This is a genomic window from Pseudomonas donghuensis (genome assembly GCF_000259195.1).
In the GTDB taxonomy this organism is placed as follows: Bacteria; Pseudomonadota; Gammaproteobacteria; order Pseudomonadales; family Pseudomonadaceae; genus Aquipseudomonas; species Aquipseudomonas donghuensis.
This window is the reverse complement of the sequence record NZ_JH650761.1, coordinates 141,896-199,566: the sequence shown is the minus strand read 5'-3', so window position 1 is coordinate 199,566 and position 57,671 is coordinate 141,896. Positions and strand designations below refer to the sequence as shown.

The 57,671-nt window shown below is 63.9% G+C and carries 48 protein-coding genes and 1 pseudogene (1 of these 49 cut by a window edge); 32 read left to right on the top strand and 17 right to left on the bottom strand.

Translation table 11 applies throughout. The features are described from left to right. A protein-coding gene (gene betT, locus UW3_RS0110050; RefSeq protein ID WP_010222277.1) for a choline BCCT transporter BetT crosses the window boundary here: on the bottom strand, positions 1-1,020 show its 5' portion. 984 nt of this gene lie to the left of the window's left edge; the window shows 1,020 of its 2,004 coding nt (coding positions 1-1,020); its start codon is at positions 1,018-1,020; its stop codon lies beyond the left edge, outside the window. A 422-nt stretch (positions 1,021-1,442) separates the two neighbouring features. On the opposite strand from betT, the gene betI reads away from it, so the two are divergent. The 6 genes from betI to selO all read left to right on the top strand — a co-directional run bounded on the left by betI (position 1,443) and on the right by selO (position 12,348). Further along, positions 1,443-2,108: a transcriptional regulator BetI gene (gene betI, locus UW3_RS0110045; protein WP_010222276.1), complete on the top strand. Its 666-nt coding sequence runs from the start codon at positions 1,443-1,445 to the stop codon at positions 2,106-2,108. A 31-nt stretch (positions 2,109-2,139) separates the two neighbouring features. Further along, positions 2,140-3,612, top strand: coding sequence for a betaine-aldehyde dehydrogenase (gene betB, locus UW3_RS0110040; RefSeq protein WP_010222275.1), 1,473 nt, complete (start codon positions 2,140-2,142; stop codon positions 3,610-3,612). 151 nt (positions 3,613-3,763) lie between these two features. After that, on the top strand, positions 3,764-5,455 hold the full coding sequence (gene betA, locus UW3_RS0110035; protein WP_010222274.1) for a choline dehydrogenase: 1,692 nt from the start codon (positions 3,764-3,766) through the stop codon (positions 5,453-5,455). 241 nt (positions 5,456-5,696) lie between these two features. Then, on the top strand, positions 5,697-7,439 hold the full coding sequence (locus tag UW3_RS0110030; protein ID WP_010222273.1) for a potassium/proton antiporter: 1,743 nt from the start codon (positions 5,697-5,699) through the stop codon (positions 7,437-7,439). Positions 7,440-7,478: 39 nt separating this feature from the next. Beyond that, positions 7,479-10,829, top strand: coding sequence for a mechanosensitive channel MscK (gene mscK / locus UW3_RS0110025; RefSeq protein ID WP_010222272.1), 3,351 nt, complete (start codon positions 7,479-7,481; stop codon positions 10,827-10,829). A gap of 58 nt (positions 10,830-10,887) precedes the next feature. Further along, positions 10,888-12,348 carry a protein adenylyltransferase SelO gene (gene selO / locus UW3_RS0110020; protein WP_010222271.1) on the top strand — a complete coding sequence of 487 codons (1,461 nt, stop codon included), beginning with the start codon at positions 10,888-10,890 and terminating at the stop codon, positions 12,346-12,348. Positions 12,349-12,358: 10 nt separating this feature from the next. On the opposite strand, the gene UW3_RS0110015 is transcribed toward selO, so the two are convergent. Further along, entirely contained in the window at positions 12,359-12,844 is a 486-nt protein-coding gene (locus UW3_RS0110015; RefSeq protein ID WP_010222270.1) for a DUF4265 domain-containing protein, read from the bottom strand. 109 nt (positions 12,845-12,953) lie between these two features. Between UW3_RS0110015 and trxC the strand changes: the two genes are divergently transcribed. Next, positions 12,954-13,388 carry a thioredoxin TrxC gene (gene trxC / locus UW3_RS0110010; protein ID WP_010222267.1) on the top strand — a complete coding sequence of 145 codons (435 nt, stop codon included), beginning with the start codon at positions 12,954-12,956 and terminating at the stop codon, positions 13,386-13,388. Here trxC and UW3_RS0110005 read toward each other — a convergent pair. Further along, positions 13,385-14,158, bottom strand: a complete 774-nt coding sequence (locus UW3_RS0110005; RefSeq protein ID WP_010222266.1) for a ParA family protein — start codon at positions 14,156-14,158, stop codon at positions 13,385-13,387. The genes trxC and UW3_RS0110005 overlap by 4 nt on opposite strands. 317 nt (positions 14,159-14,475) lie before the next feature. Between UW3_RS0110005 and UW3_RS0110000 the strand changes: the two genes are divergently transcribed. From UW3_RS0110000 to UW3_RS0109895, 22 genes are read left to right on the top strand one after another with little or no spacing between them, the layout of a single operon-like run. Beyond that, positions 14,476-15,192 (top strand): beta-ketoacyl synthase chain length factor, encoded by a 717-nt coding sequence (locus UW3_RS0110000; RefSeq protein WP_010222265.1) that lies wholly within the window; start codon positions 14,476-14,478, stop codon positions 15,190-15,192. After that, on the top strand, positions 15,168-15,980 hold the full coding sequence (locus UW3_RS0109995) for a lysophospholipid acyltransferase family protein (protein WP_010222264.1): 813 nt from the start codon (positions 15,168-15,170) through the stop codon (positions 15,978-15,980). The genes UW3_RS0110000 and UW3_RS0109995 overlap by 25 nt, the downstream gene beginning before the upstream one ends. After that, the gene (locus UW3_RS0109990) at positions 15,955-16,227 is read left to right on the top strand and encodes a phosphopantetheine-binding protein (protein ID WP_010222262.1); all 273 of its coding nucleotides are present in this window, start codon (positions 15,955-15,957) and stop codon (positions 16,225-16,227) included. Before UW3_RS0109995 ends, UW3_RS0109990 begins: the two co-directional genes overlap by 26 nt. A 9-nt stretch (positions 16,228-16,236) precedes the next feature. Continuing rightward, complete coding sequence (locus UW3_RS0109985; RefSeq protein ID WP_010222261.1) at positions 16,237-16,491, top strand: acyl carrier protein; 255 nt, start codon at positions 16,237-16,239, stop codon at positions 16,489-16,491. Further along, positions 16,488-17,033, top strand: a complete 546-nt coding sequence (locus UW3_RS0109980) for a COG4648 family protein (RefSeq protein ID WP_010222260.1) — start codon at positions 16,488-16,490, stop codon at positions 17,031-17,033. The genes UW3_RS0109985 and UW3_RS0109980 overlap by 4 nt, the downstream gene beginning before the upstream one ends. Further along, positions 17,030-18,709, top strand: a complete 1,680-nt coding sequence (locus UW3_RS0109975) for an acyl-CoA synthetase family protein (protein WP_010222259.1) — start codon at positions 17,030-17,032, stop codon at positions 18,707-18,709. Before UW3_RS0109980 ends, UW3_RS0109975 begins: the two co-directional genes overlap by 4 nt. Continuing rightward, complete coding sequence (locus UW3_RS0109970) at positions 18,702-19,436, top strand: glycosyltransferase family 2 protein (RefSeq protein ID WP_010222257.1); 735 nt, start codon at positions 18,702-18,704, stop codon at positions 19,434-19,436. The genes UW3_RS0109975 and UW3_RS0109970 overlap by 8 nt, the downstream gene beginning before the upstream one ends. Beyond that, the gene (locus tag UW3_RS0109965) at positions 19,433-20,371 is read left to right on the top strand and encodes an LpxL/LpxP family acyltransferase (RefSeq protein WP_010222256.1); all 939 of its coding nucleotides are present in this window, start codon (positions 19,433-19,435) and stop codon (positions 20,369-20,371) included. The genes UW3_RS0109970 and UW3_RS0109965 overlap by 4 nt, the downstream gene beginning before the upstream one ends. Further along, the gene (locus tag UW3_RS0109960; RefSeq protein WP_026001259.1) at positions 20,352-21,896 is read left to right on the top strand and encodes an HAL/PAL/TAL family ammonia-lyase; all 1,545 of its coding nucleotides are present in this window, start codon (positions 20,352-20,354) and stop codon (positions 21,894-21,896) included. The genes UW3_RS0109965 and UW3_RS0109960 overlap by 20 nt, the downstream gene beginning before the upstream one ends. Then, on the top strand, positions 21,889-22,314 hold the full coding sequence (locus UW3_RS0109955; protein ID WP_010222254.1) for an acyl-CoA thioesterase: 426 nt from the start codon (positions 21,889-21,891) through the stop codon (positions 22,312-22,314). Before UW3_RS0109960 ends, UW3_RS0109955 begins: the two co-directional genes overlap by 8 nt. Continuing rightward, positions 22,311-22,910, top strand: coding sequence for an outer membrane lipoprotein carrier protein LolA (locus UW3_RS0109950; protein WP_010222253.1), 600 nt, complete (start codon positions 22,311-22,313; stop codon positions 22,908-22,910). Before UW3_RS0109955 ends, UW3_RS0109950 begins: the two co-directional genes overlap by 4 nt. Continuing rightward, positions 22,900-25,212 carry an MMPL family transporter gene (locus UW3_RS0109945; RefSeq protein ID WP_010222252.1) on the top strand — a complete coding sequence of 771 codons (2,313 nt, stop codon included), beginning with the start codon at positions 22,900-22,902 and terminating at the stop codon, positions 25,210-25,212. The genes UW3_RS0109950 and UW3_RS0109945 overlap by 11 nt, the downstream gene beginning before the upstream one ends. Then, positions 25,209-26,369, top strand: a complete 1,161-nt coding sequence (locus UW3_RS0109940; protein WP_010222251.1) for a hypothetical protein — start codon at positions 25,209-25,211, stop codon at positions 26,367-26,369. Before UW3_RS0109945 ends, UW3_RS0109940 begins: the two co-directional genes overlap by 4 nt. After that, complete coding sequence (locus UW3_RS0109935; protein WP_010222250.1) at positions 26,356-27,603, top strand: NAD(P)/FAD-dependent oxidoreductase; 1,248 nt, start codon at positions 26,356-26,358, stop codon at positions 27,601-27,603. Before UW3_RS0109940 ends, UW3_RS0109935 begins: the two co-directional genes overlap by 14 nt. Then, complete coding sequence (locus UW3_RS0109930; protein WP_010222249.1) at positions 27,600-28,334, top strand: class I SAM-dependent methyltransferase; 735 nt, start codon at positions 27,600-27,602, stop codon at positions 28,332-28,334. Before UW3_RS0109935 ends, UW3_RS0109930 begins: the two co-directional genes overlap by 4 nt. After that, positions 28,331-28,816, top strand: a complete 486-nt coding sequence (locus UW3_RS0109925) for a hypothetical protein (RefSeq protein WP_010222248.1) — start codon at positions 28,331-28,333, stop codon at positions 28,814-28,816. The genes UW3_RS0109930 and UW3_RS0109925 overlap by 4 nt, the downstream gene beginning before the upstream one ends. Beyond that, positions 28,813-30,012: a beta-ketoacyl-[acyl-carrier-protein] synthase family protein gene (locus UW3_RS0109920; protein WP_010222246.1), complete on the top strand. Its 1,200-nt coding sequence runs from the start codon at positions 28,813-28,815 to the stop codon at positions 30,010-30,012. Before UW3_RS0109925 ends, UW3_RS0109920 begins: the two co-directional genes overlap by 4 nt. Then, complete coding sequence (locus tag UW3_RS0109915; RefSeq protein WP_010222245.1) at positions 30,009-30,479, top strand: hotdog family protein; 471 nt, start codon at positions 30,009-30,011, stop codon at positions 30,477-30,479. The genes UW3_RS0109920 and UW3_RS0109915 overlap by 4 nt, the downstream gene beginning before the upstream one ends. Further along, the gene (fabG, locus tag UW3_RS0109910) at positions 30,472-31,200 is read left to right on the top strand and encodes a 3-oxoacyl-ACP reductase FabG (protein WP_010222244.1); all 729 of its coding nucleotides are present in this window, start codon (positions 30,472-30,474) and stop codon (positions 31,198-31,200) included. Before UW3_RS0109915 ends, fabG begins: the two co-directional genes overlap by 8 nt. Further along, complete coding sequence (locus UW3_RS0109905) at positions 31,200-32,426, top strand: beta-ketoacyl-ACP synthase (RefSeq protein WP_010222243.1); 1,227 nt, start codon at positions 31,200-31,202, stop codon at positions 32,424-32,426. The genes fabG and UW3_RS0109905 overlap by 1 nt, the downstream gene beginning before the upstream one ends. Before the next feature lie 25 nt (positions 32,427-32,451). Further along, on the top strand, positions 32,452-32,895 hold the full coding sequence (locus UW3_RS26770; RefSeq protein WP_050990002.1) for a hypothetical protein: 444 nt from the start codon (positions 32,452-32,454) through the stop codon (positions 32,893-32,895). A 15-nt stretch (positions 32,896-32,910) separates the two neighbouring features. Further along, positions 32,911-33,357 carry a hypothetical protein gene (locus tag UW3_RS0109895; protein ID WP_010222241.1) on the top strand — a complete coding sequence of 149 codons (447 nt, stop codon included), beginning with the start codon at positions 32,911-32,913 and terminating at the stop codon, positions 33,355-33,357. Position 33,358: 1 nt separating this feature from the next. On the opposite strand, the gene UW3_RS0109890 is transcribed toward UW3_RS0109895, so the two are convergent. Continuing rightward, positions 33,359-34,258 carry a LysR family transcriptional regulator gene (locus UW3_RS0109890; protein WP_010222240.1) on the bottom strand — a complete coding sequence of 300 codons (900 nt, stop codon included), beginning with the start codon at positions 34,256-34,258 and terminating at the stop codon, positions 33,359-33,361. Between the two features lie 153 nt (positions 34,259-34,411). Here UW3_RS0109890 and UW3_RS0109885 point away from each other — a divergent pair, with 153 nt between their 5' ends. Further along, complete coding sequence (locus tag UW3_RS0109885) at positions 34,412-35,641, top strand: MFS transporter (RefSeq protein ID WP_302184151.1); 1,230 nt, start codon at positions 34,412-34,414, stop codon at positions 35,639-35,641. A 67-nt stretch (positions 35,642-35,708) separates the two neighbouring features. On the opposite strand, the gene UW3_RS0109880 is transcribed toward UW3_RS0109885, so the two are convergent. From UW3_RS0109880 to pilM, 10 genes are all read right to left on the bottom strand, one after another. Beyond that, complete coding sequence (locus tag UW3_RS0109880; protein WP_010222238.1) at positions 35,709-36,056, bottom strand: YgiW/YdeI family stress tolerance OB fold protein; 348 nt, start codon at positions 36,054-36,056, stop codon at positions 35,709-35,711. 140 nt (positions 36,057-36,196) lie between these two features. After that, the gene (hemE, locus tag UW3_RS0109875; RefSeq protein WP_010222237.1) at positions 36,197-37,258 is read right to left on the bottom strand and encodes a uroporphyrinogen decarboxylase; all 1,062 of its coding nucleotides are present in this window, start codon (positions 37,256-37,258) and stop codon (positions 36,197-36,199) included. A 188-nt stretch (positions 37,259-37,446) separates the two neighbouring features. Next, entirely contained in the window at positions 37,447-38,865 is a 1,419-nt protein-coding gene (locus tag UW3_RS0109870; RefSeq protein WP_010222236.1) for an FAD-dependent oxidoreductase, read from the bottom strand. 116 nt (positions 38,866-38,981) lie between these two features. Continuing rightward, a complete protein-coding gene (gltB, locus tag UW3_RS0109865; RefSeq protein WP_010222235.1) occupies positions 38,982-43,427 on the bottom strand; it encodes a glutamate synthase large subunit in 4,446 nt (1,481 codons plus the stop codon). Between the two features lie 363 nt (positions 43,428-43,790). Then, positions 43,791-45,407, bottom strand: a complete 1,617-nt coding sequence (locus UW3_RS0109860) for an AAA family ATPase (protein WP_010222233.1) — start codon at positions 45,405-45,407, stop codon at positions 43,791-43,793. A 16-nt stretch (positions 45,408-45,423) separates the two neighbouring features. Then, complete coding sequence (gene aroB, locus UW3_RS0109855; protein ID WP_010222232.1) at positions 45,424-46,521, bottom strand: 3-dehydroquinate synthase; 1,098 nt, start codon at positions 46,519-46,521, stop codon at positions 45,424-45,426. Positions 46,522-46,619: 98 nt separating this feature from the next. Beyond that, entirely contained in the window at positions 46,620-47,138 is a 519-nt protein-coding gene (gene aroK / locus UW3_RS0109850; protein WP_010222231.1) for a shikimate kinase AroK, read from the bottom strand. 4 nt (positions 47,139-47,142) lie between these two features. After that, positions 47,143-48,384: a type IV pilus secretin PilQ gene (locus UW3_RS26765; protein ID WP_010222230.1), complete on the bottom strand. Its 1,242-nt coding sequence runs from the start codon at positions 48,382-48,384 to the stop codon at positions 47,143-47,145. 24 nt (positions 48,385-48,408) lie between these two features. Beyond that, entirely contained in the window at positions 48,409-49,260 is an 852-nt protein-coding gene (locus tag UW3_RS26760) for a pilus assembly protein PilP (protein ID WP_010222228.1), read from the bottom strand. Further along, positions 49,257-50,504 carry a pilus assembly protein PilM gene (gene pilM / locus UW3_RS27845; protein ID WP_148276788.1) on the bottom strand — a complete coding sequence of 416 codons (1,248 nt, stop codon included), beginning with the start codon at positions 50,502-50,504 and terminating at the stop codon, positions 49,257-49,259. Before pilM ends, UW3_RS26760 begins: the two co-directional genes overlap by 4 nt. Before the next feature lie 8 nt (positions 50,505-50,512). Here pilM and UW3_RS0109830 point away from each other — a divergent pair, with 8 nt between their 5' ends. Beyond that, positions 50,513-52,966: a penicillin-binding protein 1A gene (locus tag UW3_RS0109830; protein ID WP_374045261.1), complete on the top strand. Its 2,454-nt coding sequence runs from the start codon at positions 50,513-50,515 to the stop codon at positions 52,964-52,966. 170 nt (positions 52,967-53,136) lie between these two features. On the opposite strand, the gene UW3_RS0109825 is transcribed toward UW3_RS0109830, so the two are convergent. The 3 genes from UW3_RS0109825 to rpmE form a co-directional block, all read right to left on the bottom strand. After that, on the bottom strand, positions 53,137-54,405 hold the full coding sequence (locus tag UW3_RS0109825; RefSeq protein WP_010222225.1) for a malic enzyme-like NAD(P)-binding protein: 1,269 nt from the start codon (positions 54,403-54,405) through the stop codon (positions 53,137-53,139). A gap of 178 nt (positions 54,406-54,583) precedes the next feature. Then, on the bottom strand, positions 54,584-55,405 hold the full coding sequence (locus UW3_RS0109820) for a thermonuclease family protein (RefSeq protein WP_026001258.1): 822 nt from the start codon (positions 55,403-55,405) through the stop codon (positions 54,584-54,586). A 2-nt stretch (positions 55,406-55,407) separates the two neighbouring features. Next, a complete protein-coding gene (gene rpmE, locus UW3_RS0109815; RefSeq protein ID WP_010222223.1) occupies positions 55,408-55,623 on the bottom strand; it encodes a 50S ribosomal protein L31 in 216 nt (71 codons plus the stop codon). Positions 55,624-55,794: 171 nt separating this feature from the next. On the opposite strand from rpmE, the pseudogene UW3_RS26750 reads away from it, so the two are divergent. Further along, positions 55,795-57,671: pseudogene (locus UW3_RS26750) on the top strand (primosomal protein N'); the annotation flags it as partial.

The following is a 57,671-nucleotide window of genomic DNA, read 5'->3' as shown; positions in this document are numbered from 1 at the left end:
CGGGCCCCAGGAAATCCACCAGGCCCAGTAGAACACGGTCCACAGGCCCAGCCAGCGCTCGGACTTGTCACTGTCGCCTTCATAGACGTACAGGTCGAAGGTCTTTAGCACCGCGCCGTTGAGGTAGTCGCCGATGTTCTGCACGAAGCTGTTGAGCAGGTGCAGGGTCGGGCCGTTGAGCAGCACGAACAACAGCAGGCCGCTGAACAGGATGATGTTGAGGTTGGACAGGCGGCGGATGCCGTTCTCCACACCCGACACGGCGGCGATGGTCGCCACGGTGCTCATCACCAGGATCACGATCAGCAGGTTGGTGTCGCTGTGCTGCATGCCGAACAGGTATTCCAGCCCCGAGGACACCTGCATCGAACCAATACCCAGGTTGGTCACCAGGCCCAGCAGGGTCACGAACATGCCGAAGATGTCGACGGTGTGGCCCGCGGCCCCCTTGACCCAACGCTCACCGACCAGCGGGTACAGCGCCGAGCGCAGTGCCAGGGGTTGGTTGTGGCGGTAGGCGAAGTAGGCCACGGCCAGGCCGACCAGAGCATAGATTGCCCAGCCATGCAGACCCCAGTGCAGGAAGGTCAGTTGCAGGCCTTCACGGGCCGCTTGCAGGCTGGCCGGTGCGCCTTCAGGCGGGTTGAAGTAGTGATCCAGCGGCTCGGACGCGCCGAAGTACAGCAGCGAGATACCGATACCGGAGGAGAACAGCATCCCGGCCCAGGCACCGTAGCTGAAGTCCGGCTTGTCATCCTTGCCGCCAAGCTTGAGCTTGCCGAAATTGGAGAAGGCCAGAACGATGACGAACAGCAGGTAGCCGCCAATCACCAGCATGTAGTACCAGCCGAAGCTGCGCGACAACCAGGCCTGGGCCTCGTTCAGCACGCGGCCGGCGGTTTCGGGAACTGCGATCAGCAAGGCAGTCAACAGCAGGATCAACAACGTCGAGGTGAAGAACACCACGCTGTTGACCCGGACCCTCTCGGCAGGGGTCTTGATTAGGGAGGCAGAACTCATTGCACATAGGCTCCGGGCAGTGCGAGAGAAACACGAAACAATCGTTACCCAAGCAAATGGTGCAATAGCCCCACTGCTTCAGGTGTTATAAAAGCACCTTGAAAAAACCGTGATCCCGAATCGATTGCGTTGAAAAAAACAGGCCGAAAACCCCGTCCCGAGGGTTGGCCGCGCGGTGCGATACCGCTCGGCAGATCTGCTCAACGCGCCGTTTACACCCGTCAACACCTTGTATTCCGGGGGTTCCACGTCTTTTTGGGGTGCCAATTTGTGCTCACTGCAGGTAGGAAAAACCTGTCAATTGCACAGATTGTCGCAGAGCTTATTCTTTGTTGATTGAACGTTCAATCAAAACAAAATAGACTGGCCTTCGCCGAGGCAGCCGCTCGTCGACTGCTCGCAGGCCTGAGGAGATTTGCAAGATGCCCAAGGTCGGTATGCAACCCATTCGCCGCCAGCAGTTGATCGAAGCCACATTGATGGCCATCGACCAGGTCGGCATGGGTGACGCCAGCATTGCGCTGATCGCCCGTTTGGCCGGTGTGTCGAATGGCATCATCAGTCACTACTTTCAGGACAAGAACGGCCTGATCGCAGCGACCATGCGGTACTTGATGAGCGTGCTGAACGAGAACGTCGTCGCCAACCGGCAGGCGCTCAAGGACACCAGCCCGCGCGCCCACCTGCAGGTGATTATCGAAGGCAACTTCGACGCCAGCCAGGTCAACGGCCCGGCAATGAAAACCTGGTTGGCCTTCTGGGCTTCCAGCATGCACCAGCCGTCTTTGCACAGGTTGCAGCGGATCAACGATCACCGCTTGTATTCCAACCTGTGCTGCCAGTTCCGCCGCGTCCTGCCGCTGCCTGATGCACGCACCGCGGCCCGTGGCCTGGCAGCATTGATCGACGGTCTGTGGCTGCGCGGTGCGCTGTCCGGAGACGCGTTCGACACCGACCAGGCGAAACAAATCGCTTACGAATACATGGATCTACAACTGGCGAAACAGACGAGCCCGGACACGCAAAACCAGGCCTCTGAACCACCGCGCGTCGCGATTGCCAAACAAGCAGGAGCGCTGCACGGATAGCCAAACACACATATGCACTTGCGAGGACACTATGGCCCGTTTCGAACTGCAAAAACTCTACATTGATGGTGGTTATGTCGACGCTTCCAGCGACGCTACCTTCGACGCCATCAACCCGGCCAACGGCGAAGTCCTCGCCCAGGTGCAACGCGCTACCCAGGCCGACGTCGAGCGCGCCGTAGAAAGCGCCGAACGTGGCCAGAAAGTCTGGGCCGCCATGACCGCCATGCAGCGTTCGCGCATCCTGCGCCGCGCCGTCGACATCCTGCGCGAGCGCAACGATGAGCTGGCCGCCCTGGAAACCCTGGACACCGGCAAGTCCTACTCCGAAACCCGCTACGTCGACATCGTCACCGGCGCCGACGTGCTGGAATACTACGCAGGCCTGGTACCGGCCATCGAAGGCGAGCAGATCCCGCTGCGCGACAGCTCGTTCGTCTACACCCGCCGAGAGCCGCTGGGCGTGACCGCCGGTATCGGCGCCTGGAACTACCCGATCCAGATCGCCCTGTGGAAATCCGCTCCTGCCCTGGCGGCCGGTAACGCGATGATCTTCAAGCCGAGCGAAGTAACCTCGCTGACCACCCTGAAACTGGCCGAGATCTACACCGAAGCCGGCCTGCCGGACGGCGTGTTCAACGTTCTGACCGGCAGCGGCCGCGAAGTCGGCACCTGGCTGACCGAGCACCCGCGCATCGAGAAAATCTCCTTCACCGGCGGCACCACCACCGGCAAGAAGGTCATGGCCAGCGCCTCGAGCTCGACGCTCAAGGAAGTCACCATGGAACTGGGCGGCAAGTCGCCACTGATCATCTGCGACGACGCCGACCTCGATCGCGCCGCCGACATCGCCATGATGGCCAACTTCTACAGCTCGGGCCAGGTCTGCACCAACGGTACCCGCGTGTTCGTCCCTGCCTCGATGAAAGCGGCTTTCGAAGCCAAGATCGCCGAGCGCGTTGCGCGCATCCGCGTTGGCAACCCTGAAGACGAAAACACCAACTTCGGCCCGCTGGTCAGCTTCGCTCACATGGAAAGCGTGCTGGGCTACATCGCCAAGGGCAAGGAAGAAGGCGCACGCGTTCTCTGTGGCGGCGAGCGCCTGACCGCAGGCGAACTGGCCAAGGGCGCATTCGTGGCGCCGACCGTGTTCACCGACTGCCGTGACGACATGACCATCGTCAAGGAAGAGATCTTCGGCCCAGTGATGAGCATCCTCTCCTACGAGACCGAGGAAGAAGTCATCCGTCGTGCCAACGACACCGAATACGGCCTGGCCGCTGGCGTGTGCACCAACGACATCAGCCGCGCCCACCGCATCATCCACCAGCTGGAAGCCGGTATCTGCTGGATCAACGCCTGGGGCGAGTCGCCAGCCGAAATGCCGGTCGGCGGTTACAAGCAGTCCGGTGTCGGCCGTGAGAACGGCGTGAGCTCGCTGGCTCAGTACACTCGCATCAAATCCGTTCAAGTTGAGCTGGGTTCCTACAACTCGGTGTTCTGAAGCGACAAGCTTCAAGCGGCAAGCTGCAAGTCAAAGCCGGTGCGTGTTGCGCCAACCGGCTCTTGCAGCTCTCACTCATTTGCGAGCCTCGCACGACCGCATTTTCTTGCGGCTTGTAGCTTGAGGCTTGCAGCTGCTTTCGGAGAAAGCCATGGAATATGACTACATCATCGTCGGTGCCGGCTCTGCCGGTAATACCCTGGCGACCCGCCTGACCGAAGACGAAGGCGTGACTGTCCTGCTGCTCGAGGCCGGTGGCCCTGACTACCGCATGGACTTCCGCACCCAGATGCCAGCCGCGCTGGCCTTCCCGCTGCAGGGCCGCCGCTACAACTGGGCCTACGAGACCGACCCGGAGCCGCACATGGACGGCCGCCGGATGGAATGCGGTCGCGGCAAGGGCCTGGGTGGCTCGTCGCTGATCAACGGCATGTGCTACATCCGCGGCAACGCCATGGACTTCGACGGCTGGGCAAAACTGCCAGGCCTTGAGGACTGGACCTACCTGGACTGCCTGCCGTACTTCCGCAAAGCGGAAACCCGCGACATCGGCGCCAACGATTACCACGGCGGCGAAGGCCCGGTCAGCGTGACCACGCCTAAAGCCGGTAACAACCCGCTGTTCCACGCCATGGTCGAAGCCGGCGTGCAAGCCGGTTACCCGCGTACCGAAGACCTCAACGGCTACCAGCAGGAAGGTTTCGGCCCGATGGATCGTACCGTGACGCCTAAAGGCCGTCGCTCCAGCACCGCCCGCGGCTACCTGGACACCGCCAAGAAGCGCTCGACCCTGACCATCGTCACTCACGCCCTGAGCGATCGCGTGCTGTTCGACGGCAAGCGCGCCGTGGGCGTCAGCTACCTGGTCGGCGCCAGCGAAGAGCGCGTCGAAGCCCGTGCGCGCAAGGAAGTGATCGTCTGCTCCGGCGCCATCGCTTCGCCGCAACTGCTGCAACGCTCCGGCGTTGGCCCGCGTGCGCTGCTGGAAAGCCTCAACGTGCCTGTGGTTCACGACCTGCCAGGCGTGGGCGAAAACCTGCAGGACCACCTTGAGCTGTACCTGCAGTACGCCTGCACCCAGCCAGTGTCGCTGTACCCGTCGCTGCTCTGGTACAACCAGCCGGCCATCGGTGCCGAGTGGCTGTTCAAGGGCACCGGTATCGGCGCCAGCAACCAGTTCGAAGCCGGTGGTTTCATCCGTACTCGTGAAGAGTTCGAATGGCCGAACATCCAGTACCACTTCCTGCCGGTGGCGATCAATTACAACGGCAGCAACGGTGTACAGGAACACGGCTTCCAGGCCCACATGGGATCGATGCGCTCGCCTAGCCGCGGCCGTATCCAGCTCAAGTCCAAAGACCCGCGCCAGCACCCGAGCATCCTGTTCAACTACATGGCCACCGAGCAGGACTGGCAGGAATTTCGTGACGGCATCCGCCTGACCCGCGAAATCATGGCCCAGCCTGCGCTGGACGCCTACCGTGGCCGCGAAATCAGCCCGGGCGCCGACGTGCAGACCGACGAGGAACTGGACAAGTTCATCCGCGAGCACGCCGAGACCGCGTTCCACCCGTCCTGCTCGTGCAAGATGGGCGACGACGAGATGGCGGTGGTCGACGGCCAGGGCCGCGTGCATGGCATGCAGGGCCTGCGAGTGGTCGATGCCTCGATCATGCCGATCATCATCACCGGCAACCTCAACGCCACCACGATCATGATCGCCGAGAAAATCGCCGACAAGATCCGCAACCGCCAGCCGCTGCCACGCAGCACCGCCAAGTACTACGTCGCCAACGGCGCGCCGGTCAAAGGCAAGGCACTGCGTGAAGTGAAACAGGCTTAAGCCTCTTTCGCGGGGCAAGCCCGCTCCCACAGGTGATGTGCAATCCGTGTGGGAGCGGGCTTGACCCGCGATGAGGCCCGCCAAGGCAACACAAGAAGGCACTCCAGGGAGTGTCTTTTTTGTCCCCGCGATTAACCCTTTACAGCCCGCCAACCCCTCAGGTTAGAATCCTTGGCACGCGACCTGCTTGATATTCAAAGCAAACCGCCCCTCCTTCCTGCTTTTCCCCGGAGTACTGCCTTTGGATGCGTCCACCATCAATAGCCTGTTCTTGATCGGCGCATTGCTGGTGGGTGCAAGTATTCTGGTCAGCTCACTGTCTTCACGCCTGGGCATCCCGATCCTGGTCATCATCCTTGCGGTCGGCATGATCGCCGGGGTCGATGGTGGCGGGATCATCTTCAACAACTACCCGACCGCCTATCTGGTGGGCAACCTGGCCCTCGCGGTGATCCTCCTCGACGGCGGCCTGCGCACGCGGGTGGCGAGTTTCCGTGTGGCCCTGTGGCCGGCGCTGTCGCTGGCGACCGTCGGCGTGCTGATCACCACCGGCCTGACCGGCATGGTCGCCGCCTGGCTGTTCAACCTGAGCCTGATCCAGGGCCTGCTGATCGGCGCCATCGTCGGCTCCACCGACGCTGCGGCGGTGTTCTCGCTGCTCGGCGGCAAGGGCCTGAACGAACGGGTGACGGCAACCCTCGAAATCGAATCGGGCAGTAACGACCCGATGGCGGTGTTTCTCACCGTAACCCTGATCGACATGATCGCCAGCGGCCAGACCGGCCTGCACTGGAGCCTGCTCACTCACCTGTTGCGCGAGTTCGGCATCGGCGGCCTGCTGGGCCTGGGGGGCGGCTGGCTGATGCTGCAGCTGGTCAACCGCATCAACCTCGCCGGCGGCCTGTACCCGATCCTGGTGGTGGCCGGCGGCCTGGTGGTGTTCTCGCTGACCAACGCCCTGCACGGCAGCGGCTTCCTTGCCGTGTACCTGTGTGGCCTGGTGCTGGGTAACCGCCCGATCCGCAGCCGCCACGGCATCCTGCACATGCTCGACGGCATGGCCTGGCTGGCGCAGATCGGTATGTTCCTGGTCCTCGGCCTGCTGGTGACGCCTCACGACCTGCTACCGATCGCCCTGCCGGCGCTGGGCCTGGCGCTGTGGATGATTATCTTCGCCCGGCCGCTGTCGGTGGTCGCCAGCCTGCTGCCGTTCAAGGCCTTCCATGGCCGCGAAAAAGCCTTCATCTCCTGGGTAGGCCTGCGTGGCGCGGTACCGATCATTCTGGCGGTGTTCCCGTTGATGGCCGGGCTGCCGGATGCCCAGTTGTTCTTCAACCTGGCGTTCTTCATCGTCCTGGTGTCGTTGCTGGTGCAGGGCACCAGCCTGCCCTGGGTGGCCAAGCTGCTGAAAGTGACAGTACCGCCCGACCCTGCCCCGATCTCCCGTTCGGCCCTGGAAGTGCACATCACCAGCGAGTGGGAGTTGTTCATCTATCGACTGGGCGCGGAAAAATGGTGCATCGGCGCCGCCCTGCGCGAGCTGAAAATGCCTGAAGGCACCCGTATCGCAGCGCTGTTTCGCGGTCAGCAACTGCTCCATCCGTCGGGAAGTACCACCCTGGAAGTCGACGACCTGCTCTGCGTGATCGGCCACGAACACAACCTGCCGGCCCTCGGCAAGCTGTTCAGCCAGGCACCGCAGCGTGGCCAGGACCTGCGCTTCTTTGGTGACTTCGTGCTCGAAGGTGACGCAGAACTGGGGGCTGTAGCGGCGTTGTACGGATTGAAGCTCGACGGCCAGGACCCGCACATGCCGCTCAGCCGCTTCATCGCGCAGAAGGTTGGCGGCGCACCGGTGGTCGGCGACCAGATCGAGTGGAACAGCACCTTGTGGACGGTTGCAGTGATGGAAGGGAACAAGATCCTCAAAGTGGGCGTCAAATTCCCCGAAGGAACTCGACCCGGCCCTGGATTGTTCCTTTAAACTCTGTTCTTCGCCTCTGCCTGTACGAATTTTCTGCCTATGTCCCTGCGCACGTTGTTAAGCGCAGCCCTGATCGGGCTGTGCCTGTCCTTCTCCCCGGTGTGGGCGGCTGAACCGCCAACCACGGCAGCGATCCAGCAAAGCCTGGACAAGATCACCGAACGCAAGTTGCCCGAGGCCGAACAGAAAGCCCTGCAGCAGGTGCTCGAAAAGACCCTGGCCTTCCTCGGCAACAAAGAGGACAGCGAGAAGAAGCTCACCGCGCTCAAGCACCAGCTCAACGACGCGCCGCGCCAGACCAGCGAAAACCAGCGCGAGCTGGCCAAACTCAAGGACAGCAAGGTGATCCCGGTCACCCAGCGCTACGCCGCCTCCAGCGTGCCGCAGCTGGAGCAATTGCTGGCCGAGCGCACCACCGAGCAGGGCGAACTGCAAAAAGCGCTGTCCGAGGCCAACAGCCTGACCATCACCGCGCAGACCCGGCCCGAACGGGCCCAGGCAGAAATCAGCGCCAACCAGACCCGCACCCAGCAGATCAACACCAGCCTGAAGATCGGCAAGGACGGCGGCAAGCCGCTCAGCGCCGACCAGCGCAACCAGCTCAACGCCGAACTGGCCGCGCTCAACGCCCTGACCCTGCTGCGCCGCCAGGAACTGGCCGGCAACAGCCTGCTGCAAGACCTGGGCAACAGCCAGCATGACCTGCTGATCGAGCGCGCCGCGCGCCTGGAACAGGAAATCCAGGACCTGCAGACGCTGATCAACCAGAAGCGTCTGGCCCAGTCCCAGCAAACCGTCACCGAACAGTCGATCGAAGCGCAGAAAGCTGGCGGCAGCACCCTGCTGGCCACCGAAAGCGCCGCCAACCTCAAGCTCTCCGACTACCTGCTGCGCAGCACCGACAGCCTCAACGACCTGACCCAGCAGAACCTCAAGACCAAGCAGCAGTTGGACAGCCTGACCCAGAGCGACCAGGCTCTGGACGAGCAGATCAGCGTGCTCAAGGGCAGCCTGCTGCTGTCGAAGATCCTCTACAAGCAAAAGCAGGCGCTGCCGCACCTGAAGCTCGACCGCGACCTGGCCGACCAGATCGCCGACATCCGCCTGTACCAGTTCGAGATCAACCAGCAGCGCGAGCAGATCAGCAGCCCGAGCAGCTATGTCGACAAGCTGCTCACCGCACAACCACCCGAGACCGTCACCCCGCAATTGCGCAAGGCCTTGCTGGAAGTGGCGATCACTCGCAGCGACCTGCTCGAACGCCTGAACCGTGAACTGAGCGCGCTGCTCAACGAATCAATCACTCTGCAGTTGAACCAGAAGCAACTGTTCAGCACCGCGCAGAACCTGCGTGCAACCCTTGATGAGCAGATGTTCTGGATCCCCAGCAACAAGCCGCTGGACCTGGAATGGCTGCGCAGCGTGCCCGAGCGCCTGCAGAAACAGGTGGTCAGCCTGCCCTGGGGGTCGGGCCTGCGGGAGCTGACCGACGGCCTGGCCCAGCGCCCGTTGCTGTTCCTGCCCTTGCTGTTGCTGATCGGCGCCCTGCTGTGGCGGCGCAAGTACCTGTATGCGCGCCTGACCAAGGTTCATCAGGATGTCGGCCACTTCAAGCGTGACAGCCAGTGGCACACGCCCCAGGCCATCCTGGTCAATATTCTCCTGGCCATGCCCCTGAGCCTGGGCCTGGCCCTGTGCGGCTATGCCCTGCAGATCGACGCCCGCGGGCAGAACGCCAATCTCGCTTCGGCGCTGTTCCAAGTGGCCCAGGCCTGGCTGGTGTTCTACACCGCCTACCGGATACTCGCTCCGGGCGGCGTGGCCGAACTGCACTTTCGCTGGGAAAAGCCCCAGGTCGAATTCCTCCGTGGCTGGATCCGCCGCCTCGGCACCGTGGTCCTGGCCCTGGTCGGGGTGGTGGCGGTGGCCGAGCATCAACCCTCGGCGCTGGCTGAAGACGTGCTCGGCATCGGCGTGGTGCTGACCTGCTATGCGCTGATGGCCTGGCTGCTCAGCCGCCTGCTGCTGAGCAGCCCCACCCACCGCAACACCTCGCTGTTTCGCAAGGCCGTGGGCGTGGCCTTCACCGCGCTGCCGGTGGCGCTGTTCATCGCCGTGTGCTTTGGCTATTACTACACCGCGCTCAAGCTCACCGACCGCCTGATCGATACCCTGTACCTGCTGATGTTCTGGCTGGTGATCGAAGCCGCCTTCGTCCGCGGCCTGGCCGTGGCCGCCCGGCGCCTGGCCTACCAGCGGGCGCTGAGCAAGCGCCAGGCGGCCAAGGAAGGCCTGGATGGCGAAGTGCTGGTCGAAGAGCCGACCCTGGACATCGAACAGGTCAACCAGCAGTCCCTGCGCCTGATTCGCCTGGCCCTGCTCGGCGGCTTCATCGCCGCCCTGTACTGGGTCTGGTCGGACCTGATCAGCGTGTTCGCCTACCTCGACAACATCACCCTGTACGAGTACACCAGCGGCACCGGCGCATCCATGAGCATGGTGCCGATCAGCCTGCGCGACCTGCTGGGCGCACTGGTGATCATCGGCATCACCGTTGCCCTGGCCGGCAACTTGCCTGGCCTGCTGGAAGTGCTGGTGCTATCACGCCTGAACCTGGCCCAGGGCAGCGCCTACGCCACCACCACGTTGCTGTCCTACGTGATTGCCGGGGTCGGCTTCGTCTCTACCCTGTCAGCCTTGGGCGTCAGCTGGGACAAGCTGCAATGGCTGGTGGCCGCACTGTCGGTGGGCCTGGGCTTCGGCATGCAGGAGATCTTCGCCAACTTCATCTCCGGGATCATGATCCTGTTCGAGCGCCCGGTACGGATCGGCGACACCATCACCATCGGCAACCTCTCCGGCACGGTGAGCAAGATCCGCATTCGCGCCACCACCATCACCGACTTCGACCGCAAGGACATTATTGTCCCGAACAAGACCTTCATCACCGGGCAACTGATCAACTGGTCGCTGACCGACACCATCACCCGGGTGACCCTCAAGCTCGGCGTCGACTACGGCTCGGACCTCGACCTGGTGCGCACCCTGCTGCTCAAGGCCGCCAACGACAACCCACGGGTACTCAAGGAACCGGCGCCGATCGTCTATTTCCTCAACTTCGGCGAAAGCACCCTGGACCATGAACTGCGCATGCACGTACGCGACCTGGGCGACCGCAACCCGGTACTCGACGAGATCAACCGCTACATCAACAAAGAGTTCAAGCGGCAGCACATCAACATCTCCTTCCGGCAGATGGAGATCTACCTGAAGAACATGCAGGGCCAGGAGTACAAGATGGTCCCGGTAGAAAGCCTGGACAAGACCGTGCTGCCAACCGCCAACAACAGCGGCAAGCCCGCTGACGAAGCGCCAGGCAAACCGGCCTGACTGGACGCCAGCGGCCATACCCTTGCAGAATACTCAGGTTTTCTCCAGGAGATGGCCGTTGAAAGCCCTCGACGAACTGACGTTCGATAACCGTTTCGCCCGCCTGGGCGACGCCTTTTCTACTTCGGTACTACCCGAGCCGATTGCCGAACCGCGCCTGGTGATCGCCAGCGAAGCGGCCATGGCGTTGCTCGACCTGGAACCAACCGAAGCCTATTCCCCGGTCTTTGCCGAACTGTTCGGCGGCCACAAACTGTGGGCCGAGGCCGAGCCGCGGGCGATGGTCTATTCCGGGCATCAGTTCGGCTCCTACAACCCACGCCTGGGCGATGGCCGTGGCCTGTTGCTGGGCGAAGTGCGCAATGACGCCGGCCAATCCTGGGACCTGCACCTCAAGGGCGCCGGGCAGACGCCGTATTCGCGTATGGGCGATGGCCGCGCGGTACTGCGCTCCTCGATCCGCGAATTCCTTGCCTCCGAAGCCCTGCCAGCCCTGGGCATCCCCAGCAGCCGGGCGCTGTGCGTGATCGGCTCAAGTACGCCGGTCTGGCGCGAGACCCAGGAGCGCGCGGCCATGCTGTTGCGCCTGGCGCCGAGCCATGTACGCTTCGGTCATTTCGAGTATTTCTATTACACCCGCCAGCCCGAGCAGCAGCGCATGCTTGCCGAGCATGTGCTCAATACGCATTTCGCCGAGTGCCGCGACGCGCCGGAACCGTACCTGGCGATGTTCCGCACCATTGTCGAGCGCAACGCCGAGCTGATTGCCCGCTGGCAGGCTTACGGCTTCTGCCACGGCGTGATGAACACCGACAACATGTCGATCCTGGGCATCACCTTCGACTTCGGCCCCTTTGCCTTCCTCGACGACTTCGACGCCAACTTCATCTGCAATCACTCCGATGACCAAGGCCGCTACAGCTACAGCAATCAGGTGCCCATCGCCCACTGGAACCTCAGCGCCCTGGCCCAGGCCCTGACGCCGTTCATCAGCGTCGAAGCGCTGAAGGAAACCCTGGGGCTGTTCCTGCCGTTGTACGAGACCCATTACCTGGACCTGATGCGTCGGCGTCTGGGCCTGACCCGCGCGGAAGACGGCGACAAGCTGCTGATCGAACGCCTGTTGCAACTGATGCAACCGGGCGCGGTGGACTACACCCTGTTCTTCCGCCAGCTCGGCGACCAGCCTGCTGAGCAGGCGCTGCAGGTAGTGCGTGACGACTTCATCGACCTGGCCGGTTTCGACCTGTGGTCAGCCGATTACCTGGCACGCCTGCAGCGCGAGCCCGGCAACGCCGAAGGCCGCCGCGCGCGCATGCATGCGGTCAACCCGCTGTACATCCTGCGCAACTACCTGGCCCAGCGCGCCATCGAGGCGGCCGAGGGTGGCGACTACGAGGAAGTTCGCCGCCTGCACCAGGTGCTGAGCAAACCGTTCGAGGAGCAAGCGGGGATGCAAGCCTACGCCCAGCGGCCACCGGAGTGGGGCAAGCACCTGGAAATCAGCTGCTCGTCGTAAGGCCTGCGCCTCAGCTGTCGAGCCACCAGTCGAGCAGGGTTTCGTCCTCGTCATCGTCGAGGTTGCGGTAGATGTTGGCGTAATACCACTCGACGCCGGTGCACTGGCGAAAGCGGTCGAACACTTCACGGATGGCTGCAAAACCGTTACGCGCGGGGATGGCCAGGGTCAGGTTGCCCTTGTAGCGACCATCCAGAGTACCGCCGAGCAGCGTCTGCACTTCGTCTTGCAGTGTGTCGACAGCCCCCTGGGGCAAGTCGTCGGCATAGATATGAATGCAGAAGTTGCCACCCCGCTGCAGCACTTCGGCGCGCTGGTCCGGGTGGTTGATACGGATGGTATCGCCACGCGCCAAGTCGAGGGCCAACCCTGGTGACGACAGCAGCTCAAAGGTATTCGCATCGATCTGACGGACCGGCACGCTCTCGAATACCGGTTCGCCATTGGATCGGGAATCGACAAAAATGCGGATATGCGCTGAATGCTGGCAATCCATCGGGCACTCCATGGCCTGTGTACAAGGCGTACATGCTAAACCATTCAACATGTAGGTGCGGGCGTAACCCGCGAACGACCGCAGACCGGTCGCAACTCTCGGAGCTTTCATGACTGATCCACTACTCATCCCCTGCCCCCACTGCAACGGCCTCAACCGCATCCCCGGCGAACGCCTTGGCGACAGCCCGAAATGCGGCCGCTGCAAGAACCCGGTCCTGCTGAGCACGCCGTTTGATTTGAAACAGGGCGACTACGCCAGCCAGATCAAGGGCGACCTGCCGCTGCTGATCGATGTCTGGGCCGACTGGTGCGGGCCATGCAAGTCGTTTGCGCCGATCTTCGCGCAGGCGGCCAGCCAGCTCAGCGGGCGCTGCCGCCTGGCCAAGCTGGACAGCGAGGCCAACCAGCAACTGGCCGGGCAATTGGGGATTCGTTCGATTCCCAGCCTGATCCTGCTCAGAAACGGCCGGGAAGTGGCGCGCCAGAGCGGTGCATTCCCACTCCAGCAACTGCTGGAATGGTTGCGCAGCCAGGGCGTCTAGACGCCTTCTTCGAGCAGGGCGTGCAGTTCAACGAACTGCTGGGTCAGCTTGTGCCGCGGCTCCAGATGAATCAGCGGCAGGCTGGCCTGGTGTGATTCACGCATCTTCACCGAGCTGTTGAGGTATACCGGCAGCACCGGCAGCCCCTCGGCGATCAACTCGTCAAGCATCTGCTGGGGCAGGCTGGCGCGGGCCTGGAACTGGTTGACGACAATGCCTTCGACCCGCAGTTCTTCGTTGTGATCGTCCTTGAGCTCGTCGATCTCGGCCAGCAGCCCGTACAGCGCCTGGCGCGAGAAACTGTCGCAATCGAAGGGGATCAACACTCGATCAGCCGCGATCAACGCAGAAACAGCATAGAAGTTAAGCGCTGGCGGAGTATCCAGGTAAATCCGGTCATAGTCCTCGTCCAGCTCATCCAGCAGTTTGCGCAGCTTGTTGATCTTGTGCTTGGCCTCAAGCTTGGGCTGCAGGTCAGCCAGCTCGGCGGTGGCGGTCACCACATGCAGGTTGTCGAACGGTGTTTCGTAGATATCGACCTTGTTCTTTTTCGCAAACGGCCCGGAAGACAGGGTCTGCTTGAAAAAGTCGGCAATGCCCATGGGAATGTCCTCGCCGGTAAGGCCGGTAAGGTACTGGGTCGAGTTGGCCTGGGCATCCAGGTCGATCAACAGGGTTCGATAGCCTTCATTGGCACTCACCGCTGCCAGGTTGCAGGCAATGCTCGACTTGCCGACGCCACCTTTCTGATTGAACACCACGCGCCGCATGGAATGACCTCCGTGTGTCTGGGGATGACCGAGTATGTGTGCGAAGGGTCCGCTTGACCAGCACCGTCGGGCTCAAGTTGACGAGGAATCGACCGACAACCCATAACCTCCGTTGGTCGGGAAAAACCTGACTGATCTGACGAAGCTGAACAATCGAGGTCTGTTTCAAGCCGGAGTATTTGTAACCAGCATTTGCTACACGCCGACAGCACCGGGATAATGCGCGCCACTCGGCGATTGCGCCACACCCCTGTCAGGTCGTTGTTGCGAGTTACTCCCTCGGCAAGGAAGTCCCTCAGGGCGGGAAGTACAACAAAGTGATCACATTCAATATCAGCCAGTGGCGCGCGTGGGCACCAGGCCTGCAGACGGCTGCCGATTGGCAGGCCTGGAGCCAGGCAAAGCACTTGCCGGCAGAGGCTGAACAGGCACCGGATGTGTCGTTTTTACCAGCCATGCAGCGTCGTCGCCTGAGCCGCCTGGCGCGCATGGCCTTTGCCGTGGGCTGGCCGCTGGCCGAGGGTTTGCAGGATGTGCCGCTGGTGTTCGTTTCCCGGCATGGCGAAACCCCGCGTACCTTCGAGATCCTCAGCGACCTGGCCAATGAGCAACCGCTGTCGCCAACCCAATTCAGCCTGTCGGTACACAACGCGGTGATTGGCTTGTGGTCGATCATGCGGGGCGAAACCAGTGAGATGACCGCCCTGGCTGCTGCCGGTGACGGTTTCGAACAGGGTGTGCTGGAAGCTGCTTGCCTGCTGGGCGAAGGCGCTCCGGCGGTGCTGCTGATTGTTACTGAAGAGCAGCCGCCCGCGGCTTACGGCCCGAGGATTGATGACGTGCCCTTCGCCTATGCGCTGGGCCTGCTCCTGACACCAGGCGATGAATGGCAACTGCACCTTGGCGATAACGCCGGCGCTGTACCTTCGAGCGAACCCCATGCCTTGAGCTGGTTGCGTTGCCTGCTCAAGGGCGACAGCACTTGTACCCACACCTGGAAGAGCCGCACATGGAACTGGCAACGCAAGCCATAAGCAGACCGCGCGACGCCTATTACTGGCGCCTGCTCGCTACCGCCGTCAGCTTTCTGCTGTTCGGCGTCGGCGGCCTGTGCCTGCGCCTGCTGGTCTTCCCGCTGCTGGCCGGCCTGCCCGGCGATGCCGCACGCCATCGCCAGCGCGCCCGGCACACCATCAGCTGGCTGTTCTGGCGCTTCATTCGCTTCATGGCCGCCAGCGGCGTGCTCACCTATGAAATCAAGGGCGCCGAAAAGCTCGGCCGCCCGGGGCAGATGATCATCGCCAACCACCCGTCGCTGATCGATGTGGTGTTTCTCATCGGCCTGGTGCGCCAGGCCAATTGCGTGGTCAAGCAAAGTCTCTGGCACAACCCGTGCACCCGTGGCCCGGTGCGCTCGGCCGAGTACATCAGCAACGACGGCAGCATGGACATGCTCGACAGCGCCGTGGCGGCGCTGCAAGGCGGCCAAACCCTGATCATCTTCCCCGAAGGCACGCGCACCCAACCCGGCCAGCCGCCTGCCTTTCATCGCGGCGCGGCGGCCATTGCCCTGCGCGGTGCGAACATCATCACCCCGGTCACCATCAAGGTCGCCCCCAGCACCTTGACCAAGGCCGAACCCTGGTACCGCATACCCCAGCGCCGGGTGCATTTCAACTTGCAGGTCGGTGCCGACATCGACCCGCAGGCCTTCGCCGCACAAGGCCCTGCCCCGCAGGCCTCGCGCAAACTCAATGAACACCTGCATCAGCACTTCACCAAGGAGCTCGCCGAAGATGAGCGATCCACAGAACACCCTTAACCACGACATCAAGCTGTTGATCATCGACGCCCTGGGCCTGGAAGACATCAGCGCCCAGGACATCGGCGACGAGCAGACCCTGTTTGGCGAAGGCCTGGGCCTGGATTCGGTGGACGCCCTCGAACTCGGCCTGGCGATCCAGAAGAAGTACGGCATCAAGATCGACGCCGATGCCAAGGACACCCGTAACCATTTCACCAGCGTGGCCAGCCTTGCGGCTTTCGTCACCGCTAAACAGGCAGCCTGAGACAGCACCATGCAAACCCGCGAAGACATTTTCAACACCCTGCGCGACGCCCTGGTCGAACTGTTCGAACTGGATCCGGCCAGCATCAGCCTGGAGTCGAACCTGTACCAGGACCTGGAAATCGACAGCATCGACGCCGTCGACCTGATCGATCACATCAAGCGCCAGACCGGCAAGAAAATCGCCGCCGACGAATTCAAGGCCGTACGTACCGTCAATGACGTGGTCGAGGCGGTGTACCGCCTGGTCAACTCTGCGGCATGAAACGCCTGATCGGCCTCGGCCTGCTGCTGGCCGGTCTGCTGTACCCCTTTGCGGTGCATTTTGGCATGGCCCACTTTGCCCCCTGGCAGTTTGGCCTGTTGCTCGGCGGCCTGTGGCTGGCGCGCGCCTTGAGCGAACCGAGGCGGCCCGGCGGGCACTGGATGGCCGTAGCCGCGATTGCCTTCTGCGCGTTGCTGGCGCTGTTCAACAGCCCGCAGCTGCTGCGTTGGTACCCGGTGCTGATCAGCGCGTTCATGCTCGGCCTGTTTGGCCTGAGCCTGAAATTCGGCCCGCCGGTGGCCGAGCGCCTGGCGCGGCTGCGTGAGCCGGAACTGCCTGCCGTGGCGATCCACTACACGCGCCAGGTGACCAAGGTCTGGAGCCTGTTCTTCCTGGCCAACGGCCTGGTCGCCGCCGCCCTGACCCTGTGGGCGCCGCTGAGCTGGTGGACCCTGTACAACGGCCTGATCGCCTACGGGCTGATGGGCCTGCTGTTTGCCATTGAATGGCTGATAAGACAACGCGTGCGAGGACGCTCATGAAATGGATTGCCCTTGAGCAACTGCTGCACCCGGCCGATGCGCCGCGCACGGTGAGCTTCGCCCCGGCGCTGGACCACGCGAGCCTGTGCCAGCAAGCCCTGCAAGTGGCCGCCGGCCTCCAGCTGCGTGGCGTGAAGCGCATTGCCGTGCACCTGGAAGACGCCGCACAGCTGGCCGTCGCCCTGCTCGGCGCCTGGCGTGCCGGCGTGCAGGTGCTGCTGCCTGCCGACCTGCAAGCCCAGACCCGCCAGCGCTGGCTCGGCGAGGTCGAGCTGTGGCTGAGCGATCAGCCACAAGACACCACGCTGGAGGCCCTGTTCGAAGCGCCGCTGGCCGCCGCCGACCTGAATCTGGACCAGTGCCGGTTGAGCCTGTGCACCTCCGGCTCCAGCGGTGAACCCAAGCGCATCGACAAGAGCCTGCGCCAGCTGGCCAATGAGGTGCAGGCCCTGGAACAGCTGTGGGGCAAGGACCTGGGCGCTGCCTGCATCATCGGCAGTGTCGCCACCCAGCATATCTATGGCTTGCTGTTTCGCGTGCTCTGGCCGCTGTGCGCCGGGCGCCCGTTCGTGCGTCGCCAGTTGCCCTTCCCGGAAGACCTGCAGCGCGCCAGCCGCGAGCACCCGGCCTTTGCCTGGGTGGCCAGCCCGGCGCTGCTCAAGCGCATGGGCGACAACCTCGACTGGCCAGCGTTGAGCCCGGTGCGCCGGGTGTTTTCCTCCGGCGGCGAACTGCCGGCCAGCGCCGCCCAGGCCTTGCACCAGCGCCTGCAGCAATGGCCAACGGAAATTCTTGGCAGCTCGGAAACCGGCGGCATCGCCTGGCGTCAAGGCGACAGCCTGTGGCAGCCATTTGCCGAGGTGCGCCTGAGCCAGAACCAGGACGGTGCACTGCGCATTGAATCGCCTTACCTGCCGCCCGGTCATATCGAACAAAGCGCCGATGCCGTCGAGTTTGCTGCTGATGGGCGTTTTCGTTTGCTCGGGCGCCTGGACCGCATCGTCAAACTGGAAGAAAAACGCATCTCCCTGCCGATGCTGGAGCAGGCCCTGATCGAGCACGCCTGGGTCGAGGACGCGCGCCTGGGCGTGATCCAGGAAAACCGCGCCAGCCTCGGCGCCCTGCTGGTGCTCAGCGCAGTTGGCCTGTACGCCTTGCGCAACCAGGGCCGCCGCGCGCTCACCGAAGGCTTGCGTCAGCACCTCAGCCAGCACTGCGAAGCCCTGGCCCTGCCCCGGCGCTGGCGCCTGCTGCGGCAATTGCCGTTCAACGCCCAGGGCAAACTGCCCCAGGCCGAACTCCAAGCCCTGTTGCTGGCGCCCCGGCCGAAAGGCCCGGAAGTGCTCAGCCAGGCCGAGGTGGATGGCGAGCTGCAGCTACAACTGGCAGTGTCGGCGGACCTGGCCTATTTCAACGGTCACTTCCCGCAGACCCCGGTGCTGCCAGGCGTGGTCCAGGTCGACTGGGCGCTGGCCCTGGGACAACAATTGCTCGACCGGCCGCGCCAGTTCGCCGGCATGGAAGTGCTGAAATTCCAGCAACTGGTGCGCCCTGGCGACCCGCTGCAGCTGACCCTGCGTTTCGATGCCGAGCGCGGCAAGTTGTACTTCGCCTACAGCAACGCCGGGGTGCCCTGCTCCAGTGGCCGCATTGTGCTGGAGGCCATCGGTGAATAAGCCCTGTGCGGTAATCCCGGTGTACAACCACGAACTGGCCGTGCCCGCGGTGGTTGCCGACCTACTCGCCGCCGGCCTGCCCTGCGTATTGGTCGATGATGCCAGCAGCCCGGCCTGCGCCACCGTGCTGCGCCAGCTGGCCGAGCACCAGCAGGTGTTCCTGGTGCAACTGCAGGTCAACCAGGGCAAGGGCGGCGCAGTCATGGCCGGCCTGCGCGAAGCCGCGCGCCTGGGCTTCAGCCATGCTTTGCAGGTGGACGCCGACGGCCAGCATGACCTGGCCGATGTCAGCCGCTTTCTTGAACAATCGCAAGCTTATCCACAGGCGCTGATCTGCGGTTATCCACAGTACGACGCCAGCGTGCCCAAAGGCCGTCTGTATGCGCGCTACCTGACCCATGTATGGGTGTGGATCAACAGCCTGTCGCTGCAGATTCCCGATTCGATGTGCGGTTTTCGGGTCTATCCGCTGCCACCGACCCTGGCGCTGATCGACGCGGTGAACCTCGGCAAGCGCATGGACTTCGACCCGGAGATCCTCGTCCGCCTGGCCTGGCGCAACCAGCCGATGCGCTGGCTGCCGACCAAAGTGCATTACCCGGCCGATGGCCTGTCGCACTTTCGCCTGTTCCACGACAACGCGCTGATCTCGAAGATGCACACCAAGCTGTTCTTCGGCATGTTGCTGCGCGCCCCGGCAATCCTCTGGCGGCGGTGGCAGGCATGAGCAGTCGCGAACAACACTGGGCCGCACACCAGGAGCGCGGCAGCTTCTGGCTGATGAAACTGACCGCCTTGGGCATCAAGCTGCTCGGCCGGCGCCTGCTCAGCCCGGTGCTGTATGCCATCGTCCTGTACTTCTTCCTGTTCGGTCGCCGCGCCCGGCAGAGCATCTGGCAATACCAGCGGCGCCTGGCCGACTGGAGCGGGCAACCCCGTCTGCGCCCCAGCCACCGTCGGGTGTTCGGCCAGTTCATGGCCTTCGCCGATGCCCTGCTGGACAAGCTCGATGTGTGGAACGGCAAGCTGCGCCTGGAGCAGATCGAGATCGTCGACCCGGGTAAACTGCACACCCAGCTACGCGCCGAGCGCGGGCAGCTGCTGGTGGGTGCGCACCTGGGCAACCTTGAAGTCTGCCGCGCCCTGGCCGAGCTTGGCGAGCAAGTGACCATGAACGTGCTGGTGCATACCAAGCACGCCGAGCGCTTCAATCGCCTGCTGGGTGAATCGGGGGCGAGCAACCTGCGGCTGATCCAGGTCAGCGAGCTGGACCCGGCGATCATGCTGCAACTGAGCCAGCGCCTGGACCGCGGTGAATGGCTGGCGATTGCCGGCGACCGCGTGCCGCTGCATGGTGCGCGCACGGTCGAAGTGGATTTCCTCGGCCACCGCGCCGCCTTCCCGCAGGGCCCGTGGCTGCTGGCCGGGCTGCTCAAGTGCCGGCTCAACCTGTTCTTCTGCCTCAAGCAGCAAGGCCGCTACCAGGTGATCCTCGAACCCTTCGCCCAGGCCATCGAGTGGCGCCGCGGCCAGCGCGATCAGGTGATCGCCGACTGGGCCGGGCGCTACGCCGAACGCCTGGGCCACTATTGCCTGCAAGCGCCGCAGCAATGGTTCAATTTCTACCCTTTCTGGAAGACCGATGACGATGCATCCGCATAAGCCCGTGACCTTCGGCGCGCTGCCGTTGGCAATCGAAGACGTCCTCGCCCTGGCCCACCGCCAGGCCGAAACCCGCCTGCAGGACGACAGCGAATACCGCGCGCGGATTGCCCGTGGCGCGCAGTTCCTCGACTCGCTGCTGGACAAGGAAGGGGTGATCTACGGGGTGACCACCGGCTACGGCGACTCGTGCGTGGTGGCAGTGCCGCTGGAGCATGTCGAGGCCCTGCCCAAGCACCTGTACACTTTCCATGGCTGCGGCCTGGGCCAGTTGCTGGATGCGCCGGCCACCCGCGCGGTGCTAGCCGCCCGCTTGCAGTCGCTGTGCCACGGCGTCTCTGGCGTGCGCATCGAGTTGCTGGAGCGCCTGCAGGCGTTTCTCGCCCATGACATCCTGCCGTTGATTCCCCAGGAAGGTTCGGTGGGTGCCAGCGGCGACCTGACGCCGCTGTCCTACGTTGCCGCAACCCTGTCCGGCGAGCGCGAAGTCATGTACCGCGGCGAGCGCCGCAGCGCCGCTGACGTACACCGTGAGCTGGGCTGGCAGCCGCTGGTGCTGCGGCCCAAGGAAGCCCTGGCGCTGATGAACGGCACTGCGGTAATGACCGGCCTGGCCTGCCTGGCGTTCGCCCGTGCCGATTACCTGCTCAAACTCGCCACGCGCATCACCGCGCTGAACGTGGTTGCCCTGCAAGGCAACCCGGAGCACTTCGACGAGCGCCTGTTCGCCGCCAAGCCGCACCCGGGGCAGATGCAGGTGGCCGCCTGGTTGCGCCAGGACCTGGCCATCGACGCGCCGACTGCGCCGCTGCACCGCCTGCAGGACCGCTACTCGCTGCGCTGCGCTCCGCATGTGCTGGGCGTGCTGGCCGACAGCCTGGGCTGGCTGCGTGGCTTTATCGAGACCGAACTGAACAGCGCCAACGACAACCCGATCATCGACGCCGAAGCCGAACGCGTGCTGCACGGCGGGCACTTTTATGGCGGCCATATCGCCTTCGCCATGGACAGCCTGAAGAACCTGGTGGCCAACGTTGCCGACCTGCTCGACCGCCAGCTCGCCCTGCTGGTCGACGTGCGCTACAACCACGGCCTGGCGAGCAACCTGTCGGGCGCCAGCGCCGAGCGGGCGATGCTCAACCACGGCTTCAAGGCCGTGCAGATCGGCGCCAGCGCCTGGACCGCCGAAGCCCTGAAAAACACCATGCCGGCCAGCGTGTTCTCGCGCTCCACCGAATGCCACAACCAGGACAAGGTGAGCATGGGCACCATCGCCGCCCGCGATGCCCTGCGGGTGCTGGAGCTGACCGAACAGGTCGCCGCCGCCACCCTGCTGGCCGCCAACCAGGGCGTCTGGCTGCGCAGCCGCGAAGCCGACGCCCGCGACCTGCCGCCGGCCCTGGCCGAGATGCATGCAGCGTTGCTCGAAGATTTCGCCCCGGTGATCGAAGACCGCGCGCTGGAAAGCGATCTGCGCCGGTGCCTGAGCCGTATTGCCGAACAACACTGGAGGCTGCATGCGTAGTCAGGGAGTGCTGCACGTTGATACCGAAGTGCTGGTGCCATTCTTCGATGTCGACAGCATGCTGGTGGTCTGGCACGGCCATTACGTCAAATACCTCGAAGTAGCGCGCTGCGCGTTGCTCGACCGCCTCGAACACAACTACCTGCAGATGCAGGCCTCGGGCTTTGCCTGGCCGGTGATCGACCTGCAGTTGCGCTATGTGCGCGGCGCCACCTTCGGCCAGCGCCTGAACGTGCGCGCCAGCCTGGTGGAGTGGGAGAACCGGCTGAAGATCAACTACCTGATCAGCGATGCCGCCACCGGCGAACGCATGACCCGCGCCAGTTCCGTGCAGGTCGCCGTCGACATCGCCAGCGGCGAGATGCAACTGGCGTCGCCACAGGTGATGCTCGACGCAGTGAACCAGGTGCTCAAATGAAAACGCTATTGCGTAGCCTGCTGTGCATCGGCCTGCTTGCCAGTTGCACGCTGGCCCAAGCCTTTGGCCTCGATGAGCTGAGCAAGCAACTGGGCGAACCTGCGGTCATCAAGGGTCCGTTCATCCAGGAAAAACACCTGCGCGCCCTGCCGCAGCCGCTGGTCAGCAAAGGCCAGTTCGTTCTGGCCCGTGATCATGGCCTGCTCTGGCTGCTGCAAACGCCGCTCAAGCAGGACTACCGCCTCAACGCCCAGGGCATCGCCCGCCGCGACCCGTCCGGCTGGCAGATGCTGCCGGGCAAGAGCGCCGGCGCCGAGCAGAACCGCCTGTTCTTTGCCGTGCTGCAAGGCGACAGCAGCGGCCTGCAGCGTGACTTCGAGTTGAGCCTGAAAGGCGACGCCGGGCACTGGCAGCTGCGCCTGACCCCGCGTTCGCTACTGCTCAAGCAGGTGTTCAGCCAGATCGATATCGATGGCGGGCGCTATGTCGAACGCATCCAGTTGCTGGAAACCCAGGGCGATAGCACGGTACTGCGCATGCCAGCGAGCAGCAGCGCCAGCCTGACCGACACGGAGCGCCGCGATTTTGCCGAGTGAGCGCCTGTTGCCACGACTGTTTTTACTGTTGTTGATCGCCGTGCTGGCCCTCGCGGGGTGGCAGTGGCACCGCGCTGCGCCTTTGTCTGCAGACCTGATGACGCTGGTGCCCGGCGCCACCCAGGACCCGCTGGTGCAGCGCGCCGAGCAGCGCATGCAGGAGCCGCTGAACCGCGAAATGCTGGTGCTGGTCGGCCATCCCCAGCGTGAGCAGGCCATCGCCCTGGCCCAGCGCCTGGCTGAGCAATGGCAGGCCAGCGGCGTGTTCGAGAAGGTTCAGTGGAGCCTGCAGACCGACCTGCAGGCGTTGCGCGAGCAGCTGCTGCAAGGGCGCCTGGCGATGCTCTCGCGCGCCGACCGCAACAGCCTGATCGACAACCCGCAAGGCTTTATCGAGCAACGCGTACAAAACCTCTACGACCCCTTTGCCGGCTTTAGCCTGGTGCCGAGCCAGGATGACTGGCTGGGCCTGACCGGACGCATCCAGAACAGCCAGCCACGTCCTGCCGCGGTGCAACTGGACACCGCCAGCGGCGCGCTGGTGGCTGAAGCGGACGGGCAGCACTGGGTGCTGCTGCGTGCCCGCACCCTGGGCAATGCGTTCGATATGCAACTGCCCCTGCAAGTCGCCGACCTGCTCGCCAGCAGCCGGGTTGAAGCCGGGCAGCACGGCGCCCGCCTGCTGGCCGCCAGTGGCTTGCTGTATGCGGCCAACGGCCAGCGCCAGGCCAGCCAGGAGATCACCTGGGTCGGCGGCGGCGCCACGGTCGGCATCCTGCTGCTGTTGCTGCTGGCGTTCCGCCGCCTGCGGGTACTGCTGGCCTTCGTTCCGGTGCTGGTCGGCATGCTGTTTGGTGCGGTGGCCTGCGTGGCGCTGTTCGGTCAGATGCACGTGATGACCCTGGTGCTCGGCTCGAGCCTGATCGGCGTGGCCGTCGACTACCCGCTGCACTACCTGTCGAAAAGCTGGAGCCTGCGCCCCTGGCGAGCCTGGCCGGCTTTGCGGCTGACCTTGCCGGGCCTGAGCCTGAGCCTGGCCACCAGTTGCATCGGCTACCTGGCACTGGCCTTCACGCCGTTCCCGGCACTGACCCAGATTGCCGTGTTTTCCGCCGCCGGCCTGCTCGGCGCCTACCTCAGCGCCGTGTGCCTGCTGCCGGCACTGCTCAAAGGTATCGAGCTGCAGCCTGCGCAATGGCCGTTGGGCATTACCCAGTGGCTGGTGGACATGCGTCAGAAACTGCTGAACAAGGTGCCAAGCGCCATCCTGCTCGGCCTGCTGATGCTGTTCTGCGCTGCGGGCCTGTGGCAGCTGGACAGCCGCAACGATATCCGCCAGTGGGTCGGCAGCCCGCCGCAATTGCTCGAAGAAGCCCAGGCCGTGGCGCGCATTACCGGCTACCAACCCACCAGCCAGTTCTACCTGGTGCGCGGCGCCGACCAGAGCCAACTGCTGGCACGCCTGCAAAGCCTCGGCACACGCCTGGACGAGCTGGTCGAAACCGACAAGCTCAAGGGCTACATGGCCCTCAGCCAACTGGTCGCCAGCCCAACCGAGCAGCAACAGGCACGCGACGCGCTGGGCAGCCTGCCGCTACAACCGCTGCTGGCCCTGGGCGTGCCGCAAAGCGCGTTACAGGCTGAACTGGCGAAAGTCCAGGCACTGCCTACCCTCGACATCGATCACGCCCTCAGCGGCCCGCTGGGCGAACCCTGGCGCACCTTGTGGCTGGGTGCGGACGGCCAGGGCGTCGCCGCCATCGTCAGCCTGCAAGGCTTGAACGATCCGGCCTTGCTGCGCCTGCAGGCCGACGATCTCGACGGCGTGCAACTGGTGGACCGCCTCGGTGACCTCAACCGGGTGTTCGCCGCCACCCAGGTCAGCGCCGCCGAGCTCAAGCTGTTGTCCTGCGCGCTGATCGTGGTGCTGCTGATCCTGCCGTTTGGCCTCGGCGGCGCCCTGCGCATCGTCGCCCTGCCGTTGCTCGCCGCGCTGTGCAGCCTGGCTTGCCTGGGCTGGCTGGGCCAGCCGCTGACCCTGTTCAGCCTGTTCGGCCTGCTGCTGGTGACCGCCATCAGCGTCGACTACGCGATCCTCATGCACGAGCAGATCGGCGGCGCCGCCGTCAGCCTGCTCGGCACCCTGCTCGCAGCCACCACCACCTGGTTGTCGTTCGGCCTGCTGGCGGTGTCGAGCACTCCGGCGGTGAGCAATTTCGGCCTGGCGGTCAGCCTGGGCCTGGCCTTCAGTTTTGTCCTCGCACCCTGGGCGGCCACCGGGCACAAGGAACAGGCGGCATGAGTATCGCGTTGCTCTGGGCCCTGGCCCTGGTGTTGTTCTGGATCGTCAGTGAGCTCGGCCGGCGCCTGGGGCTGATCCCGATTGTCAGCCAGTTGCTGCTGGCAACCCTCGGCCTGCCACTGCTGATGTTGTTCTGGGTCGAGCCCCACTTGCAGCTCAGCGGCGCCGCGCTGGTGGCACCGGCCTGGCTGAAAACCCTGTATGGCCTGAGTTTTGCACTGCTGCTGGGGCATATTCTTGCTGACGTCGTGGAGCTGAACGTCGACCGCCAGAGCCTGAAGATCGCCCTGCCGAGCTTCCTCGTGCCCTTTGCCTGTGGCCTGGCCTGTGGCGCGTTGTTGCTGCCCGAGCAGCCCTGGCTGACCACCCTGGCCCTCGGCCTGGTTTTCGCCATCACCGCCATCCCGGTGCTCTACCTGTACCTGCGCAACATCGACTACCCACCCGCCGCAACCCGCCGGCTGATGCAGTCGGCGATCCTCATCGACCTGACCTGCTGGCTGCTGTTCGGCCTCGGCAAGGGCAGCCTCGAACCCGTGAGCCTGTTACTGCCGCTGCTCGCGGCCTGCCTGCCGTTGCCGCTGTACGCCCTCGGTGTGCGTCGGCCCTGGGTCTACAGCCTGGGCTTTTTCGGCCTGCTGTTCGTCGCCGAACACTACCGGCTCAACGCGCTGATCTTCGGCATCGGCTACCTGTGCTGCCTGGCCTGGCTCAAGTTGCCGCTGCGCATGCCGTTATCGGACCTGTGGATAAAACGCCTGCAGAACGGCATTGCAATCCCGCTGATCCTGACCTTCGGCATCATCCAGATCGATGTCCACAACGTGCTACTGGGCTTCGATGCCATCCAGTTGAGTGCCCTGCTGCTGTTGCCGATCGTCAGCAAGCTGCTCGGCAACTGGCTGGGCCTGTGCTGGGCGACGCCGTCGTTCGCCGGCGCGAGCAAATGGCGGGAAAGCCTGCTGCTCAATATTCGCGGCTTGAGCGAGATCGTCTTTCTCAACCTGCTGCTGCAACAACAGTTGATCAGCCCGGCGCTGTACTTCGCGCTGATGCTGATGAGCCTGGTCGCCACGCTGATGCCCGCGCTGGCCGGCCTGCACCGGATTCCATTGAAGACTGCCCAACCGGCAAGGAGGCCTTATGCCGAACCCTGAACTGCAACAACGGCAGGTATTGATTATCGGCGCCGGCCCGTCCGGCGCCATCGCCGGGGCCTTGCTCAAGCGCAACGGCCACGACGTGCTGATCATCGAGCGCCAGCGCTTCCCGCGTTTTTCCATCGGCGAAAGCCTGTTGTCGCATTGCATCGACTTCGTCGAAGAAGCCGGCATGCTCCCGGCCCTTGAAGCGGCGGGTTTCCAGCGCAAGAACGGCGCGGCCTTCGCCTGGGGCGATGAGTACAGCGCCTTCGATTTCGGCGACACCTTCAGCAATGGCAAGCCGAGCACCTTCCAGGTTCAACGCGCCCAGTTCGACCAGCTGCTGGCCGACCAGGCCGAGGCCCAGGGCGTTGAAATCCGCTACGAAGAAGAGATCATCGCCGCCGACTTCGAGCGCCCGCGCCCGCAGGTGCGCGTGCGCCGCCTGGATGGCAGCGAGTACTGCGTCGAAGCCTCATTCGTCCTCGATGCCAGCGGCTATGGCCGCGTGCTGCCGCGCCTGCTGGACCTGGAAGCACCGTCGAACTTCCCGGTGCGCCAGGCGATGTTCACGCATATCGAAGACCGCATCGACCACCCGGCCTTCGACCGGGAAAAGATCCTCATCACCACCCATCCGCAGCACCGGGATATCTGGTTCTGGACCATTCCGTTCAGCAACGGCCGCTGTTCCCTGGGGGTGGTCGCCGCCGCCGAGCACTTTGCCGCCGCGCCGGCCGACCTGGATGCCTGCCTGAAGGACTTCGTCGCCCAGACCCCAAGCCTGGCCAAGGTCCTGGCCAACGCCGTGTGGGACACCCCGGCGCGGACCATCGGCGGCTACTCGGCCAACGTCAAGACCCTGCACGGCCCGGGCTTCGCCTTGCTCGGCAACGCCGCAGAATTCCTCGACCCGGTGTTCTCCTCCGGGGTGACCATCGCCATGCGCTCGGCGAGCATGGCCGCCGGCGTCCTGCACCGCCAGTTGCAGGGCGAAGGCGTCGATTGGCAGAGCGAGTTCGCCGAGCCGCTCAAGCGTGGCGTCGACACCTTCCGCGCCTACGTTGAAGGCTGGTACAACGGCAGCTTCCAGGACGTCATCTACCACCCGGCCAGCTCGCCGGAAATCCGCGCGATGATCAGCTCGATCCTGGCCGGCTACGCCTGGGACCAACGCAACCCGTTCGTGGCCGAACCCAAGCGGCGCCTGCGCATGCTCGCCGAAGTCTGTGCCAGGACGCCGGCATGAAATTCCTCAGCGACAGCTACGTCGAGGAAACCCGTTTCGGCTTCTGGTTCCTGCGCAGCCATACCTGGCAGCATCATGTGCTGCGCGTAGCGATCAACGACCTGCGCCGGCTGTTCGACCAGGCACCACCCCGTGCCCCCGTGCTGCTCGATGCCGGCTGCGGCCAGGGCAAGTCGTTCCAGTACCTGCAGCAGGTGTTCGCCCCCGCCCGGTTGCTGGGTACCGACGCCGACCCGCACAGCCTTGAACTGAGCCAGGCCGAGGCCGGCCGCCTGGGCCTGAACGTCGAGCTGCGCGGCAGTGACTGCGCGGCGTTGCAGTTTGCCGACAGCAGCGTCGATATCCTCTTCTGCCACCAGACCTTCCACCACCTGGTCGAGCAGGAAAAAGCCCTGGCCGAGTTCTACCGGGTACTCAAGCCCGGTGGCTACCTGCTGTTTGCCGAGTCCACCGAAGCCTACATCGACACCTGGGTGATTCGCTGGCTGTTCCGCCACCCCATGCACGTGCAGAAAAGTGCCGAACAGTACCTGCAGATGCTCCGCGACCAGGGTTTCGAATTTGGCGCGCAGAATGTCTCTTACCCGTACCTGTGGTGGAGCCGTTCCAGCGACTTCGGCCTGCTCGAACGCTTTGGCCTGCGCAAGCCGCCACCGGTCGGCCAGCGCGAAGAGACCCTGGTCAACGTGGTCGCCCGCAAACCCTTGAACCCAGCCGAGCCGAGTGCATGAAACGCCTGTTGCTGATCCTCGCCTTCGCCCTGCTGAGCGCCTGCGCCAGCCGTGCGCCGCTGCCCGTGCAGTTACCGCCGCTGAGCCTGCCGCTGCAGTTGCACATCCAGCGCGAACAGGCCGGGCAGCGACAGGACTGGTTGCTGGTGATCCAGCGCGAGGACACCAACCTGCGCTGGTCGCTGCTGGATCTGCTGGGTATTCCGCAAGCCCGGCAGTTGCTCGATCAAGGCCAGTGGCAAGCCGACGGCCTGCTACCGCCCAACCCGGCGGCCCGCGAACTGTTCGCTGCCCTGCTGTTCGCCCTGACCCCTGCCGAACAGCTGCAACAGCTCTATCCCGGCGCCCGCCAGCTAGGCCAGCAGCGCTGGCTGGGTGAACGCTGGCGCGTCGACTACCGACAAGCCGACGACTTCACCTTGAACCTCGACCGGGGCCTGCGTTATCTAGTCAGCCCACTACCCAGCGAGAACACGCCATGACCGCTTATCTCAATGCCCTGGGCCTGGTCTGTGCCCTGGGGCGCGGCCAGGCCGACGTTGCCCGCCGGCTGTTTGCCGGCGACTGCTCAGGCATGCGTGTGGAGGACGGCTGGGTACCGCAACGCGGTCTGCCGGTGGCGGCCGTACAAGACGAGTTGCCAAGCTTGCCCGCCGCGTTGCAGGCCCATCACAGCCGCAACAACCAACTGCTGTACGTCGCCTGCCTGCAGATTGACGCAGCGATCGAAGCGGCCATCGCCCGCTTTGGCCGCCAGCGCATCGGCATCGTCCTGGGCACCAGCACCTCGGGCATCAAGGAAGCCAGCGACAGCATCGCTCACTACCTGCGTGAGCAGCAGTTCCCGCCGAGCTACGACTACGCCCAGCAGGAGCTCAGCGCCCCGGCCAACTTTCTCGCCGACTGGCTGCAGCTGAGCGGCCCGGCCTATGTGATTTCCACCGCCTGCACCTCCAGTGCACGGGCCTTGATGAGTGCCCGGCGCCTGTTGGACCTGGGGGTGTGCGACGCGGTGATCTGCGGTGGTGTGGATAGCCTGTGCAAGCTGACCCTCAACGGCTTCACTGCCCTGGAAGCAGTCAGCGCCGAGCGCTGCAACCCGTTCTCGGTCAACCGCAACGGCATCAACATCGGCGAAGCCGCGGCGCTGTTTCTGATGACCCGCGAAGCCAACCACGAAGGCGCCAGCATCGCCCTGCTCGGTGCCGGTGCCAGCTCGGACGCGCATCACATCTCCGCCCCCGAGCCCAGCGGCAAAGGCGCCTTGCAGGCGATGCGCAAAGCGCTGGACAATGCCCGCCTGCAACCTGCACAGATCGACTACCTGAACCTGCACGGCACCGCCACACGACACAACGACGCCATGGAAAGCCTGGCCGTGCATGAACTGTTTGGCAGCCAGCTGGCCTGCTCATCGAGCAAGCCGATGACCGGGCATACCCTGGGTGCCGCTGGCGCCCTGGAAGCCGCGTTCTGCTGGTTGAGCCTGGCCGCCGACAATACCGAAGGGCGCTTGCCACCGCATGTCTGGGATGGTGTGGATGACCCACAACTGCCGGCCCTGAACCTGGTCGATGCCAGCCAGCGCCTGCCGGCCCAGGGCCCGCGACGCCTGATGAGCAACTCGTTCGCCTTCGGTGGCAACAACGTCAGCCTGATTCTCGGAGACACCCCATGATCACCTGGCCACTGGCCGAACTGCTGCCCCATGCCGGCGACATGATCCTCATCGATCAGGTCGAGTCCTTCGATGAAGAGCAGATCCATACCCACCTGACCGTGCGCCCCGGCGGCCTGTTCAACCGCGCCGACGGCAGCCTGCCGGCCTGGGTCGGCATCGAGCTGATGGCCCAGAGCGTGGCCGCCTACGCCGGTTGCCGCGCGCGCCAGCAAGGCCAGGCGGTGGCGCTGGGCTTTTTGCTCGGCACGCGTAAATTCGAATGCAATGTCGAACATTTCCCTGCCGGTGCCCACTTGCGCATCCATGCCCTGCGGTCGCTCGAAGACGACAACGGCATGGGGGTGTTCGAGTGTCACCTGCGTGGCCCGGGCATCCATGCCACGGCCCGTTTGAATGTTTTTCGCCCGCCACAGGCGGCCAGTTACCTGGCCGAAGCGGGCCCAGAGGAGTCCCCCCATGACTGATACCATCCTGGTCACCGGTTCCAGCCGAGGCATAGGCCGGGCCATCGCCCTGCGCCTGGCGCGGGCCGGTTTCGACCTGGTCCTGCATTGCCGAAGCGGGCGCAACGAAGCCGACGCCGTTGCAGAAGAAGTCCGGGGCTTGGGCCAGCAAGCCCGCGTGCTGCAGTTCGACGTTGCCGATCGCGCCGCTTGCGCCGCCATCCTTACTGATGACGTTGAAACCCACGGCGCCTACTACGGCGTGGTCTGCAACGCCGGCCTGACCCGCGACGGCGCCTTCCCGGCCCTCACCGAAGAAGACTGGGACCAGGTACTGCGTACCAACCTCGACGGCTTCTACAACGTTCTGCACCCGCTGATGATGCCGATGATCCGTCGGCGCAAAGCCGGGCGCATTGTGTGCATCACCTCGGTTTCGGGGATGATCGGCAACCGCGGCCAGGTCAACTACAGCGCTTCCAAAGCCGGGGTGATCGGTGCGGCCAAGGCCCTGGCGATCGAGCTGGGCAAGCGCAAGATCACCGTCAACTGCGTCGCCCCGGGGCTGATCGACACGGCCATGCTGGATGAACACGTGCCGGTCGAAGAGCTGCTGAAAATGATCCCGGTGCAGCGCATGGGCACCCCGGAAGAAGTCGCCGGCGCAGTGAATTTCCTCATGTCGGCCGAAGCCGCCTACATCACCCGCCAGGTGCTGGCAGTCAATGGAGGCCTGTGCTGATGAAACGTGTAGTCGTCACCGGCATGGCCGGTATCACCTCGCTGGGCAGCGACTGGCAGAGCATCGCCGGCAACTTCGCCAGCAACCGCAGCGGCATCCGCCGCATGGACGAATGGGACCGCTTCGAAGAGCTCAACACGCGCTTGGCCGGCCCCATCGATGACTTCAAGGTGCCCGCCGGCTGGACCCGCAAGCAACTGCGCAGCATGGGCCGGGTCTCGCGCCTGGCCGTGGCGGCAGCGCAGAACGCCCTGCGCGATGCTGGCCTGCTCGATGACCCGTCAATCCGCGATGGGCGCATGGGCGTGGCCTGCGGTTCGTCCACCGGCAGCACCGACGAGATCAAGGCGTTTGGCAACATGCTGCTCAACTCGGTGGCCGAGGGCCTCAACGCCAACTCCTATGTCCGGATGATGCCGCACACCACGGCAGCCAACATCAGCATTTTCTTCGGTCTCACCGGGCGCCTGATCCCCACCTCCAGCGCCTGCACCAGCGGCAGCCAGGGCATCGGCTACGCCTATGAAGCGATCAAGTTCGGCCGCCTGCCGCTGATGCTCGCTGGCGGCGCCGAAGAGCTGTGCCCGACCGAGGCCATGGTCTTCGACGCGCTGTACGCCACCAGCCTGAAGAACGATGCCCCGCACAGCAGCCCCAGCCCTTACGACAGCGGCCGCGACGGCCTGGTGATCGGCGAAGGCGGGGGCATGCTGGTGCTCGAAGAGCTGGAACATGCCCAGGCCCGCGGCGCATACATCTACGCCGAGATCGTCGGCTTTGGCAGTAACGCCGACGGCCAGCACACGACTCGCCCGGAGCAGGCGACCATGCGCCGGGCCATGGAGCTGGCACTGCAAGACGCCAACCTGGCGCCGGAGGCCATCGGCTATGTGAACGGTCATGGCACCGCCACCGAGCAGGGCGATATCGCCGAAACCCTGGCCACCAGCAGCCTGTTTGGCCCACGCATGCCGATCAGCTCGCAAAAAAGCTTCCTCGGCCACACCCTGGGCGCTTGCGGCGCGCTGGAGTCCTGGTTCAGCATCGAGATGATGAACAGCGACCGCTATGTGCACACCCTCAACCTTGAGCACATCGACCCGCGCTGCGGCGAGCTGGACTACTTGTGCGGCGAGTTTCGCAGCATGAGTCACGACTATGTGATGAACAACAACTTCGCTTTTGGCGGGGTCAACACCTCGCTGATTTTCCGTCGCTGGACCTGACCTGAAACCTGCTGGAGAGAAAGGAATGTCTTCATTGATTCGCGCCGCTGTCCTCGGCCTGGCCCTTGCGGGCCTGGCTGGCTGTACCTCGAAACCGGTACTGACCCCACAAGAGCAGCTTGTAGTCGGCCACAACTACAACCATGAGCAGGTGCAGCAGGCCATCCTCAAGGCCGTGGCCAACCGTGGCTGGACCCCGCGCAAGGTCACCCCGAACCTGATCCAGGCCGACATCCTGGTACGCAATACCTTCTATGCCGCCGTCGACATCCACTACAGCGTCAGCAACTTTCGCATCAACTACCGCGACAGCCGCGAGCTGGGCTACAAGGACGGCAAGATTCACCGCAATTACAACCGTTGGGTGAACAACCTCGACAAAAGCATCCTGCAAGAGCTGAACAAGCTGGAAGCCCAGAACATCGTGCAGCGCGCCATCAGCGAACAGCATTCGAACACTGTTGAATAATCAAGGAACGACATAATGCGTCTGAAAACCTGGACCGCCACCACCGCCCTGCTGCTCTGCGCCCTGCCCGGCCTCAGCCAGGCCCGCGACACCACCCACTACCTGCCGTTCGAGAAAGTCGTGGCGCAGATGACCGCCGAGAACAAGCTCGACGGTTCGGTGAAGTTCTACCTGGCCGGCGTGCAGCCCAAGGGCAAGGTCACCGTGGTCAGCCCGGCAGCGGTCACCAACAAGAAGACCAACGCCTTCAACAAAACGGACGCAGCAGCCTGCGAATGGGCCCTGCAATCAGCGCTACTGACCATGCAGGACGCCGCCCGCAAGGTTGGCGCCAACGCCGTGACCAACATCAGCAGCTACTACAAGCGCAACGAGCGCAAGGACGCCACCACCTACGAATGCCACGCCGGCGCGATCATGGCTGGCGTTGCGCTGAAGGGCGACCTGGCCAAGGTCCAGTAACTCAGCTGCGTTCCAGGGCCTGGCGGGTCAACAGCTCGGCAAAGGCCCTGGCCATCGCCGACGGCGCATCGCGGCGCTGCACCAACCACACGGCAGTCACCGCGTCGTCGTCGAGCAAGGTCCGGTACACCACCCCGTCGATGCGCATGCGCTGGAACGAAGCCGGCAATACCGACACCCCCAACCCCGCCGCCACCAGGCCGATGATGGTCATCGCCTCCCCCGCCTCCTGGGCAAAATGCGGACTGAACCCGGCCTGGCGTGCCAGGCTCAGCAACTGCGCGTGCAAGCCACTGCCGTAACTGCGCGGAAAAAACACGAACGGCTCCTGGGCCAGGGCCGCCATGTGCACCCCGGCGTCACTGCCTTGCGCCAGCGGATGGGCAGCATTGATCACCGCCACCAGCGGCTCGCGAAACAGCTCGACGACATTCAGGCTCTCAGGCAAGGCCAAGGGGCGCATCAGGCCGACCTCGATCGACTCGTCGAGCAAGGCGTCGGCGACATCGCGGCTGCTCATTTCCTTGAGGTTCAGGTGCACCGCCGGGAAGCGCTGACGAAACGCGTGAATAGCCTTGGGAATGCTCGAGTTGAACGGTGCCGAAGAAGTGAAGCCAATCTTCATCTCGCCCAGCTCACCCAGTTGCGCACGCCGGGCGACATCGGCAGCCTTGTCGACTTGCGCCAGCACCAGCCGTGCCTCTTCGAGGAACAGGCGCCCGGCCTCGCTGAGCTCGACCCGACGATTGGTTCGCTCGAACAAGCGTGCCCCCAGCTCCTGTTCAAGGGCCTGGATCTGCTGACTCAACGGTGGCTGGGAAATCCCCAGGTTCTGCGCCGCCCGGCCAAAATGCAGCTCTTCGGCGACGGCGATGAAGTAGCGCAGGTGACGCAATTCCATGGCGGCTCCAATAGGTCGTAAAACCTCTTAAACAGGTCGAACAATATATTGGAAATGATCATTAGCCAGCTATATGCTTTTTTCACTGCCTGACAGGCCGTAGCGCCCCCGAGGTCACCCGTGAAAACTGCTGTTGCGCCCCACGCCCACGAACTGCCCCCTGCTCCGCTCGACGAAATCGTCGCCACCCTCAACGAAAGCTGGATCGAAAAAGGCACCCCGGCCTTTTTGCGCACCGTACTGGCGCTGTTCTGCGGCGGCTTTGCCACCTTTGCCCTGCTGTACTGCGTACAGCCGATGATGCCGCTGCTGTCACAGGAGTTCTCGATCAGCGCCGCGCAAAGCAGCCTGATCCTCTCGGTGTCCACCGGCATGCTGGCGTTCGGGTTGCTGATCACCGGGCCGATTTCCGACCGCATAGGGCGCAAGCCGGTAATGGTCTTCGCCCTGTTCTGCGCAGCGCTGTGCACCATCGTCAGCGCCCTGATGCCCAGCTGGCACGGCGTACTGCTGACCCGCGCCTTGCTCGGGCTGTCGCTGAGCGGCCTGGCGGCGGTGGCCATGACTTACCTCAGCGAAGAGATCCACCCCCAGCACATCGGCCTGGCCATGGGCCTGTACATCGGTGGCAATGCCATTGGCGGCATGAGCGGACGCTTGATCACCGGCGTGCTGATCGACTTCGTCAGCTGGCACACGGCGATGCTGGTGATCGGTGGCCTGGCCCTGGTTGCTGCGGCGGTGTTCTGGAAGATCCTTCCGCAATCGCGCAACTTCCGCCCGCGCTCGCTGCACCCGCGCAGCCTGCTCGACGGCTTTACCCTGCACTTTCGCGATGCCGGCCTGCCTTGGCTGTTCCTGGAAGCCTTCCTGCTGATGGGCGCTTTCGTCACCCTGTTCAACTACATCGGCTATCGCCTGCTGGCCGAGCCCTATCACATGAGCCAGGCGCTGGTCGGGCTGCTGTCGGTGGTGTACCTGTCGGGGATCTACAGCTCGGCGCAAATCGGTGCCCTGGCCGACAAGCTGGGCCGGCGCAAGGTGTTCTGGGCGACCATTGTGCTGATGTTCGGCGGCTTGCTGATGACCCTGCTCAGCCCCTTGCCGCTGATTATCGTCGGCATGCTGGTGTTCACCTTCGGCTTTTTCGGCGCGCATTCGGTGGCCAGCAGCTGGATTGGCCGACGGGCGACCAAGGCCAAGGGCCAGGCCTCGTCGTTGTACCTGTTCAGTTATTACGCCGGGTCGAGCGTGGCGGGGACGGCGGGCGGGATGTTCTGGCATCAGGCAGGGTGGAACGGCATCGGCCTGTTCATCGGCAGCTTGCTGGTGGTGGCCTTGCTGGTGGCGGTGCACTTGAGCAAGTTGCCGGCCAAGGCTTGAGCTGAGGGCCGCTGCGCGGCCCATCGCCGGCAAGGCCGGCTCCCACAGGAGCGGGCCTGCCACTGGATCAGTTGATCACTTCAACCCGATCAACATCCACTTCACGGCTCATCAGGTGCTTCTCGACTTCACCGCTCAGCTTGACCTTGGTCTTGTCGTTGAAGGCTACCGGCGGCAGGTCTTCGTCATCGATCTCGACGGTGATGGTGCCGGTGGTGTCCTTGAACTCGTACTTGTCATCGTTGTTCACTTTCTTCACCACGTAGCCTTGCAGCACCACCGGGGTGTCGTCAGCGGCGTCATTGGCGGCGGCAACCGTGGTCACCGACTGGGCGCCAGGGCCGGTATAGCCGGCAGCCAGGGCAGCGGTGCTGAACAGCGGGGCAAGCAGCAGAGCGAGGTAACGGGTTTTCATGGTGTGGATCCTGTCTGGGTTTCGATGGAGCCAGATTACCCAGGCAGGCTGAATTGAACCTTAATAGCAGTGGGAGCGGGCTTGCCCCGCGATCGCGCTGATTCATTCAGGTCGCAATCGCGGGGCAAGCCCGCTCCTACTTAGTGGTACTGCGCCGACAACTCGTGCACGGCGTTGATGAACACGCCGGCATGCTCCGGATCAACCTCCGGGGTGATGCCGTGACCGAGGTTGAATACATGGCCACTGCCCTGGCCGTAGCTGGCAAGGATGCGCCCGACTTCGGCACGGATGGCCTCCGGCTTGGCATACAGCACGGTCGGGTCCATGTTGCCCTGCAGGGCGACCTTGCTGCCAACGCGCTGGCGGGCTTCGCCGATGTCACAGGTCCAGTCCAGGCCCAGGGCATCAGCGCCGGCCTCGGCGATGCTTTCCAGCCACAGACCGCCGTTCTTGGTGAAGAGGATGACCGGCACCTTGCGCCCTTCGTGCTCGCGGATCAGGCCGCTGACGATCTTGCGCATGTAGGCCAGGGAGAACTCCTGGTAGGCCGCCGCCGACAGGTTGCCGCCCCAGGTGTCGAAGATCTGTACCGCTTGTGCACCGGCCAGGATCTGCCCGTTGAGGTAGCTGATGACCGACTGGGCCAGCTTGTCGAGCAGCAGGTGCATGGCCTGCGGGTTGTCGTAGAGCATGGCCTTGGTCTTGCGGAAGTCTTTCGACGAGCCGCCTTCGACCATGTAGGTGGCCAGGGTCCAGGGGCTGCCGGAGAAGCCGATCAGCGGCACGCGGCCATTGAGCTCGCGGCGGATGGTGCTGACGGCATCCATGACGTAGCCCAGGTCCTTCTGCGGATCAGGGATCGGCAACGCCTCGATATCGGCCAGGGTGCTGATGACCTTCTTGAAGCGCGGGCCTTCGCCGGTCTCGAAGTACAGGCCCTGGCCCATGGCGTCAGGGATGGTGAGGATGTCCGAGAACAGGATCGCGGCGTCCAGCGGGTAGCGGTCCAGCGGTTGCAGGGTGACCTCGCAGGCAAACTGCGGGTTCATGCACAGGCTCATGAAGTCGCCGGCCTTGGCGCGGCTGGCGCGGTACTCCGGCAGGTAGCGGCCGGCCTGGCGCATCATCCACACCGGGGTGACGTCTACGGGTTGCTTGAGCAGGGCGCGCAGAAAACGATCGTTCTTCAAGGCAGTCATGTCGGCATCCGGAAAAAAAGTGGGGGCATTTTCTCAGAGCCCAACGTAAAAGGCACGGTATCAACCGTGCCTTTTGTCTATCGACTTGTGACAGGTCAATAGATTTTGTTGAATTCATCGCGGGTCAAGCCCGCTCCCACAGGTTCAGCACACATTCTGTGGGAGTGGGCTTGTCCCGCGAAGCCTTTTCAGACTTCCAGGTAATCCAGAATCCCCTCGGCGGCATTGCGCCCCTCGAAGATCGCCGTCACCACCAGGTCGGAACCGCGGACCATGTCGCCACCGGCGAAGATCTTCGGGTTGCTGGTCTGGTGCTTGTAGGTGTTCTTCTCCGGTGCCACGACGCGGCCCTGGCTGTCGGTCTGGATGCTGAACTGCTCGAACCACGGCGCCGGGCTGGGGCGGAAACCGAAGGCGATGACCACGGCATCGGCCGGGATGATCTCTTCGGAACCCGGGATCGGCTCAGGGCTGCGGCGGCCACGGGCGTCCGGCTCGCCGAGACGGGTCTCGACCACCTTCACGCCTTCGACCTTGTCTTCACCGACAATCGCGATCGGCTGACGGTTGTAGAGGAACTTCACCCCTTCTTCCTTGGCGTTCTTCACCTCTTTGCGCGAGCCGGGCATGTTCGCCTCGTCACGACGGTAGGCACAGGTCACGGCCTTGGCGCCCTGGCGGATGGAGGTGCGGTTGCAGTCCATCGCCGTGTCGCCGCCACCGAGCACCACGACCTTCTTGCCTTTCATGTCGACGAAATCTTCCGGCGACTTTTCAAAGCCCAGGTTGCGGTTGACGTTGGCCACCAGGAAATCCAGGGCATCGTGCACGCCCGGCAGGTCTTCACCGGGGAAGCCGCCCTTCATGTAGGTGTAGGTGCCCATGCCCATGAACACGGCATCGTATTCCTCGAGCAACTGCTCCATGCTGACATCCTTGCCCACCTCGGTGTTGAGGCGGAACTCGATGCCCATGCCGGTGAAGACTTCGCGGCGATTGCTCAGCACGGTCTTTTCCAGCTTGAACTCGGGGATGCCGAAGGTCAGCAGGCCGCCAATTTCCGGGTTGCGGTCGAACACCACCGGGGTCACCCCGCCGCGCACCAGCACGTCGGCGCAGCCCAGGCCGGCCGGGCCGGCGCCGATGATGGCAACGCGCTTGCCGGTCGGCTTGACCTTGGACATGTCCGGGCGCCAGCCCATGGCGAAGGCGGTGTCGGTGATGTACTTCTCCACCGAACCGATGGTCACCGCGCCGAAGCCGTCGTTGAGGGTGCAGGCACCCTCGCACAGGCGGTCCTGCGGGCACACCCGGCCGCAGACTTCCGGCAGGGTGTTGGTCTGGTGCGACAACTCCGCGGCGGCGAGGATGTTGCCTTCGGCGACCAGCTTCAACCAGTTGGGGATGAAGTTGTGCACCGGGCACTTCCACTCGCAGTACGGGTTGCCACAGCCCAGGCAGCGGTGGGCCTGTTCGGCCGACTGCTGGGGTTTGAAGGGCTCGTAGATCTCTACGAACTCTTTCTTGCGTTGACGCAACAGTTTCTTCTTCGGATCCTTGCGCCCGACCTCGATGAACTGGAAGTCATTGCTGAGACGTTCAGCCATTTTCAATACCTCTTTACCGCAGTTGCTAGCTTCAAGCTGCAAGCTGCAAGACGATCACGTGGGCCGGCAAACCTCGTACTGCTTTGAACTTGCAGCTTGAGGCTTGCCGCTTGCCGCTACTGCGGGTTGGCACGGGTGCTGGACAGCAGGTTCTTCAGGTTGGCCGCCTTCGGCTTGACCAGCCAGAAGCGCCGCACGTAGTCGTCCAGGTTTTCCCAGAGCTCACGACCCCATTCGCTGTTGGTTTCTTCGACGTACTCAGCCAGCACGCGCTGCAGGTGGCTGCGATAAGCCTCCATGGCCTCGCCGCTGATGCGCTGGATCTCGACCAGTTCGTGGTTGAGCTTGTCGACGAAGCTGTTGTCCATGTCCAGCACGTAGGCAAAACCACCGGTCATGCCCGAGCCGAAGTTGTAACCGGTCTTGCCCAGAACGCAGACAAAGCCACCGGTCATGTACTCACAGCAGTGATCGCCTGTGCCCTCGACAATCGCGTGGGCACCGGAGTTGCGCACGGCAAAGCGCTCGCCTGCGGTACCGGCGGCGAACAGCTTGCCGCCGGTGGCGCCGTACAGGCAGGTGTTGCCGATGATGGCGCTGTGCTGGGTGGCGAACGGGCTGCCCGCAGGCGGTACGATCACCAGCTTGCCACCGGTCATGCCTTTACCGACGTAGTCGTTGGCATCGCCTTCGAGGTACATGTTCAGGCCACCGGCGTTCCACACCCCGAAGCTCTGCCCGGCAGTGCCCTTGAAGCGGAAGGTGATCGGTGCCTTGGCCATGCCCTGGTTGCCGTGCAGGCGGGCGATTTCGCCGGAGATCCGCGCACCGATGGAACGGTCGCAGTTGCAGATGTCCAGGTCGAACTCGGCGCCCGACAGGTCGCGAATGGCCGGCAGGGCCATGTCGACCATTTTCTCGGCCAGCACGCCCTTGTCGAACGGCGGGTTGCGGTCGACTTCACAGAACTGCGGCTTGTCGGCCGGCACGTGCTCGCTGCCCAGCAGCGGGCTGAGGTCCAGGTGCTTCTGCTTCTCGGTTTCGCCGGGGAGCATTTCCAGCAGATCGGTACGCCCGATCAGCTCGCCGAGGCTGCGCACGCCCAGCTTGGCCAGCCACTCACGGGTTTCTTCGGCGACGTAGGTGAAGAAGTTCACCACCATGTCGACGGTACCGATGTAGTGATCCTTGCGCAGCTTGTCGTTCTGGGTGGCAACGCCGGTGGCGCAGTTGTTCAGGTGACAGATACGCAGGTATTTGCAGCCCAGGGCGATCATCGGCGCGGTGCCGAAGCCGAAGCTTTCGGCGCCGAGGATCGCCGCCTTGATCACGTCCAGGCCGGTTTTCAGGCCGCCGTCGGTCTGCACCCGGACCTTGCCGCGCAGGTCGTTGCCGCGCAAGGTCTGATGGGTTTCAGCCAGGCCCAGTTCCCACGGCGCGCCGGCGTACTTGATCGAGGTCAGCGGCGAAGCGCCGGTGCCGCCGTCGTAGCCGGAGATGGTGATCAGGTCGGCATAGGCCTTGGCCACGCCGGCGGCGATGGTGCCGACGCCCGCTTCTGCCACCAGCTTGACCGAGACCAGTGCCTGCGGGTTGACCTGCTTGAGGTCGAAGATCAGCTGCGAAAGGTCTTCGATCGAGTAGATATCATGGTGCGGCGGAGGCGAGATCAGGGTCACGCCAGGCACGGCGTAGCGCAGCCGGGCGATCAGGCCGTTGACCTTGCCGCCAGGCAGCTGCCCGCCCTCACCCGGTTTGGCGCCCTGGGCGACCTTGATCTGCAGCACTTCGGCGTTGACCAGGTACTCGGGGGTAACGCCGAAGCGGCCGGTGGCCACCTGCTTGATCTTCGAGCTCTTGATGGTGCCGTAGCGGGCCGGGTCTTCGCCACCCTCACCGGAGTTGGAGCGCGCGCCCAGGCGGTTCATCGCCTCGGCCAGGGCTTCGTGAGCTTCCGGCGACAGCGCGCCGAGGGAGATACCGGCAGAGTCAAAACGCTTGAGGATATCTTCCAGCGGCTCGACCTGCTCCAGCGCCAGCGGCTGGTCGGCGACCTTGACCTTGAGCAGGTCGCGGATCATCGACACCGGGCGCTTGTCGACCAGTGCGGTGTATTCCTTGAACTTGGCGTAGTCGCCCTGCTGCACGGCGGCCTGCAGGGTGTTGACCACGTCCGGGTTATAGGCGTGGTATTCGCCACCATGGACGAACTTCAGCAGGCCACCCTGCTGGATCGGCTTGCGCGCGCTCCAGGCTTCGGCGGCGAGCAGCTTCTGCTCGTTCTCGATGTCGACAAAACGTGCGCCCTTGAGGCGGCTGGCAACGCCACGGAAGCTCAGCTCGACGACTTCCTCGGACAGGCCGACGGCCTCGAACAACTGCGCACCACGGTAGGAACCGACAGTCGAGATACCCATCTTCGAGAGGATCTTCAACAGGCCCTTGGAGATGCCCTTGCGGTAGTACTTGAACACCTCTTCCAGGTCACCCAGCACTTCGCCGGTGCGGATCAGGTCGGCGAGCACTTCGTAGGCCAGGTACGGATACACCGCCGAAGCACCGAAACCGATCAGCACGGCAAAGTGATGCGGGTCGCGGGCGGTGGCGGTTTCAACCAGGATGTTGCTGTCGCAGCGCAAGCCCAGCTCGGTCAGGCGGTGATGCACGGCACCCACGGCCAGCGACGCATGCACCGGCAGTTTGCCCGGGGCGATATGGCGGTCGCTGAGCACCAGTTGGGTCTTGCCACTGCGCACGGCTTCTTCGGCCTGATCGGCGATGTTGCGCACCGCAGCTTCCAGGCCCAGGCTCTCTTCGTAGTTGAGGTCGATCAGCTGACGCTCGAAGCCGGGGCGGTCGAGGTTCATCAGCGAACGCCACTTGGCGGGCGAGATCACCGGCGAGCTGAGGATTACCCGCGAGGCGTGTTCGGGGGATTCCTGGAAGATGTTGCGCTCGGCACCCAGGCAGATCTCCAGCGACATGACGATCGCTTCGCGCAGCGGGTCGATCGGCGGGTTGGTGACCTGGGCGAACTGCTGGCGGAAGTAGTCATAGGTCGAACGCACGCGCTGCGAGAGGATCGCCATCGGCGTGTCATCGCCCATCGAACCGACCGCTTCCTGGCCTTGCTCGCCGAGCGGACGCAGTACCTGGTCGCGCTCTTCGAAGGTGACCTGGAACATCTTCATGTATTGCTTGAGCTGGTCAGCGTCGTAGCTGGCCACGCCCTGGTCGTCGCTGAGGTCGGCCTGGATGCGCAGGGCATTCTGGCGCAGCCAGCGCTTGTACGGGTGGCGCGACTTCAGGCGGTTGTCGATGGCGTCGGTGTCGAGGATCTGCCCGGTTTCGGTGTCCACGGCAAAGATCTGCCCCGGGCCGACACGGCCCTTGGCGATCACGTCTTCGGGCTTGTAGTCCCACACGCCGATTTCCGACGCCAGGGTGATATAGCCGTTCTTGGTCGTGACCCAGCGCGCCGGGCGCAGGCCGTTACGGTCGAGCAGGCACACCGCGTGGCGGCCTTCGGTCAGTACCACGCCGGCCGGGCCGTCCCACGCTTCCATGTGCATGGAGTTGTATTCGTAGAAGGCGCGCAGGTCGGCGTCCATGGTCTCGACGTTCTGCCACGCCGGCGGAATGATCATGCGCACGCCACGGAACAGGTCGATGCCGCCGGTGACCATCAGTTCGAGCATGTTGTCCATGCTCGAGGAGTCGGAGCCGACGCGGTTGACCAGCGGGCCGAGCTCTTCCAGGTCCGGGATCAGGTCGTTGGCGAACTTGGTGCGACGCGCCTGGGCCCAGTTGCGGTTACCGGTGATGGTATTGATTTCGCCGTTGTGGGCGAGGAAGCGGAATGGCTGCGCCAGCGGCCATTTCGGCAGGGTGTTGGTGGAGAAGCGCTGGTGGAACACGCAGATCGCGGTTTGCAGGCGCTCGTCGCTGAGGTCCGGATAGAAGGCGGCGAGGTCCGCCGGCATCATCAGGCCTTTGTAGATGATGGTCTTGTGCGAAAAGCTGCAGATGTAGTGGTCGGTATCGGCGGCGTTGGCCACCGAAGAGCGACGGCGGGAACTGAACAGCTTGATGGCGAATTCCTGATCGCTCAGGCCTTCACCGCCGATGAACACCTGCTCGATCTGCGGCAGGCGCTCCAGGGCCAGGCGGCCAAGGACGCTGGTGTCGATCGGCACTTTGCGCCAGCCCACCAGTTGCAGGCCAGCCGCGAGGATCTCGCGGTTCATGTTGGCGCGCGCGGCTTCAGCCTTGGCGTTGTCCTGATTGAAGAACACCATGCCGACCGCGTACTGCTTGGGCAGCTCATTGCCGAACTGTTCGCGGGCCACGGCACGCAGGAACTGGTCGGGCTTCTGCATGAGCAGACCGCAACCGTCGCCGGTCTTGCCGTCGGCGTTGATCCCACCACGGTGGGTCATGCAGGTCAGGGCCTGGATGGCCGTTTGCAAAAGGTGGTGGCTGGGTTCACCCGTCATATGGGCGATCAGGCCAAAACCACAGTTATCCTTGAATTCTTCGGGATGGTACAGACCTGTTTTCATAGACACTTTCTCACCAGGTTCGCCTCTCACCAAGGCAAATCTTTTTTTAGTACAACCACTTACCATCCACGCCGAACGAATGCCAGCTTTGCGGGGGCAATAGGGGAGCCATTGTTGCACAGCGACAGGGAAGCCCACAAATTTACGACGAATTGCCGTAAATCCATGTCGCGTTTTTGAATGTTTTTAAGCGTGCGCCGTGGTAACGGCATGGCTTGAGTCTGAAGCGTTTCAGCCTGGACTGCAAGATGGGCTTGTGGCCGGCAGTCTGGGACAGAAAAGCCTGCCGCGCAGTACGCAGCAGGCTTGACCGATGTTCAGGAGTCGCTCAGCAGGTGGCGGGGGTAGTGCCACCAGGCTATATCAGCGGGTCGAGGCCAGTTCTTGTTGGACGCTGGCGACGGTACGTGGCCAAGGTTTACCAGCCTGGACCTTGGCTGGCAAGGCCTTGATTGCAGCCAGAGCGGCGTCACGGCTGGCGAAGTTGCCGTAAGTGATCACGTACAGCGGCTTGCCCTGCAGGGTTTTCTTGAAGTAGCGATAGTCGCCACCTTGCGCCTTGACGTAGGCCTGGGCCGACGCTTCGGAGCTGGTACCGAGGATTTGCACGACATAATTGCCCGGCTTCTGCCCGGCATACCAGCTACCACCGGCCGCAGGCTTGGCCGCCGGCTTCTCGGCAGGCTTAGGTGCAGGCTTGGCGGTTGCAACCTGGGTTGGCGCAGGCTTGGCAACAGGTGCAACCGACTTGCTGGCAACAGGCGCTACCGGCTGTTGCGCAGGTGCAACCGGCTGTACCGGGGCAACGGGCTGTGCTGGAGCGACCGGTTGTGCCGGTGCTGGGCCAGCGGCGACACCCGCCGGTGGAGCAATAGTGGTGACGGTAGGTGGCTGCAGTGCGGTTTCGCCAGCCGGCGTGGACTCTTCACCCTCGCCCATGCCGGTCGACTCGGCCAGCGGGCCACGCATCACCGGTTGCGACTGACCTACCAGCGGCAGCGGCATTGGTTGCGAATTGCCGGCGAACTCGATGGCCGGGCCGCCATTGTTCGACTGGGCATTGCCCGGCTGACCCTCACCCAGCGGCAGTTGCGCCTGTTCGGCAGGAGCAGTCGGCGCCTGATCACCCTTCTTCGGCATCAGCACGGCGGCCGCGACGGCGACCACGACGACAGCAGACAACGCCAGCACATGTTTCTTCGGCATATTGAACCCCATTGATGGTCGCTTCGCCGTGGTCCGGCTGGCGATCATGGCTTCGATCAAGGTATCGCGGGCGACCTGGTTGATTGCCCCAGGCCAGCCGTCAGAGTTTTGGTGAATATCAACGATCTGTTCACTGGTGAACACCTCGATACCCCGCCCGGCACCGTCCAGGCGCTGCTCGAGGTACTCACGGGTTTCTTCTTCGCTATAGGGCTCAAGCTCGATGACATGGAAACGTTCCTGCTCGGCATTGAGCTCTTCCAGCCCGGCGATCAGTGACGGCTCGCCGAACAGGAAGACATGCGGACGCCCTTCCGGAGTGCCCGCCGCCAACTCCAGCAAGGCTTGGAGTGCCGACTCGCCAAGTTGTTCCGCATCGTCCACCAGCAGATAGACTTCCTGCCCGGTCAGTGCCAGTTGCACCACCTGGGCGAGGATGTCCGGGACTTCGGCCTGGGCCACGCCCAACGACTGGGCAACCTGGCCGAGCAGGCTGGCGGCATCGCTGGCACCACGGGCGGAAACCACCACGCTCTGCACCGATTGCTTGTTGGTGCTGGCCACCAGGGCCTGACGCAGCAGGGTTTTGCCGCTGCCCTGCGGGCCGGTAACCACCAGCAGCAACTGGCTGTAACGGGCCAGGTGGTGCAGTTGGCCCAGCACCGGCTTGCGCTGGGCAGGGAAGAATTTGAAACCCGGCACCCGTGCAGCGAAGGGGTCGTGGTTCAACTGGTAATGGCCGAGAAAGGCCTCGTCGGCATGCAAACTAGTCATCGGACGCTCATCAACCTCAAAGCTGGGCCACGATCGCGCGGTAATCCGCGGCCAGCGTGGCCTGAAGAATCTCTTTCGGATAGTCGTCGGTGACCACCGCTTCGCCCATGCGGCGCAGCAGGACCAGACGCAGACGACCGTCGAGTACCTTTTTATCTACTGCCATGTGCTCCATGAACTGCGCCGGGGTCATCTCGGCGGGCGGCACCACCGGCAAGCCTGCGTTCTGGAACAGACGGATACCACGGTCACGCTCCTGCTGGCTGATCCAGCCCAGGCGCATGGACATTTCCAGGGCCATGACAGTACCGGCAGCGACGGCCTCACCGTGAAGCCACACACCATAGCCCATGTGGGTCTCGATGGCGTGGCCAAAGGTGTGGCCCAGGTTCAGGGTGGCGCGCACGCCGGACTCACGTTCATCAGCACCGACCACCGCGGCCTTGGCCGCGCAGGAACGGCGGATGGCCTCGGTCAGCGCCACCTGGTCGAGGCCGCGCAGGGCCTGCATGTGCTCTTCGAGCCAACCGAGGAACGGTTCGTCACAGATCAGGCCGTACTTGATCACTTCGGCCAGGCCCGCCGACAGCTCGCGCGGCGGCAGGGAATTGAGACTGCGGGTGTCGATCAGCACCGCATTGGGCTGATAGAAGGCACCGACCATGTTCTTGCCCAGCGGGTGGTTGATACCGGTCTTGCCGCCCACCGACGAATCGACCTGGGACAGCAGGGTTGTCGGCACCTGGATGAAATCCACGCCGCGCTGGTAGCAGGCGGCGGCAAAGCCGGCCATATCGCCTATCACCCCACCGCCAAGCGCGACCACAGTGGTGCGGCGGTCGTGGCGGGCAGTCAGCAGCGCATCGAAGATCAGCTGCAGGGTTTCCCAGTTCTTGTAGGCCTCGCCGTCAGGCAGCACCACCGGCAGCACCGAGTAGGCCCCCAGGGTCTTGCTCAAACGTTCCAGATAGAGGGGTGCGACAGTCTCGTTGGACACGATGGCGACCTGCCGGCCGGCAATATGCGGCGCCAGCAGTTCAGGTTGATCCAGCAGGCCTTCGCCAATGTAGATCGGGTAGCTACGTTCGCCCAATTCGACCTTTAGTGTCTGCATGTGTCCCCACAATGAACTAGGCGCGGCATCGATGGCTCGAACCGCGCGATAACGGTGTGCCCTGTCACGGCATGACTGGTCGCGAGGATAGTCCTGGCTTAACGGGGCGGCAACTTCTGCAAGCGCTCGAGAATATCCTGCACCACCATCCGCGGCGGCCGTTCGTCGGTTTCCACCACCAGATCGGCAATCTCGCGGTAAAGCGGGTCGCGAACCTCCAGCAGCGCGCGCAAGGTCGCCTCCGGGTTGGCCGTGCGCAGCAAAGGCCGGTTGCGATCTCGCGAGGTACGCCCGACCTGCTGCTCGACCGAGGCGTGCAGGTACACCACCCGCCCGCCGGCATGCAGGGCTTGGCGGTTGGCATCGCGCATCACCGCGCCACCTCCGGTAGCCAGCACCACGCCATCGAACGCACAGAGCTCGGCGATCATCGCCTGCTCGCGGTCACGAAAGCCCGGCTCGCCTTCCTTATCGAAGATCCACGGGATATTGGCGCCGGTGCGCAATTCAATTTCCTTGTCGGAATCCTTGAACGGCAGGCGCAGCTCTTTGGCCAGCAGGCGGCCGATGGTGCTTTTGCCAGCACCCATCGGCCCCACAAGTATCAAATTTCGCACAGAATCAACGACTCACAGCAATCGCCTGGTCACTCATGATACGCGGAGTCAGGAAGACCAGCAGCTCGGATTTTTTCTCTTGTAGAACATCGCGACGAAACAGCCGCCCAACATACGGCACATCGCCGAAAAATGGCACCTTGTCGACAACTTTACTTTGCACCGTCGAGTACACGCCGCCGATCACGATGGTCTCGCCATCATTGATGCGCACCTTGGCGTTGACCTCGTTCTTGCGGATCGCCGGCACGTGATCAAGGGCATTGAGGTAGTCGGGCTCGTCCTTGGTCACCTTGACCGCCATGATCACCCGGTTGTCCGGGGTGATCTGCGGGGTTACCTCCAGAGACAGCGATGCCTCGCGGAAGGTCACGGACGTGGCGCCGCTGCCGCTGGTTTCCTGATACGGCACCTCGGTGCCCTTGAGGATCCGCGCGGTTTCCTTGTCGGCGGTAACCACCTTGGGCTGGGAGATGATCTCGCCATTGCCGGTCTTTTCCATGGCGCTGAGCTCCAGGTCGAGCAGTACGTTGTTGCGCACCAGGCCCACGCCGATGCTGGACGCGGCCCGATCCACGCCAAGATCGACAAAGGTATCGGCGCTGCCGAGGCTCAAACCCTTGCCGACCTGCACGGCGCCACCCCAACGCACCCCCAGGGCCTTTTCGAAATCGACATTGGCCTCGACAATCCGCGCCTCGATCATCACCTGACGAACCGGCACATCCAGTTCGCCGATCAGCCTGCGCAGCTCTTCCAGACGCTCTGGCGGCTGGCTGGCGACCAGGGTATTGGTGCGCTCGTCGACACTCAGCGAACCGTGGCTGGCGCCCCCGGCCTCATGGGCCATCAGGGCGTGGAACAACTCGGCGATATCGGCGGCCCTGGCATGATGGATCGGGATCAGCTCGCGCCGCGACGGCGCTGAACCGGCCAGCTCGGCACGCGGTGCGACCAGCAGCACATTGCCGTCCTTGCGCTGCTCCAGGCCCTTGCTGCGCAGTACCAGATCCAACGCCTGGTCCCAGGGCACATCCTGCAAACGCAAGGTCACCTTGCCTTGAACCGCGTCACTGGCCACCAGGTTGACCCCGGAAAAGTCGGCCAGCACCTGCAATACCGTGCGCACCTCGACATCCTGGAAATTAAGCGACAGCGGCTCGCCACCGTACAGTTGCTTCCCCGCAACGACGCCGGCAAACAGACAGCCCCCTATCAGCGCTGCAATAACACCTCCCTTGCCCATCGATGACCTCCCTGGCCAGCACCTTCAACGCAGGGCGAGTGTTCGCCGCCGCAGTTGCCAGCCTTGGCCGGCAATAAAAACCTGCTCGATAACGTCAACCTGCCGCTCGCTTATCTCGACAACCTTCCCCTGATCACGGCCCAGCCGGTCACCGACCTGAAGCCGATGCACAAGACCATCAGCCTGAATCAGTGCATGGCGGACGCCGCGACTGCCCAAGCTGCCGACCATCTCGAACTGCTCCAGCGCCAGACGCTGCAAAACATCGGCGGCTGGCTGCAGCGCAGAAGGCGCAAAAGGGTTGCGCAGCACGGCAACTGCTCGGCGCTCGGGAGGCGCTGGCGGCAAGCCCTGCGCCAGGGCATACAGTGAGTGATGCCGATAGGTCCGGGCTTGCAGCTCCATGAGCACAAGCCCCGCATCGGTCGGCTTGAGCGACAGCCCATGCACGGTCACCAGCCGCGGCTGCGCAGCCAGGTCAGCGAAGAACCCGGCAAGGTCCGAAAAGGTGCCACGCAGACGCAGTTGCAGGGGCCGCTCAAGGTAATGCTCAGCGGGTGACGCTTCGAGCACCTGCAACTGCTCGATGGCCACCGCATGGGCCTCGGCCAGGCGGGACAGGGTTTCGAACACCGCAGGCTCGTCGCGCCCCGACGACAATTGCCAACGGGCTTGTTGCAGACGGCTGTGCAATGCCGCCTGCTCGGCACTGCTTGCGCCCTTGTGCGGTAATGGATCGCTCCCTTGGCCAACCTGCATCAGCAAAGGCCGCAAATGCACGGCGTAGGCCACGCTCGCCAGCAGTGCCAGCAACCCCATCAGCAGCATCACCTGCACGGGCCAGGCGCGCCGTGCCACCAGGCCCCAGAGGCTCAAGGCGCTACCTTCAAGGCCGCGGCCAACTCGAACGCATGGCCTTCCTCGACCGCACTTATCTGCTGCAACTTGGCAGAACCGATCAAGGGTGAGGACGACAGGTTGCCTGCCAATTGCGCAACCAAAGCGGCCGACCGAGCCATTCCGGTGAGCTTGAGCGCAGTCAGCTCCTGGCTCAGGGCGGTGAGGTACAGACCGTCGGGCAGGGCCTGCTCAACATGTTCAAGCACATCCACGGCAAAATAACGGCCAGCCTGCAGGCCCTCCAACTGACGCAGCTCATGCAGCAGGGCTTCAGGCTCCGGCTGCCCGCCCTCTTGTTTGAGCGCGGCCAGGCTCAGCGCCTGCTCCTGCAGCACGCCCCGAAAATGCCGGTCGACGCCCCAGGTGAAAAAAGCAGCCAGCAGCACAACACTCGCACACGCGGCCTGAAACCTTCGAATACGCAGGCGATGGCGGCGCTCGCGCCACGGCAGCAGATTTAACCCGCAATTCCACATCGCCAGGCCACAGGCCACGCGCAGGCTCGATGCCACGTGCGCCAGCTCGGCGTCGAGCTGCAGAACTGCCGCCTCGCCTGTGGTTGCACGCTGCACTGCATGAGTATCGATTTCCAGCACCCTGGCGCTCAGCCCTGCGACCTCAAAGGTGGCTTCCAGCACATCCAGCATGCCGCGATGGCAGGCGGTAATCGCCACCTGCACGCTGGATGCATCGCCTGCAACCGGTTCAAGAACCTGGTAATCCAGCGCGGTATCTTCAAGGTCAAAGGGGATGAACTGCTCGGCGGCATCGTGCACGCGCGCAGCGACTTCGGCATCGCCCAGGCCAGCCGGCAGCGTCAGTAATTTGCTGATGGCCCGCGTAGCCGGCAAGGCCACAGCGCCCTGCCGACAGCGGCTGCCGCTGCGCTGCAGTGCGCGTTTCAAGGCTTGGCCGACCACCTCGGGGTCAGTAATCCAACCGTCTACCACGGCCCCTGCAGGCAGCGGCTCAAGCGCCCAGGCCCGCACGCACCAGGCGCCTTTGCGCCGGTGCAACTGCACCAGTCGGATGGACGGCAGGGCAATTTCTATCCCCAGGAGTGAACCGGCATCCATGCCGAAGCGTCCTAGCATTGGTTTTTCCTTGCTGGCGGTAGCCGCGCGCGTAACGCGGCGAGTTGAAAAATGCTTATAATGCCCAGCGTTTATCCTTTGTCCGCTGGCCCCGCGCGCAACCCATTCTTCTATCTGGACGCCCAAAAGCCTTGATACGCCTGCTGAAGTTCTTCTGGTGGTCTTTCGTCGCAGTCATCTGCGCGCTCATGCTCGGTCTGAGCGGCGCATTTCTGTATCTTAGCCCCAGCTTGCCCTCGGTAGAGGCCCTCAGAAGCATCCAGTTGCAGATCCCTTTGCGGGTCTACAGCAGCGACGGCAAACTGATTGCCGAGTTTGGCGAAATGCGCCGCTCGCCCATCCGTTTCGCCGACATTCCGCCGCATTTCATCCAGGCTCTGCTCTCGGCCGAAGACGACAATTTCGCCAATCACTATGGTGTCGACCCCAGCAGCCTGATGCGTGCTGCAACACAATTGCTCAAGTCCGGGCACATCCAGACCGGCGGCAGCACCATCACCATGCAGGTGGCGAAGAACTTCTTCCTCAGCAGCGAACGCAGCTTCTCGCGCAAGACCAACGAGATTCTCCTGGCCCTGCAGATCGAACGCGAACTGACCAAGGACGAGATCCTCGAGCTGTACGTCAACAAGATCTACCTGGGCAACCGCGCCTACGGCATCGAGGCCGCAGCGCAGGTGTACTACGGCAAATCGATCCGCGATGTGAGCCTGGCGCAGATGGCGATGATCGCCGGCCTGCCTAAAGCACCGTCGCGCTTCAACCCATTGGCCAACCCGGTGCGCGCCAAAGAGCGCCGCGACTGGATCCTGGGGCGCATGTACAAGCTCGGCAAGATCGACGAAGCCAGCTACCAGGCTGCCCTGGCCGAGCCGATCAACGCCAGCTACCACGTACCGACCCCGGAAGTTAACGCCCCTTACATCGCCGAAATGGCCCGCGCCGAAATGGTCGGCCGCTACGGCAGCGATGCCTACACCGAAGGCTTCCGTGTCACCACCACGGTGCCAAGCGACCTGCAGGAAATCGCCAACAAAGCGGTACTCAATGGCCTGACCACCTACGATGAGCGCCACGGCTACCGTGGCCCCGAATCGCGCTTCCCGGGCAAGACCCGCGACGCCTGGCGGCAGGAGCTGAGCAAGCAGCGCCCGCTGGGCGGCCTGGAACCTGTGATCGTCACCGACGTCAGCAAGGCCGGCCTGCAGGTTCTGACCCGCGCCGGCAATCAGGAAAGCGTGGCCTGGGAGACCATGAAGTGGGCCCGCCCGTTCCTCAACACCAACAGCCAGGGTCGCGCGCCGCAGCAGCCTTCGGACGTTGCCCAGGTCGGCGACCTGATTCGCGTCCAGCGCCTGGACGACGGCAGCCTCAAGTTCAGCCAGGTGCCGGGAGCGCAGAGCGCCCTGGTATCGCTGGACCCGAACAGCGGTGCGATCCGCGCCCTGGTCGGCGGCTTCTCGTTCGAGCAGAGCAACTACAACCGCGCCATGCAGGCCAAGCGTCAGCCGGGCTCGAGCTTCAAGCCGTTCGTGTACAGCGCCGCGCTGGACAACGGCTACACCGCCGCCAGCCTGGTCAACGACGCACCTATCGTGTTCGTCGACGAGTACCTGGACAAGGTCTGGCGCCCGAAAAACGACACCAACACCTTCCTCGGCCCGATCCGCATGCGCGAGGCGCTGTACAAGTCGCGCAACCTGGTATCGATCCGCCTGCTGCAGGCCATGGGCGTCAGCTCGACCATCGACTACATCAGCAAGTTCGGCTTCAACAAGCAGGACCTGCCGCCCAACCTGTCCCTGGCCCTGGGCACCGCGACCCTGACGCCGATGGAAATCGCCACCGGCTGGAGCACCTTTGCCAACGGCGGCTACAAGATCAGCCCGTACCTGATCGAACGCATCGAGAGCCGCAACGGCGAGACCCTGTTCACCGCCAACCCGCCGCGGGTCCCGCAAGCCGAGCAGGTCGAGGCCGGCATCGCCGCGCCAGAGCAGCCGATCACCAGCCAACTGCCGGGTGAAGGCCTGAGCACCGTTGCCAGCAACCCGGCTGCAGACGTCGTCCAGCCCCCTGCCGTGGCCGAGCGCATCGTCGACGGGCGCACTACCTACATCCTCACCAGCATGCTCCAGGACGTGATCAAACGCGGTACCGGGCGCCGGGCCCTGGCCCTGGGCCGTACCGACCTGGCAGGCAAGACCGGCACCACCAACGAGTCCAAGGACGCCTGGTTCTCCGGCTATAACGCCGATTACGTGACCACGGTGTGGACCGGTTTCGACCAGCCGGAAACCCTCGGCCGTCGCGAATACGGCGGTACCGTGGCACTGCCGATCTGGATGAACTACATGGGCGCTGCGCTCAAGGACAAGCCCAACCATGCACCGGCCGAGCCGGAAGGCATCCTCAGCCTGCGCGTCGACCCGGTCAGCGGTCGCGCGGCCACACCGAGCACGCCGAATGCCTACTTCGAGCTGTTCAAGGCCGAAGACACTCCGCCATCGGTCAATGAGCTGGGCAACGGCAGCGCGCCGGGTAGCCCGCTGCCAGCGGATGAGGCGGCACCGATCGATCTGTTCTGATGGCCAGCCCCCAGCGCGGGGCAAGCCCGCTCCCACACTGAAACAGGCCCCATCAGCCTCTGTGGGAGCTGGCTTGCCAGCGATGAAGCCAAAACCGATCCACAGCCATCACCCACAAAAAAGCCCCGACTCTCACGAGCCGGGGCTTTTTGTTACAACGCTACAACAGCTTAGCCGTTGAACACGTCATCCACGTTTTTCAGCGGGTAGTTCTTCGGATACGGCAGGGTTGCCACGCCGGTCTCGATCGCAGCCTTGGCCACGGCATCGGAAACAACGGTGATCAGACGGGCATCCATCGGCTTCGGAATGATGTACTCACGGCCAAATTCCAGGGAGTCGACGCCGTAGGCTGCGCAGACTTCCTTCGGCACTGGCAGCTTGGCCAGGTCTTTCAGGGCGTTGGCGGCGGCGATCTTCATCTCTTCGTTGATGCGCTTGGCGCGAACGTCCAGGGCACCACGGAAGATGAACGGGAAGCCCAGTACGTTGTTGACCTGGTTCGGGTAGTCGGAACGACCGGTGGCCATGATCACGTCATCACGGGTGGCGTGAGCCAGCTCCGGGGAGATCTCTGGATCAGGGTTGGAGCAGGCGAACACGATTGGGTTCGGCGCCATCGACTTCAGGCCTTCAGCGCTCAGCAGGTTCGGGCCGGACAGGCCGACGAACACGTCAGCGCCTTGCAGGGCGTCAGCCAGGGTGCGCTTGTCGGTAGCGTGGGCGAACACCGCCTTGTACTGGTTCAGGTCGTCACGGCCAGCGTGGATCACGCCAGTGCGGTCAACCATGAAGATGTTCTCGATCTGCGCGCCCATGCTCACCAGCAGTTTCATGCAGGAGATGGCGGCAGCACCGGCGCCCAGGCAGACGATCTTGGCGTCGGCCAGGTTTTTGCCAGCGATTTCCAGGGCGTTGATCATGCCGGCGGCGGTAACGATCGCGGTGCCGTGCTGGTCATCGTGGAATACCGGAATGTCGCACTGTTCGATCAGCGCGCGCTCGATTTCAAAGCACTCTGGCGCCTTGATGTCTTCCAGGTTGATGCCACCGAAGGTGATGGAGATACGCTTGACGGTGTCGATGAAGGCCTGCGGGCTCTCGGCGTCGACTTCGATGTCGAACACGTCGATACCGGCGAAACGCTTGAACAGAACACCCTTGCCTTCCATGACCGGCTTGGAGGCCAGTGGGCCGAGGTTACCCAGGCCAAGGATGGCGGTGCCGTCGGAAATGACTGCTACCAGATTGCCCTTGCCGGTGTACTTGTAGGCCAGTTCCGGATCGCGACCAATTTCACGTACCGGCTCGGCCACGCCAGGGCTGTAGGCCAGCGCCAGGTCGCGAGCAGTCGCGGTAGGCTTGGTGAGCTCGACGCTCAGTTTCCCCGGACGAGGCTGAGCATGGTATTCGAGAGCGGCGGTTTTCAAATCTGACATGGTGGGCATTCCGCTATTTACTGTTCTGACGGACCGCCGAGGATACGCAAAGAGCAAAGGGCCGACAAGACTGCCCGGTCACTTGTGTCAAGGCCTTTAACCTACGACTTTCCGCCAAGAGCCGCAGCCCGCAAGGGTTTTGATGTGTACAATTGAAATTAAAAATGTAGACAATTTTTTATCTTTCGACCCTTTCCAGCATCGACGGATCGGTCAGCGGCAGCAGCCAGCGCTGCTGACCAGGCTTCAGGCCACCTTTGCGGGAACGATCCAGCACCCAACCGCGGGCCTCAATGGATCGACCTTTCAGCTCAGCAAAGAAGGAAGAGGGGAAATTGCGCTGCAGCCGCGCGGGTACCTGGAGCACCAGGGCATCGTCGATTTCAATCCAGATCCCCCCGCGATTGCGCTCGATATCCATCACCTTGCCACTTATCAGCGCAAAGCCAGACTGTCGCAACTCGCTCGCCGGGGTCAGTGGCGATTGCCGCCACAGGCCTTTGCCAGCCTGACGAGCGGCACGCTCGGCCTGCTCCTGGCAGACAGTCAGGGCGACGTTGGGCGCGACCGCAACCCGGTAGCCAAGACCTTCACTGAGCAATTGTGCTTCGAAATTGTCGCCAGAACGGCCGTAGACATGAGCCAGAGTGCGGCCGTATTTGTCCCGCGGCTCGACGCCCGGAACCAGGCTCACCTCGCCGCCACTGGCCTTGACCAGGGCTTGCAAACGCTGGCGCGCGGCCTCGGCGAAGGCTTCACTGGTGCGACCTTTGCGACCGATTTCCGGTGCATTGATACCGATCAGGCGGACACTGCGCCCATCATTCAGACGCAAGGTATCGCCGTCGACCACCTGACGCACGCTGACCACCTGTGCATCGACAGGCGCCGCGCAGAACGCCAGGGCCGGCAACTGCCAAATCGCGCCCATAAAAAAGGCGCCCGCGAGGGACGCCTTTTTCAGCAGCAATGCCAAACCCATGGGGCCAGCTTCGCGCAATCTTACTTCTTGGCACCGAACATGCCGAAGCGATCTGCGAACTTCTGTACGCGGCCGCCGGTGTCCAGGACCTTCTGCTTACCGGTGTAGAACGGGTGGCAGAGGTTGCAAACGTCGATCGGCAGGGCCTTGGCCAGAGTCGAGCGAGTTTCGAATTTGTTACCGCAGCTGCAGGTAACTTCTACAGCTTCGTATACCGGATGGATATCGGCTTTCATGGTGTTTCCTCAGTGCTGACGTGCCGCCACTCAACACCATTGTTGAATACCGCACGCAAAATAGGGTCCGAATAATACCAGAGCAAACAGCCAACGCAAGTTGTCGCTTACACCGGCGGTCGTCTGCTAGGCTCGCCGGGTCCTGGAAATCCCCTGCAGAGAACCTTTCGCGTGTCCGACGTCATTCTACGCCTTGCCCTGCCCTCGCCTCTGCGGCGGCTGTTCGACTACAGGGCACCGGCGAGCATGGCGCGCCAGGCACTGACCCCGGGCATGCGCATCCGCGTGCCGTTCGGTCGGCGCGAGATGATCGGGATACTCATCGAGATCAGCGACACCAGCGAGGTGCCGGCCGACAAACTGAAGCCGGCCATAGCCCTGCTCGACCCGGTGTCGCCGGTGCCGCCGGCGCTGTTCAAGCTGTGCCTGTGGACCGCGCAATATTATCAGCACAGCCTCGGCGACACCTTGAGCTGGGCCCTACCGGTGCTGCTGCGCCAGGGCGAACCGGCGCAAGCGCGCCAGGAGCGCTTCTGGCAAGTGGCTCCGGGCGCTCGCCTGGACGACCCGCGCATCGCCCGCGCGCCGCGCCAGCGCGAAGCCCTGGCAACCTTGGCGCAACATCCCCACGGTGTTGCCCATACCTTGCTGAGCAAGCTGATGTTGAGCAAGGACAGCCTCGACCTGCTGCTGGCCAAGGAACTGGTCCAGGTCGAAGTACGCCGCCACCTGCCCCAGGAGCGCCACGAGCGCTGGTTGGCGCAGCCGGAACTACCCCTGAACGACGAGCAGCGCGCCGCCTTCAATGCCGTGCGCTCGGGTTTTGACAGCTTTCATGCGTTTTTACTGGCCGGGGTTACCGGCAGCGGCAAGACCGAGGTCTACCTGCAGCTGATCCGCGAAGCCCTGGAAGCCGGCAAGCAGGCGCTGATCCTGATCCCGGAGATCAACCTCGGGCCGCAAACCCTGGCGCGCTTCGAGCAGCGCTTCAACGCACGCATCGCCCTGCTGCACTCGGCGGTCAACGACCGCGAGCGCCTGGACGCCTGGCTCGCCGCCCGCGACGGCGAGGCCGACATCATCATCGGCACCCGCTCGGCATTGTTCACGCCGATGAAAAACCCGGGGCTGATCATCATCGACGAAGAGCACGACGGCTCGTACAAGCAGCAGGAAGGCCTGCGCTACCACGCCCGCGACCTGGCGCTGGTGCGCGCACGCCAGGAGAACATCCCGATCCTGCTGGGTTCGGCCACGCCTTCGCTGGAGAGCCTGCACAATGCCCACAGCGGCCGCTACGGCCTGCTGCGCCTCAATCAGCGTGCTGGCGGCGCCCAGCAGCCGCGCTTCTTGCGTCTGGATGTAAAAAGCCGGCCACTGGACAGCGGCATCAGCGGGCCGATGCAGCAAGCCATCGGCCAGACCCTGGCGGCCGGCCAGCAGGTGCTGGTGTTCCTCAACCGCCGCGGCTTTGCCCCGACGCTGCTGTGCCATGACTGCGGCTGGATGTCCGAGTGCCCGCGCTGCGATGCGCGGATGACCGTGCACCAGCGCTCCAACGAGCTGCGCTGCCACCACTGCGGTTATGACGAGCGGGTGCCGCGCCAGTGCCCGCAGTGCAACAAGGTCGACCTGCGCCCGGTCGGCGCCGGCACCGAGCGCGCCGAAGAGCGTCTGAGCATTCTTTTTCCCGATTACCCGGTGCTGCGCGTCGACCGCGACAGCACCTCGCGCAAGGATGCGATGAACCAGTTGTTCGCCACCATCCAGCGCGGCCAGCCGTGCATCCTCGTTGGCACCCAGATGCTCGCCAAGGGCCACCACTTTCCGCGGGTGACCCTGGTGTCGATCCTCGATGCCGATGGCGGCCTGTTCTCGGGGGATTTTCGCGCCAGCGAGCGCATGGCGCAGATGATCGTCCAGGTCGCCGGCCGGGCCGGGCGCGCCGAAGAGCCGGGCAAGGTGATCATCCAGACCCACCTGGCCGACCATCCTTTGTTGGTGCAACTGACCGAACAGGGCTACTTCGCCTTCGCCGAGCAGGCCTT

Excerpts from the sequence above, each read along its gene's own strand:
- betA (WP_010222274.1), top strand. The coding sequence starts at position 3,764 with ATGGAATATGACTACATCATCGTCGGTGCCGGCTCTGCCGGTAATACC.
- UW3_RS0109995 (WP_010222264.1), top strand. The coding sequence starts at position 15,168 with ATGGAACTGGCAACGCAAGCCATAAGCAGACCGCGCGACGCCTATTAC.
- UW3_RS0109880 (WP_010222238.1), bottom strand. The coding sequence starts at position 36,056 with ATGAAAACCCGTTACCTCGCTCTGCTGCTTGCCCCGCTGTTCAGCACC.
- trxC (WP_010222267.1), top strand. The coding sequence starts at position 12,954 with ATGACTGATCCACTACTCATCCCCTGCCCCCACTGCAACGGCCTCAAC.
- UW3_RS0109955 (WP_010222254.1), top strand. The coding sequence starts at position 21,889 with ATGCGTAGTCAGGGAGTGCTGCACGTTGATACCGAAGTGCTGGTGCCA.
- UW3_RS0109915 (WP_010222245.1), top strand. The coding sequence starts at position 30,009 with ATGATCACCTGGCCACTGGCCGAACTGCTGCCCCATGCCGGCGACATG.
- gltB (WP_010222235.1), bottom strand. The coding sequence starts at position 43,427 with ATGAAAACAGGTCTGTACCATCCCGAAGAATTCAAGGATAACTGTGGT.
- aroB (WP_010222232.1), bottom strand. The coding sequence starts at position 46,521 with ATGCAGACACTAAAGGTCGAATTGGGCGAACGTAGCTACCCGATCTAC.
- UW3_RS0109895 (WP_010222241.1), top strand. The coding sequence starts at position 32,911 with ATGCGTCTGAAAACCTGGACCGCCACCACCGCCCTGCTGCTCTGCGCC.
- betB (WP_010222275.1), top strand. The coding sequence starts at position 2,140 with ATGGCCCGTTTCGAACTGCAAAAACTCTACATTGATGGTGGTTATGTC.
- UW3_RS0109980 (WP_010222260.1), top strand. The coding sequence starts at position 16,488 with ATGAAACGCCTGATCGGCCTCGGCCTGCTGCTGGCCGGTCTGCTGTAC.
- UW3_RS0109925 (WP_010222248.1), top strand. The coding sequence starts at position 28,331 with ATGAAACGCCTGTTGCTGATCCTCGCCTTCGCCCTGCTGAGCGCCTGC.
- UW3_RS26770 (WP_050990002.1), top strand. The coding sequence starts at position 32,452 with ATGTCTTCATTGATTCGCGCCGCTGTCCTCGGCCTGGCCCTTGCGGGC.
- fabG (WP_010222244.1), top strand. The coding sequence starts at position 30,472 with ATGACTGATACCATCCTGGTCACCGGTTCCAGCCGAGGCATAGGCCGG.
- UW3_RS0109890 (WP_010222240.1), bottom strand. The coding sequence starts at position 34,258 with ATGGAATTGCGTCACCTGCGCTACTTCATCGCCGTCGCCGAAGAGCTG.
- UW3_RS0109990 (WP_010222262.1), top strand. The coding sequence starts at position 15,955 with ATGAGCGATCCACAGAACACCCTTAACCACGACATCAAGCTGTTGATC.
- hemE (WP_010222237.1), bottom strand. The coding sequence starts at position 37,258 with ATGACTGCCTTGAAGAACGATCGTTTTCTGCGCGCCCTGCTCAAGCAA.
- UW3_RS0109825 (WP_010222225.1), bottom strand. The coding sequence starts at position 54,405 with ATGTCAGATTTGAAAACCGCCGCTCTCGAATACCATGCTCAGCCTCGT.
- UW3_RS0109940 (WP_010222251.1), top strand. The coding sequence starts at position 25,209 with ATGAGTATCGCGTTGCTCTGGGCCCTGGCCCTGGTGTTGTTCTGGATC.
- UW3_RS0109960 (WP_026001259.1), top strand. The coding sequence starts at position 20,352 with ATGACGATGCATCCGCATAAGCCCGTGACCTTCGGCGCGCTGCCGTTG.
- UW3_RS0109860 (WP_010222233.1), bottom strand. The coding sequence starts at position 45,407 with ATGACTAGTTTGCATGCCGACGAGGCCTTTCTCGGCCATTACCAGTTG.
- UW3_RS0109950 (WP_010222253.1), top strand. The coding sequence starts at position 22,311 with ATGAAAACGCTATTGCGTAGCCTGCTGTGCATCGGCCTGCTTGCCAGT.
- UW3_RS0109930 (WP_010222249.1), top strand. The coding sequence starts at position 27,600 with ATGAAATTCCTCAGCGACAGCTACGTCGAGGAAACCCGTTTCGGCTTC.
- UW3_RS0109985 (WP_010222261.1), top strand. The coding sequence starts at position 16,237 with ATGCAAACCCGCGAAGACATTTTCAACACCCTGCGCGACGCCCTGGTC.
- UW3_RS0109965 (WP_010222256.1), top strand. The coding sequence starts at position 19,433 with ATGAGCAGTCGCGAACAACACTGGGCCGCACACCAGGAGCGCGGCAGC.
- mscK (WP_010222272.1), top strand. The coding sequence starts at position 7,479 with ATGTCCCTGCGCACGTTGTTAAGCGCAGCCCTGATCGGGCTGTGCCTG.
- UW3_RS0109905 (WP_010222243.1), top strand. The coding sequence starts at position 31,200 with ATGAAACGTGTAGTCGTCACCGGCATGGCCGGTATCACCTCGCTGGGC.
- UW3_RS0109920 (WP_010222246.1), top strand. The coding sequence starts at position 28,813 with ATGACCGCTTATCTCAATGCCCTGGGCCTGGTCTGTGCCCTGGGGCGC.
- rpmE (WP_010222223.1), bottom strand. The coding sequence starts at position 55,623 with ATGAAAGCCGATATCCATCCGGTATACGAAGCTGTAGAAGTTACCTGC.
- UW3_RS0109975 (WP_010222259.1), top strand. The coding sequence starts at position 17,030 with ATGAAATGGATTGCCCTTGAGCAACTGCTGCACCCGGCCGATGCGCCG.
- UW3_RS0110005 (WP_010222266.1), bottom strand. The coding sequence starts at position 14,158 with ATGCGGCGCGTGGTGTTCAATCAGAAAGGTGGCGTCGGCAAGTCGAGC.
- UW3_RS26765 (WP_010222230.1), bottom strand. The coding sequence starts at position 48,384 with ATGGGCAAGGGAGGTGTTATTGCAGCGCTGATAGGGGGCTGTCTGTTT.
- UW3_RS0109935 (WP_010222250.1), top strand. The coding sequence starts at position 26,356 with ATGCCGAACCCTGAACTGCAACAACGGCAGGTATTGATTATCGGCGCC.
- UW3_RS0109870 (WP_010222236.1), bottom strand. The coding sequence starts at position 38,865 with ATGGCTGAACGTCTCAGCAATGACTTCCAGTTCATCGAGGTCGGGCGC.
- betI (WP_010222276.1), top strand. The coding sequence starts at position 1,443 with ATGCCCAAGGTCGGTATGCAACCCATTCGCCGCCAGCAGTTGATCGAA.
- UW3_RS0110015 (WP_010222270.1), bottom strand. The coding sequence starts at position 12,844 with ATGGATTGCCAGCATTCAGCGCATATCCGCATTTTTGTCGATTCCCGA.